This is a genomic window from Microbispora sitophila (assembly GCF_014892245.1).
In the GTDB taxonomy this organism is placed as follows: domain Bacteria; phylum Actinomycetota; class Actinomycetes; order Streptosporangiales; family Streptosporangiaceae; genus Microbispora; species Microbispora siamensis.
Genome location: NZ_JADBGC010000012.1, coordinates 230,686 through 288,356 on the forward strand (window position 1 = coordinate 230,686; position 57,671 = coordinate 288,356).

At 70.8% G+C, this 57,671-nt stretch carries 40 protein-coding genes (1 of these 40 running past the window's edge); 15 read left to right on the forward strand and 25 right to left on the reverse strand.

Annotation, left to right across the window (positions count from 1 at the left end; all coding sequences use genetic code 11):
• From IL992_RS23250 to IL992_RS23265, 4 genes are all read right to left on the reverse strand, one after another.
• On the reverse strand, positions 1-1,224 hold the start of the coding sequence (locus tag IL992_RS23250; protein WP_193205476.1) for a WD40 repeat domain-containing serine/threonine-protein kinase. 2,334 nt of this gene lie to the left of the window's left edge; the window shows 1,224 of its 3,558 coding nt (coding positions 1-1,224); it begins with the start codon at positions 1,222-1,224; the stop codon falls past the left edge of the window.
• 194 nt (positions 1,225-1,418) lie between these two features.
• A complete protein-coding gene (locus IL992_RS23255) occupies positions 1,419-2,405 on the reverse strand; it encodes an aldo/keto reductase (RefSeq protein WP_193205477.1) in 987 nt (328 codons plus the stop codon).
• A 94-nt stretch (positions 2,406-2,499) separates the two neighbouring features.
• Positions 2,500-2,874 (reverse strand): DUF2255 family protein, encoded by a 375-nt coding sequence (locus IL992_RS23260; RefSeq protein WP_193205478.1) that lies wholly within the window; start codon positions 2,872-2,874, stop codon positions 2,500-2,502.
• 318 nt (positions 2,875-3,192) lie between these two features.
• A complete protein-coding gene (locus IL992_RS23265; RefSeq protein ID WP_193205479.1) occupies positions 3,193-3,537 on the reverse strand; it encodes a carboxymuconolactone decarboxylase family protein in 345 nt (114 codons plus the stop codon).
• 633 nt (positions 3,538-4,170) lie between these two features.
• Between IL992_RS23265 and IL992_RS23275 the strand changes: the two genes are divergently transcribed.
• On the forward strand, positions 4,171-4,578 hold the full coding sequence (locus IL992_RS23275) for a YciI family protein (protein ID WP_193205480.1): 408 nt from the start codon (positions 4,171-4,173) through the stop codon (positions 4,576-4,578).
• Positions 4,575-5,720, forward strand: a complete 1,146-nt coding sequence (locus tag IL992_RS23280; protein ID WP_193205481.1) for an RNA polymerase sigma factor — start codon at positions 4,575-4,577, stop codon at positions 5,718-5,720. Before IL992_RS23275 ends, IL992_RS23280 begins: the two co-directional genes overlap by 4 nt.
• Positions 5,721-6,308: 588 nt before the next feature.
• Here the strand turns inward: IL992_RS23280 and IL992_RS23290 are convergent.
• From IL992_RS23290 to IL992_RS23300, 3 genes are read right to left on the reverse strand one after another with little or no spacing between them, the layout of a single operon-like run.
• Entirely contained in the window at positions 6,309-7,286 is a 978-nt protein-coding gene (locus IL992_RS23290; RefSeq protein ID WP_193205482.1) for an ABC transporter substrate-binding protein, read from the reverse strand.
• Between the two features lie 40 nt (positions 7,287-7,326).
• Positions 7,327-8,091 carry an amino acid ABC transporter ATP-binding protein gene (locus IL992_RS23295; RefSeq protein WP_319018759.1) on the reverse strand — a complete coding sequence of 255 codons (765 nt, stop codon included), beginning with the start codon at positions 8,089-8,091 and terminating at the stop codon, positions 7,327-7,329.
• On the reverse strand, positions 8,088-9,056 hold the full coding sequence (locus tag IL992_RS23300) for an amino acid ABC transporter permease (RefSeq protein ID WP_193205483.1): 969 nt from the start codon (positions 9,054-9,056) through the stop codon (positions 8,088-8,090). The genes IL992_RS23295 and IL992_RS23300 overlap by 4 nt, the downstream gene beginning before the upstream one ends.
• A 313-nt stretch (positions 9,057-9,369) precedes the next feature.
• On the opposite strand from IL992_RS23300, the gene IL992_RS23305 reads away from it, so the two are divergent.
• The 3 genes from IL992_RS23305 to IL992_RS23315 all read left to right on the forward strand — a co-directional run bounded on the left by IL992_RS23305 (position 9,370) and on the right by IL992_RS23315 (position 12,716).
• Complete coding sequence (locus tag IL992_RS23305; RefSeq protein WP_319018760.1) at positions 9,370-10,068, forward strand: GNAT family N-acetyltransferase; 699 nt, start codon at positions 9,370-9,372, stop codon at positions 10,066-10,068.
• A gap of 102 nt (positions 10,069-10,170) precedes the next feature.
• Positions 10,171-11,523, forward strand: a complete 1,353-nt coding sequence (locus IL992_RS23310) for an NtaA/DmoA family FMN-dependent monooxygenase (RefSeq protein WP_319018761.1) — start codon at positions 10,171-10,173, stop codon at positions 11,521-11,523.
• Positions 11,520-12,716, forward strand: a complete 1,197-nt coding sequence (locus IL992_RS23315) for an LLM class flavin-dependent oxidoreductase (RefSeq protein ID WP_193205485.1) — start codon at positions 11,520-11,522, stop codon at positions 12,714-12,716. Before IL992_RS23310 ends, IL992_RS23315 begins: the two co-directional genes overlap by 4 nt.
• 202 nt (positions 12,717-12,918) lie before the next feature.
• Here the strand turns inward: IL992_RS23315 and IL992_RS23320 are convergent, their stop codons facing one another.
• Complete coding sequence (locus IL992_RS23320) at positions 12,919-13,887, reverse strand: helix-turn-helix domain-containing protein (RefSeq protein ID WP_193205486.1); 969 nt, start codon at positions 13,885-13,887, stop codon at positions 12,919-12,921.
• 433 nt (positions 13,888-14,320) lie between these two features.
• Here IL992_RS23320 and IL992_RS23325 point away from each other — a divergent pair, with 433 nt between their 5' ends.
• The 3 genes from IL992_RS23325 to IL992_RS23335 all read left to right on the forward strand — a co-directional run bounded on the left by IL992_RS23325 (position 14,321) and on the right by IL992_RS23335 (position 19,659).
• Positions 14,321-14,779, forward strand: a complete 459-nt coding sequence (locus tag IL992_RS23325; protein ID WP_193205487.1) for a nuclear transport factor 2 family protein — start codon at positions 14,321-14,323, stop codon at positions 14,777-14,779.
• A gap of 78 nt (positions 14,780-14,857) precedes the next feature.
• Positions 14,858-16,093, forward strand: a complete 1,236-nt coding sequence (locus tag IL992_RS23330; RefSeq protein WP_319018762.1) for an epoxide hydrolase family protein — start codon at positions 14,858-14,860, stop codon at positions 16,091-16,093.
• Positions 16,094-16,851: 758 nt separating this feature from the next.
• Positions 16,852-19,659, forward strand: coding sequence for an ATP-binding protein (locus tag IL992_RS23335; protein WP_193205488.1), 2,808 nt, complete (start codon positions 16,852-16,854; stop codon positions 19,657-19,659).
• 103 nt (positions 19,660-19,762) lie between these two features.
• Here IL992_RS23335 and IL992_RS23340 read toward each other — a convergent pair whose 3' ends face one another.
• The 7 genes from IL992_RS23340 to IL992_RS23370 form a co-directional block, all read right to left on the reverse strand.
• Positions 19,763-21,001, reverse strand: a complete 1,239-nt coding sequence (locus IL992_RS23340) for a BTAD domain-containing putative transcriptional regulator (protein WP_193205489.1) — start codon at positions 20,999-21,001, stop codon at positions 19,763-19,765.
• A gap of 744 nt (positions 21,002-21,745) precedes the next feature.
• The gene (locus IL992_RS23345; RefSeq protein ID WP_193205490.1) at positions 21,746-23,452 is read right to left on the reverse strand and encodes a dipeptide ABC transporter ATP-binding protein; all 1,707 of its coding nucleotides are present in this window, start codon (positions 23,450-23,452) and stop codon (positions 21,746-21,748) included.
• Entirely contained in the window at positions 23,449-24,288 is an 840-nt protein-coding gene (locus IL992_RS23350) for an ABC transporter permease (protein ID WP_226873606.1), read from the reverse strand. Before IL992_RS23350 ends, IL992_RS23345 begins: the two co-directional genes overlap by 4 nt.
• On the reverse strand, positions 24,288-25,259 hold the full coding sequence (locus IL992_RS23355) for an ABC transporter permease (RefSeq protein WP_319018763.1): 972 nt from the start codon (positions 25,257-25,259) through the stop codon (positions 24,288-24,290). The genes IL992_RS23350 and IL992_RS23355 overlap by 1 nt, the downstream gene beginning before the upstream one ends.
• Before the next feature lie 161 nt (positions 25,260-25,420).
• Positions 25,421-27,031 (reverse strand): ABC transporter substrate-binding protein, encoded by a 1,611-nt coding sequence (locus tag IL992_RS23360; RefSeq protein WP_193205550.1) that lies wholly within the window; start codon positions 27,029-27,031, stop codon positions 25,421-25,423.
• Positions 27,032-27,048: 17 nt separating this feature from the next.
• Positions 27,049-28,257: an LLM class flavin-dependent oxidoreductase gene (locus IL992_RS23365; RefSeq protein ID WP_193205492.1), complete on the reverse strand. Its 1,209-nt coding sequence runs from the start codon at positions 28,255-28,257 to the stop codon at positions 27,049-27,051.
• Positions 28,254-29,438: an LLM class flavin-dependent oxidoreductase gene (locus IL992_RS23370; RefSeq protein ID WP_193205493.1), complete on the reverse strand. Its 1,185-nt coding sequence runs from the start codon at positions 29,436-29,438 to the stop codon at positions 28,254-28,256. Before IL992_RS23370 ends, IL992_RS23365 begins: the two co-directional genes overlap by 4 nt.
• Before the next feature lie 243 nt (positions 29,439-29,681).
• On the opposite strand from IL992_RS23370, the gene IL992_RS23375 reads away from it, so the two are divergent.
• Positions 29,682-30,629, forward strand: coding sequence for a GlxA family transcriptional regulator (locus IL992_RS23375; protein ID WP_193205494.1), 948 nt, complete (start codon positions 29,682-29,684; stop codon positions 30,627-30,629).
• Positions 30,630-30,783: 154 nt separating this feature from the next.
• Positions 30,784-31,782 (forward strand): type I glyceraldehyde-3-phosphate dehydrogenase, encoded by a 999-nt coding sequence (gene gap / locus IL992_RS23380; RefSeq protein ID WP_193205495.1) that lies wholly within the window; start codon positions 30,784-30,786, stop codon positions 31,780-31,782.
• A gap of 18 nt (positions 31,783-31,800) precedes the next feature.
• Here the strand turns inward: gap and IL992_RS23385 are convergent, their stop codons facing one another.
• On the reverse strand, positions 31,801-33,069 hold the full coding sequence (locus IL992_RS23385) for a PP2C family protein-serine/threonine phosphatase (protein ID WP_319018764.1): 1,269 nt from the start codon (positions 33,067-33,069) through the stop codon (positions 31,801-31,803).
• 150 nt (positions 33,070-33,219) lie between these two features.
• Here IL992_RS23385 and IL992_RS23390 point away from each other — a divergent pair, with 150 nt between their 5' ends.
• Positions 33,220-34,203: a dioxygenase family protein gene (locus IL992_RS23390; RefSeq protein ID WP_319018765.1), complete on the forward strand. Its 984-nt coding sequence runs from the start codon at positions 33,220-33,222 to the stop codon at positions 34,201-34,203.
• 186 nt (positions 34,204-34,389) lie between these two features.
• Entirely contained in the window at positions 34,390-35,004 is a 615-nt protein-coding gene (locus IL992_RS23395; protein WP_319018766.1) for a trimeric intracellular cation channel family protein, read from the forward strand.
• A 211-nt stretch (positions 35,005-35,215) separates the two neighbouring features.
• Here IL992_RS23395 and IL992_RS23400 read toward each other — a convergent pair whose 3' ends face one another.
• Entirely contained in the window at positions 35,216-35,707 is a 492-nt protein-coding gene (locus IL992_RS23400) for a winged helix-turn-helix transcriptional regulator (protein ID WP_139578314.1), read from the reverse strand.
• A gap of 94 nt (positions 35,708-35,801) precedes the next feature.
• Here IL992_RS23400 and IL992_RS23405 point away from each other — a divergent pair, with 94 nt between their 5' ends.
• On the forward strand, positions 35,802-36,299 hold the full coding sequence (locus tag IL992_RS23405) for a tautomerase family protein (protein ID WP_185071978.1): 498 nt from the start codon (positions 35,802-35,804) through the stop codon (positions 36,297-36,299).
• A gap of 62 nt (positions 36,300-36,361) precedes the next feature.
• Here IL992_RS23405 and IL992_RS23410 read toward each other — a convergent pair whose 3' ends face one another.
• Positions 36,362-37,495: an IS630 family transposase gene (locus IL992_RS23410; protein ID WP_319018767.1), complete on the reverse strand. Its 1,134-nt coding sequence runs from the start codon at positions 37,493-37,495 to the stop codon at positions 36,362-36,364.
• 224 nt (positions 37,496-37,719) lie between these two features.
• Between IL992_RS23410 and IL992_RS23415 the strand changes: the two genes are divergently transcribed.
• Positions 37,720-38,181 carry a cupin domain-containing protein gene (locus IL992_RS23415; protein ID WP_193205499.1) on the forward strand — a complete coding sequence of 154 codons (462 nt, stop codon included), beginning with the start codon at positions 37,720-37,722 and terminating at the stop codon, positions 38,179-38,181.
• Between the two features lie 576 nt (positions 38,182-38,757).
• On the opposite strand, the gene IL992_RS23420 is transcribed toward IL992_RS23415, so the two are convergent.
• Genes IL992_RS23420 through IL992_RS23430 form a run of 3 tightly spaced genes read right to left on the reverse strand, consistent with a single transcriptional unit; the run spans position 38,758 to position 41,965 of the window.
• Complete coding sequence (locus tag IL992_RS23420; protein ID WP_193205500.1) at positions 38,758-40,590, reverse strand: AMP-binding protein; 1,833 nt, start codon at positions 40,588-40,590, stop codon at positions 38,758-38,760.
• A 26-nt stretch (positions 40,591-40,616) separates the two neighbouring features.
• Positions 40,617-41,675 (reverse strand): type III polyketide synthase, encoded by a 1,059-nt coding sequence (locus tag IL992_RS23425; protein WP_193205501.1) that lies wholly within the window; start codon positions 41,673-41,675, stop codon positions 40,617-40,619.
• Positions 41,672-41,965, reverse strand: a complete 294-nt coding sequence (locus tag IL992_RS23430; protein WP_193205502.1) for an acyl carrier protein — start codon at positions 41,963-41,965, stop codon at positions 41,672-41,674. The genes IL992_RS23425 and IL992_RS23430 overlap by 4 nt, the downstream gene beginning before the upstream one ends.
• A 1,112-nt stretch (positions 41,966-43,077) precedes the next feature.
• Here IL992_RS23430 and IL992_RS23440 point away from each other — a divergent pair.
• Positions 43,078-46,413: a BTAD domain-containing putative transcriptional regulator gene (locus IL992_RS23440; RefSeq protein WP_193205503.1), complete on the forward strand. Its 3,336-nt coding sequence runs from the start codon at positions 43,078-43,080 to the stop codon at positions 46,411-46,413.
• Between the two features lie 157 nt (positions 46,414-46,570).
• Here IL992_RS23440 and IL992_RS23445 read toward each other — a convergent pair whose 3' ends face one another.
• The 4 genes from IL992_RS23445 to IL992_RS23460 all read right to left on the reverse strand — a co-directional run bounded on the left by IL992_RS23445 (position 46,571) and on the right by IL992_RS23460 (position 57,634).
• Positions 46,571-52,837 carry a PKD domain-containing protein gene (locus IL992_RS23445; protein WP_193205504.1) on the reverse strand — a complete coding sequence of 2,089 codons (6,267 nt, stop codon included), beginning with the start codon at positions 52,835-52,837 and terminating at the stop codon, positions 46,571-46,573.
• An 837-nt stretch (positions 52,838-53,674) separates the two neighbouring features.
• Positions 53,675-55,486 (reverse strand): ATP-binding cassette domain-containing protein, encoded by a 1,812-nt coding sequence (locus IL992_RS23450; RefSeq protein WP_193205505.1) that lies wholly within the window; start codon positions 55,484-55,486, stop codon positions 53,675-53,677.
• On the reverse strand, positions 55,483-57,312 hold the full coding sequence (locus IL992_RS23455) for an ABC transporter ATP-binding protein (RefSeq protein WP_193205506.1): 1,830 nt from the start codon (positions 57,310-57,312) through the stop codon (positions 55,483-55,485). Before IL992_RS23455 ends, IL992_RS23450 begins: the two co-directional genes overlap by 4 nt.
• Positions 57,313-57,484: 172 nt before the next feature.
• Positions 57,485-57,634 carry a hypothetical protein gene (locus IL992_RS23460; RefSeq protein ID WP_193205507.1) on the reverse strand — a complete coding sequence of 50 codons (150 nt, stop codon included), beginning with the start codon at positions 57,632-57,634 and terminating at the stop codon, positions 57,485-57,487.
• Between the last annotated feature and the right edge of the window lie 37 nt (positions 57,635-57,671).

Here is a 57,671-nt window from a genome sequence, read left to right on the forward strand (position 1 = left end):
CCACCCGCGCAGCCGGGGCCAGGCGCGCAGCAGGGCGGCCGCGGCGAGGGCGACCGTCTCGCCCTCCCGGACGACGAGGTCGGCGCGCGCGAAGCCCGACAGCACCCGGCCGGCCGTCTCCCGGTCGACCACGCCGTCGAGGAGCTCGTCCTCGGGCACCGGCCGGGGAAGGTCGTCGCCTCCCTCTCCCGGCGCGACCATGCGCAGCAGGATCCGCGGCACCAGCGCCTGGTCGGCCGGGACGAGCGCGCCGTACGCCTCCTCGGCCACGGCCGCGAGGGAGGGCGGCGCGACGGCCCTGGACGGCCCGAGACCCTCGGCCGTACGGGTGCCCTCCGCGAGCAGCGCCTCGCCTCGCGGCGACGGGTGCCCCAGCAGCGTCGCGAGGAGGGTGTCCGCGTCCGGCCTGGCCTCCGGGTTCTTGTCGAGCGCGCGGGCCACCAGGCCGCGCAGCGGCTCCCCCAGCGCCGTCAGGTCCGGCTCGGCCGCCAGGATGCGGTGCAGCAGGGCCGCCACGCCGGTCAGCGCCTGCCCCGCCGCGTCCGGATCGCCGCCCGGTACGGGCAGACGCGCGGCCCCCTCGGCGAACGGCTCCCGGCCGGTGGCGGCGAACAACGTCACTGCTCCCCAGGCCCAGACGTCGACGGCTGGGCCCGTCCGTGCCCCGAGGACGCTTTCCGGAGCCATGAACGCCGGCGTGCCGGCGACGTGCCCGGTCGTCGTCAGCGACATGTCGGTGGTCCGCGCGATGCCGAAGTCGATGACCCGCGGGCCGTCGGGGCCGATCAGCACGTTGTCCGGTTTGAGGTCGCGGTGGACCACCGACGCCCCGTGGATGGCGGCCAGCGCCGTCGCGATGCCCGTGGCGAGGCGGTGCAGCTCTCCCGGCCCGTACGGTCCGTCCCGCGCGACCGCCGCGCGCAGGCTCGGCCCGGCGACGAACTCGCTCACGATGTACGGCTGGGGACCCTCCAGGTCGGCGGCGATGACCCTGGCCGTGCAGAAGGGCGCAACCCGGCGCGCGGCGGCGACCTCCTTGGCGAACCGCGCCCTCGCGCGCGCGTCGCCCGGCCCGCCCGCCGGGCGGAGGACCTTGACGGCCACCCGGCGACCGGCCTCGTCGTAGGCCTCGTACACGACGCCCTGCCCGCCCTCGCCCAGGCGGCCGGCCAGCCAGTAGCCGCCGAGCCTGCGCGGATCGCCGGGGAGCAGGACGGTCGCCATCCAGACCTCCCGCCATCCGGAGACCGCATGCCCCGATCGTGCTACGGGGATCCGGCGCCGCCAAGACCCCTGCGGCGCGCTCGATCAGGCGCAGGGCCTGCGGAAGACGTGTCTTCTCGACCGGTACGGCCGGGGCGCCCGATGGGAGTGGGAACCTCTCCTGGACACTCCGCCCCCTGGCCCGCGCGGCACGTTCAGCGCCCGACCATCTTCATGTGCGCCGCGCCGTACCGGTCTCCGGCCACCCCCACACGGGTCGCCAGGGCGTCCAGGTCGGCCCGCTCATCCGCGGACAGTCCCACCCCGGTGGCGGCGGCGTTCTCCTGCAGTCGGGACAGGCGGCGGGTGCCGGGGATCGGCACGATCCACGGCTGCTGGGCCAGCAGCCAGGCCAGGGCGATCTGCCCGGGCGTGGCACCCTTGGCCTCGGCCAGCGTACGCACGTGATCCACCAGGGCCTGGTTGGCGGGCAGGTGCTCGGCGTCGAAGCGCGGGATCGTCGCCCGGATGTCCCCCTCGGCGAAGGAAGTGCCCGGGGCGACCGTGCCGGTCAGGAATCCCTTGCCCAGCGGGCTGAACGGCACGAAGCCGATGCCCAGCTCCGCGCAGGCAGGCAGCACCTCGGGTTCCGGGTCACGGGTCCACAACGAGTACTCCGACTGCACCGCCGTGACCGGGTGCACGGCGTGGGCCCTGCGGATGGTGCCGACCGACGCCTCCGACAGACCGAAGTGCTTGACCTTGCCCGCCTGTACCAGTTCACCCACCGCGCCGGCGACATCCTCGATCGGCACGTCCGGGTCCACCCGGTGCTGGTAGAACAGGTCGATCGCCTCAACGCCCAGGCGCCGCAAGGAGGCGTCGGCCACCTTGCGGATCTGCTCGGGCCGGGAGTTCAGGCCGACAGGCTTGCCGCCCTGGATGTCCCAGCCGAACTTGGTGGCGATCTGCACCTGGTCCCGGATCGGGGCTATGGCCTCACCCACGAGTTCCTCGTTGTGATAGATGCCGTAGACCTCCGCGGTGTCAAGGAACGTCACCCCGGCATCCAGCGCAGATCGGATCACGCCGATCATGTCCTCGCGGGCGCCCGGATTCGGGCCGTAGCTCTGCGACATGCCCATGCAGCCCAGCCCCACGGCCGACACCTGCAGGCCTTGCCCCAATGTCCTGATGTGCACCACTAGCTCCTTCCTATCGACGAACTGCTGCCGACGCCCTCCGACCCGGTCGATGCGCGGACGCAGATGGCCTTGCCGGGTTGGCTTACGCGCCTCAGCGCGGCAGGAGTTTGAGGGTGGTGGCGCGGGCGGTGGCGGCGACCATCGGCTCGACGTAAGTGCTGTAGCGGCCGTACTTGCGGCGGTAGGCGGCGTCGATGCGGTCGTTGACGGCCGGGTCGCTCTCCTCGGCGAGAGCGACGTTCTTGGTCACGCCGCCGGCGCTGACGCGTCCGGCGTGGCTGGCGCAGGCGGTGCGATACCACGCTCCGCCGCTGCCGCGCCAGGAGCGGACGAACAGTTCCTCGCCGTCGCGGACGACCCAGATGGTGGTGGGCTTGCGCAGGCTGCCGTCGCTGCGTTGCGGAGCGATGTCGAGTTCGTCGGCGGTGCCGATGCGCTCCAGCTCATCAGCGGTCCAGGTGGTCATGGTGCCCTCTCCTTGTTATCGGTGGTGTGGTCGGTTCAGGAGCTTCTGCACGAGGAGCGAGATCACGAGGCCGCGGCAAGAGCCCTCGGCAGAACCCCGGCGGGTGCGGTGCGTCGCGGAGGAAGAAGCCGGCGATGCCGAGTCCACACAATGGCCAGGGGGCTGGGATCAGAAGGGGGCGCGTCCCTCGCCTCCGGCGGACCGTGCCCTGCGGCCGTCCCATGCTCGTGCTTCGGGGCCGTCAGGGGCCGTCAGGGACACCTCAGCACCTTGACGGCGGGCCGCTCGTCCATCGCGCGATAAGCGGGACCGCTGCCGTCAGGCAGTCCCTGTTTGCTCGACGATGGTCTTCAGCCGGGTGACCGCGCTCATGGCGGTGGGCCAGCCGGCGTAGAAGGCCAGGTGAGTGAGGGCCTCCACCAACTCCTCCTTGCTGAGCCCGTTCTCCAGCGCCTTGCGCAGGTGGAAGTCCAACTGCTCGGTGCGGTACAACGCGGCCAGGGCGGTGACGGTGACCAGGCTGCGGTCGCGTGCCGACAGCTCTGGCCGCCCCCACACATCCCCGAACAGCACCTCGTCGGTCAGCTCGGCCAGCTTCGGTGCGAAGTCGCCGAGCCCGCTCCGGCCGCCTGCGGGCTGCGGGCTCGCCGTGTTCTGCGTCATCTTCTCTGCCTTTCGATCGGTACGTGGTGAGGCTCGGGGAGGCGTCGGGCGGCGAGCACATCCCCGGTTCACCCAGCCAACCGCTGCCGAGACCGGCCGAACAGGTCTTGCTGTTCCGTGTATTGGCAGAACACCCCACGGCATCCAAATCGGGCCTACCCTGGGACGATATGGACAACCGCAGCGAGATCCCGAGTTTTGATCTCGTGGCGCGCCAGGCTCACTCCCCCAGCAGGCGGGGCTGTCCGCGTACGGCGGCAACCGGCGCGTGCCGGGGCTGCGCCGGGAAGAGGTCGCCATGCTCGCCGGCGTCAGCGCCGAGTACTACGCACGGCTGGAACGCGGCAACCTGGGCGGCGTCTCCGAAAGCGTCTTGGAGTCCTCGCCCGCGCAGTGAAGCTGGACGAGGCCGAACGCGCCCACCTGTTCGACCTGGCCCGTGCCGCCAACGCCGGCCCTCAAAGTGGATGGCGGCGGGTGACAGGAGGGGCCGGTACGGTGCCCGCAGGGGCGGTGACGACCAGAAGTAAGTTCTAGAGGTCAGCACGCTTCCGAGTGTCGAGAATGTGGTGCCGGCTCCGTCCCAGGGACACGATCGGCCACGACGGGCCGCGCGAAAGAAGGAGCATCACCATGAAGTACCTGCTGCTGAAGCACTACCGAGGTGGCCCGGCCCCTGCCGTCGACTACGGGTCGATGGACCAGTGGACGCCGGAGGAAGTCGACGCGCACGTGCAGTACATGCGCGACTTCGCGGCCCGCCTGGAGGAGACGGGTGAGTTCGTCGACGGCCAGGCGCTGTCACCCGAGGGCACGTTCGTGCGGTACGACGGCGAGGGACGCCCACCGGTGACCGATGGCCCGTTCGCCGAGACCAAGGACCTCATCGCCGGCTGGATGATCATCGACGTGGAGTCCTGGGATCGCGCGGTCCAGCTGGCCGGGGAGCTGTCGGCCGCTCCCGGGCCCCGCGGCGAGCCGATCCACGAGTGGCTCGAGGTCCGGCCGTTCCTCACCGAGCCGCCCACGGTGACCGAGTGAACGAGTCGCTGCTGCGGGAGCTGGTTCCCGCGGTGATCGGTGTCCTCGTCCGGCGCGGAGCCGACTTCGCGTCGGCCGAGGACGCCGTGCAGGAGGCCCTGATCCGGGCGCTGGAGAACTGGCCGGACGATCCACCGCGCGATCCGAAGGCGTGGCTCGTCGCGGTCGCGTGGCGCAGGTTCCTCGACGCCGCCCGCGCGGAGGCGTCGCGGCGGGGGCGGGAGCTGGCCGTGGAGGTCGAGCCTCCCGCCGGTCCTGCGCCCGCCACCGACGACACCCTGCGGCTCTACTTCCTGTGCGCGCACCCCACCCTGCCGCAGGGCTCGGCCGTCGCCCTGACGCTGCGCGCGGTCGGCGGCCTGACCACGCGGCAGATCGCGTCGGCATACCTCGTCCCCGAGGCGACCATGGCGCAGCGGATCAGCCGGGCCAAGCGGCGGATCGCGGGGCTGCCGCTCGACCAGCCCGGCGATCTCGGGACGGTGCTACGGGTGCTCTACCTCGTCTTCAACGAGGGGTACGGCGGAAACGTCGACCTGGCGGCCGAGGCGATCCGCCTGACCCGCCAGCTCGTCGCCTTGACCGACGAACCCGAGGTCGCCGGGCTGCTCGCGCTCATGCTGCTGCACCATGCGCGCCGCGCGTCTCGCACCGGCCCGGGAGGCCGCCTGGTGCCGCTCTCCGAGCAGGACCGATCGCGCTGGGACACCGGTCTGATCAGTGAGGGGGTGGCGATTCTGCAGGCCGCGCTGTCCCGCGACCGGCTGGGCGAATACCAGGCGCAGGCCGCGATCGCCGCCCTGCACGCGGACGCCCGGAGCGCCTCCGAGACGGACTGGGTGCAGATCGTGGAATGGTACGACGAACTGCTGCTCCTCACCGGCAGCCCGGTGGTGCGGCTCAACCGCGCGGTGGCGGTCGGAGAGGCCGACGGACCGCAGGCCGGCCTGGCGGCCCTGGCCGACGTGAGCCGAGACCTGCCTCGCTACGCGGCGGTGACGGCATACCTGCACGAACGCGCCGGTGACCTCGAGCAGGCCGCCGAGCTGTATGCCGAGGCCTCCCGCGCCGCTACCAGCGTGCAGGAGCGCGACCACCTCACTCGGGAGGCCGCACGGGTCCGGCAACTGCTGCGGCCGTGAGCGCGGCGGGCAGGACCCGATCAGGCCCAGCAGGCGGCAGTCACACCGCCGCGTCGCCTCGAACGCGTAGGTCAGGGCGGCCTGCGCCTCTTCGGGACCCGTCCCCACCAGTCGTAGGGCTCGGCCCCGGCCACCGACCCTGAAAGCCCGATCTGACGGACTTGGACCGAAAGTCCCACGATCACGGGACTTCGAGACGACCGGCGCGTGCCGTGCGGCTCCTGCGGCACGGCCGGTGATCGCGGTTTCCTTGAGATGTCGAAAGAGAAAAGACGTTGAAAGGGGCCGGCAATGGCCATCACCGAAGGGCGCAACCAGAGGCACCGCCTCCACGCCGCCGCTCCCACCGCGGTCACCGTCCCCGCCCCCCGCGTGCACGGCGAGACGATCCCCACCCGCCTGCCTGGTCATGCTCGGCCGGACAGGACGCGGTCGACCAGAAGACGCCTGCCGTGAACGGTCAGCCGGGCATTACGGTGGGACACGAAGACCTCCGTGCGTGGTGTGGAGCCTAGACACCTCCACCACACCGGAGGTCTTCCTCTTGATCAAGCGAAACTGTCAACAACGCTCGTGGTCAATACAGGCCTACTGCTCGCGGGGCAGGCCGGGCGGGTTGACCAGGGATTCGGGGACGGCTTCGTTGGACAGGCCCCAGCGGGCGAGGACCTTGGCGTAGGTGCCGTCCTTGATGAGGGCGTTGAGAGCGTCGGCGATCGGCTTGGCCAGGCCGTTGCCCTTCTGCGTCATCGCGGCGATGAGCCCCTGGAGCGTGGGCCCGGCGCCGGAGTAGGTGCCGACGATCTTCGTGTCGCCGCTCACCGCGGCGTGGTAGGCCGAGGTGGGGTTGGGCGCGAAGTACGCCTGGATCCGGCCGGACTTGAGCGCCAGGTAGGTGTCGGCCGCCTGCTTGTAGTACTGGATCTGAGCGGGCTTCAGCCCGGCGGCGCGGTTCTGCTTGTCCCAGCCCAGCAGGATCTTCTCCTGGTTGGTGCCGGAGCCCACCGCCACGCTGAGGCCGGCGACGTCGGCCGGCTTGGCGATCGACGTGATCCTGCTGTCCTTCGGCACCTCCCAGGCCAGCTGGTCCAGCCGGTAGGTGGCGAAGTCGTAGATGTCCTTGCGCTCCTCGGTGACGGTGATGTTGGAGAAGCCGGCCGCGTACTTGCCGGACCGCACCGCGAGGAACAGGTTCTCCCACGACGTGGCCTCGATCCGTAACTTCAGGCCGAGCACGTCGGCGACGAGGGAGGCGATGTCCTCCTCCACCCCGATCGGGGTGACGTTGTCGTCGGCGACGAACGACAGCGGCGGCTCGAACGTGGAGGTGCCGATCAGGAACTCCCCCTTGGCCCGGATCGCGGCGGGTACCTCGGCGGCGATCGCCTCTACCTTCTCGGCCCGGATCCGGTTCTGCTCCGGACTCGTGTTGATCTTCAGTACGCCGGGCGGGACTGCGGCAGCGGCGGCGCCGCCGGCCACGCCGTCGTCGTCGGGAACCGTGCCGCAGGCGGCGAGCAGCAGCAGAGCGGACACGCCGAGCACGGATAACCGGGATGGTGACATGGATCGTCCTTCAGGAGTCGGAGCATCTTGCTGAGGGGGTTCAGAGAACCTTGCTGAGGAAGGCGCGCGTACGGTCGTGCCTCGGCCGGTCGAGCACCTGCCGGGGCGGGCCCTGCTCGATGATCTGACCGGCGTCCATGAAGACCACGGTGTCGGCGACCTCGCGGGCGAAGCCGATCTCGTGGGTCACGACGATCATGGTGGTGCCGCTGCGGGCGAGCGCCTTCATCACTTCCAGCACCTCGCCCACCAGCTCGGGGTCGAGTGCCGAGGTGGGCTCGTCGAACAGCACGACCTTGGGCCGCAGGGCCAGGGCCCGGGCGATAGCGACGCGTTGCTGCTGCCCTCCGGACAGCTGCCGCGGGTAGGCGCCGGCCTTGTCGGACAGGCCCACCTGCTCAAGCAGTTCGGTCGCCAGCGCCTCGACCTGGTCGCGGGGGCGGCCCTGGGCCGAGATCGGGGCCTCGGTCACGTTCTCCCGGACGGTGAGATGGGGGAACAGGTGGAAGTTCTGGAAGACGAAGCCGATCTGGGTGCGCCTGCGCAGGATGTCGCGTTCCCGCAGCTCGTACAGCCGGTCTCCGGACCGCCGGTAGCCGACGAACTCGCCGTCGATGGCGACGTACCCGCGGTCGATCTTCTCCAGGTGGTTGATGCTGCGCAGCAGCGTCGACTTGCCCGACCCGGACGGACCGATGATCACCGTCACCTCGCCGGGCTGGACCTGCAGGTCCACCCCGCGCAGGACCTCCAGCGGGCCGTAGCTCTTGTGCACGCCGCGGACGTCGACCATGGGTGCGCTCATCGCCGCCCGTCTCCGTTCCCGGCCGGGCGCTGCCGCCGGGCGGCCCGCCGTACGCTGAGGATCCGGCGCACGCGCTGCACCGGCGTGGGTGGCAGGGCCCGCGCGAGGCCCCGGCCGAACCTGCGTTCCACGTGGTACTGCACGGCCGACAGCACCGTGGTGAGGACGAGATACCAGATCGCGGCCACCAGCAGCATCGCGATCACCCGGCCGTTGCGGTTGTAGATCACCTGCACCTGGTAGAACAGCTCGGGCAGCGCCATGATGTAGACGACCGAGGTGCCCTTGACCAGGCCGATGATCTCGTTGCCCGCTGCCGGGACGATCGACCGCATGGCCTGCGGAAGCTGGATCCGGAAGATCTGCCTGGCCCTCGGGATGCCGAGCGCGGCGGCCGCCTCCAGCTGGCCCGGGTCCACCGACAGGAAGCCCCCGCGCACGATCTCCGCGGCGTACGCCGCCTGGTGCAGCGCCAGGCCGAGCGCGGCGGCCGTCACCGGTCCGATCAGGTCCATCGAGCCGACGGAGAAGAGCGCGGGCCCGAACGGCACCCCGAACGAGATCTGCTTGTACAGGGCGGCGAGGTTGTACCAGAACAGCAGTTGCAGGATGAGCGGCACCGAGCGGAACAGCCACACGTAGCCCCAGGCCGCCGACACGAGCAGCGGGACGCGCGACAGCCGCATCAACGCGAGCACGGTCCCCAACAGGAAGCCGAGCACGATGCCGAGCGCGGTCAGCTCCACGGTGAACAGCACCGCGTGCAGCACCGAGGGATGGAACAGGTACGCGCCGACCACCGGCCAGTCCCAGGCCGGATTGGTGACCAGCGCGTTGACCGCCATCGCCAGCAGCACGGCCACCACGGCGCCGGCGATCCAGCGTCCCGGGTGACGTGCCTTGATCACGGTCAGCGAGCCGGCGGACTCCGCCGCCGCCTCCTCCAGCACGGCGGGCGCGGTCATCGTGCCTCCGTGGCGTCGGGTAAGTGGACGTGGTTGAGCGCGAAGGGCTCGACAGTCATGGATCAACCCTCCCGGCGACCGCGCTGATCGCGGGCGTCCGACATGCCTCTATCTTCAGCACAGGCATAGAATACCGTCAAGACCTACTTGTTTAGTAGGTAATTGCCTAGGATGCGTCCACAGGAGCACGAGTGACAGGAGGTCCGATGCCGAAGGCATGCGCATTCCCCCCTTACGGCGGCACGCGATCAGACGGCCATGGAGGTGGACGCGTGAGCACCGGCCACGGCGACGCGTCCCGGGGAGGGCCACGGTGAGCGACCGGCACCTTCTGGACAATCCCGCATGGGCGTCGCTGACCGGCCCGCACGCGCACTTCGCCGAACGGTACGGCAACGCGGCGCGCTACCCGGATGACGTCTCCCCGTTCTTCGCGTTGCCCAACGAGCCCGGCCCCGCGGACTGGAGCGACCTCGCCGCGCTCGCGGGGCCCGGCGCGACGGTCCCGGTCACCGGCGCCGCCGCCGCGGTGCCGGACGGGTGGGAGGTGGTCTCGAACGGCGCGGGCGTGCAACTGGTCGGCGACGACGTGGTCCCGGCACCCGACGACGAGGCGGTCCGCCTGCAGGCGGCGGACGTGCCGGAGATGCTGGACCTCGTCGCGCGCACACAGCCGGGCCCGTTCCGGCCGCGCACCATCGAGATGGGCACCTACCTGGGCATCCGCCGCGGCGGCGCGCTGGTCGCGATGGCCGGGGAGCGGCTGCACCCGCCCGGCTGGACGGAGATCAGCGCGGTGTGCACCGATCCGGCCTTCCGCCGCCAGGGCCTTGCGTCACGGCTGGTGCTGGCCGTCGCCGCCGGCATCCGCGCCCGCGGCGAGACCCCGTTCCTGCACGCCGCCGCGAGCAACACCACGGCGATCCGGGTGTACGAGGCGCTCGGCTTCCGTCTCCGCCGGCGGACGGCGTTCGTCGTCGCCCGCGTGCCCGCCGACGTGCCGGTCGGATGAGCGCAAGTCCGGCTGATTGACGACAAAACCCTATATACCTACTTTGTTAGTAGGTTTATCCCCCCCGTCGCGCAAACCGGGCCGAGACATCAGGAGTCCCCCGTGACCAAGCAGATCCATCTCGCCGCACACTTCCCCGGCGTGAACAACACCACGGTCTGGTCCGACCCCGCATCGGGCAGTCAGATCGACTTCGACTCGTTCCGCCACCTCGCCCAGACGGCCGAACGCGGGAAGTTCGACTTCTTCTTCCTGGCCGAAGGACTGCGGCTGCGCGAGGCGAAGGGCCGTATCCACGACCTGGACGTCGTGGGACGCCCGGAGTCGCTCACGGTCCTTTCCGCCCTGGCCGCCGTCACCACCCACCTGGGGCTCGCCGCGACGGTCAACTCCACCTTCAACGAACCGTACGAGGTGGCGCGGCGGCTGGCCACGCTCGACCACCTGAGCGGCGGCCGGGCCGCGTGGAACGTGGTGACCAGTTTCGACGCCTTCACAGGGGAGAACTTCCGCCGGGGCGGCTTCCTGGCCGAGGCCGACCGGTATACGCGGGCGAAGGAGTTCCTGCAGACCGCCAGGGAGCTGTGGGACTCGTGGGCATCGGACGCGGTGGCCGCGGACCCGGAGTCGGGGCGGTTCCTGAGGCCCGGCGGCGTCGCCCCCTTCCGCCACCAGGGCAGGCACTTCGACATCTCGGGGCTGTTCAACGTGCCGCGCGGCCCGCAGGGCCACCCGGTGATCATCCAGGCCGGCGACTCCGACGAGGGCCGCGAGTTCGCGGCGTCGTCGGCTGACGTGATCTTCAGCAGGCACAGCAAGCTGGAGGAGGGCCGCGCCTTCTACCGTGACGTCAAGCGCAGGCTCGCCGCCTACGGACGGCGGCCGGAGGAGCTGAAGATCCTTCCCGCCGTGACGTACGTGCTCGGCGACACCGAGGCCGAGGCCGCCGAACGGGCCGCCGAGATCCGCCGCGCGCAGGTCAGCCCGCAGACGGCGATCTACTTCCTGGAGGCCGTGTGGGGCCGCGACCTGTCGGGATACGACCCGGACGGCCCGCTGCCCGACGTCGAGCCGAACCTGGACGAAGGCGTGTCCAAGGGCCACGCGGCGTTCCGCCGCGACCGCGGCGAGCTGGTGGCCAAGTGGCGCGCCCTCGCCGAGGAGAAGAACCTGTCGATCCGCGAGCTCGCCATCGAGGTCTCCGCGCCGCAGACCTTCATCGGCACGCCGCGGTCGGTCGCCGACGAGATCGACCACTTCGTGCAGACCGACGCGGCCGACGGCTTCATCTTCGTACCCCACCTGACTCCCGGCGGGCTGGACGACCTGGTCGACAAGGTCGTCCCCCTGTTGCAGGAGAAGGGCGTTTTCCGGGCCGACTACACCGGGCCCACTCTCCGCGACCACCTCGGCCTCGCTCCCCGCACTCCGAACCGCATCGAGGAGACCTCATGACCCTGCATCTCGCCGTCGCGCTGGACGGGGCGGGCTGGCACCCGGCCGCATGGCGGGCCGAAGGCGCGCGGCCGGACCGGCTGTTCACCCCCGGCTACTGGGCCGAACTCGTCACGGAGGCGGAGCGCGGCCTGCTCGACTTCGTCACCTTCGAAGACGCGCTCGGCCTCCAGTCCTCCCACCTCAACGAGCCCGACGGGCGCCTCGACCAGGTGCGCGGGCGGCTCGACGCGGTGCTGATCGCGTCGCGCGTGGCCCCGCTGACCTCGCGGATCGGCCTCGTGCCGACCGCCGGCACGACCCACACCGAGCCGTTCCACGTCGCGATCGGCATCGCCTCGCTCGACCACATCAGCCACGGCAGGGCCGGCTGGCGGCCCCAGATCTCCGGCCGCCCCGACCACGTCGCGCACTTCGGCCGCCGTTCCCCGTTCCCGCCGCAGGACTACTCCCGCGACCGCGATCCCGTCTTCGGCAAGCACGTGCTGGACCTGTTCGCCGAGGCCGCCGACGCGGTCGAGGTGGTCCGCCGCCTGTGGGACAGCTGGGAGGACGACGCCGAGATCCGCGACGTCGCGACGGGTCGCTTCATCGACCGCGACAAGCTCCACTACATCGACTTCCACGGCGAGTGGTTCAGCGTGAAGGGCCCGTCGATCACGCCGCGCTCCCCGCAGGGCCAGCCGCTGGTCACCTCCCTGGCCCACGACACGCTGCCGTACGAGTTCGCGGCCCGGTCCTCCGACGTCGTGTACGTCACGCCACGCGACCGGGAGGACGCCGCCGCGATCGTCGGGAGCGTCCGGGCGGCGGAGGCGGCCGTCGGACGCACCGAGCCGCCGTTGCGGATCTTCGCGGATCTGGTGGTCTTCCTCGACGCCCACGACGCGGGCGGCCGCAAGGCCCGGCTGGACGACCTCGACGGCGCCGAGCTCGAGTCGGACGCCCACGTCTTCACCGGCACCCCCGAGGAGCTCGCCGGGCTGCTGCTGGAGTGGCGGGAGGCGGGTCTGGAGGGATTCCGCCTCCGGCCGGGCGTGCTGCCCCACGACCTGGCGGCGATCACTCGTGGCCTGGTGCCCGCGCTGCAGAGCGCGGGCGCGTTCCGGACGGCGTACGACACGGTGAACCTGCGCGGGCGGCTCGGGCTGGCCCGCCCCGCGAGCCGCTACGCGGCCTTAGACCTAGCCTAGTGGCCACGTAGACACCCCGAGTCGACTGATCTGCGGCAGATGGCGTGGGCAATCGGCTCATAGGTCCGTGATCATGAAGACGGGACCCGTGGCATCGCGCGCACCTGGCCGGCCTCCAGAACGATCCCCCGGGTTCCCTCGGCGCGCCATGAGCATGCTGGACGTGCGGCGGCCGAGTGCGCCGTTGCCGCCGATACGCCGGTCACGCCGACGAAGTGACTTCGTCCGTCCTGCTCAGGGCGTCGCGTAGCGCTGCCCGCGTCGTGATCCCCAGCTTGGGAAAGATGCGGTACAGATGCGAGCTGACGGTCCGCGGCGACAGGTGCATCCGCCTGCCGATCTCCTTATTCGTCAGCCCGCCTGCGGCCAGGTCGGCGATCCGGCGTTCCTGCCAAGTCAGCGAGGGCAGGCTCAGCGTGGAGACATGCGACGCTGCCCTGGTGACCTGGAACTCGGCCCGTGCGCGCTCAGCCCAGCCGGCAACGTGGGCGAGCAGCTCCAGCAGCGCCAGCGGGTTACCCTGAGCCTGGTCCAGCACCACCTGCCGGGCGTGCTTGCGTAGCGCCGGATGATGGTGATCCAGCAAGCGCGCCGCGTCATCGTCCGAGAGCGCGCCGACCGCCACCTCCGGCAGCGCCCCCATGTCGATGTGGGAGGCGACGTCGGCGCGGACGGCCACGAGCAGCTTCACCGGGCTGCCGGCGATCCGGCGGCTCACGAATCCGCAGACGTCGGCGCTCGGTTCGTCCAGCCACTGGCCGTCGTCGAGGACCAGCAACAGCGGCTGCTCTGCCGCTGCTCGGGTCACCAGGCCGAGCGTGGCGACGCCGAGCGCCATGACTGACGGCGGCGTACCTTCGTGCTGGGCGAAAGCCGCGTTGAAGACCGTCCGGCAGCCGTAGCCCGGAAGCACGGCGCCGGAGAGCAGCGGATGGAGAAGCTGATGCAGCCCGGCGTAGGGCAGCTCGGATTCCGCCTCCACCCCGGTGGCCCGGATGACGAGGTGGCCACTCTGGCGTGCGAGATCCGCCGTGTGGTCGAGCAGAGCGCTCTTGCCGACCCCGGCCTCGCCGCGCACGACGAGGGCCTGCCCCGTGGCGGCCTCCATGAAGGCGGACAGCCGCGCTTGCTCATCCTCCCGGCCGATCAACCTCGTCGTGGCTGAATCCACGCCCCTGCTCCTTTCACGCCATGGTTCCGCAGCCGATGCCGGTCAGCTTCGCCGTGTGAGGCACCTGGCAGGACCCGGGTGCGTCACTGGTTGACTCACTGGCGGTGAACTCGTCCCTGGCTGGGACGCGTGAGGCCCCTTCCTGGCAGGGGAGGAACCGCGGTTCGCGGGGTGGATGGCGGTGCTGGGCGAGTCCGCCCACACGCACGGCGGCGCTTCCAGGCAGTGGCGGGCATGGCGTTTCTGTCACGGGGGACGCACCAGGGACCAGGCCAGTGACTCACCCTGGTCCTCCCCGCGCCGGTTGCAGCGAGGGTTGTCGATGTCGGTCCAAGCGGTCGGCGTCGCAGTTTTGAGTCCAGAAACGCGGAGTATCCGCGGGGCGGGCCCGGCAGGGTGTGCGTCCACCTCATTGGCAAAGGGATGATCGATCATGGATGCTCTCGAGCGTCTGAGCATTGTTGAAGAGCTTCGCCGTCTGATGGGGCGCTACGTTCGGTACGCGGACCATCAACGCTGGCAGGATCTGGCGAACCTGTTCACACCGGACGGCACGTTCACTCCGCACAAGCCCGACGGATCGGTCTGGTTGCACATGGAAGGCCGGGAGGAGATCGCGGCCACGGTAGGCGCCAGCGGGGGCCCCGGCGTCACCCTGATCCACCACCTGTTCTCCGACGAGATCGACGTCGACTCGGCGACCGACGCTCATGGCGTCTGGGCGATGGAGGACATCGTCACCAGGCCCGAGGACGCCCCTGTATCCGAGGCCATCCCCTTCAGAGGCATGCACGGCTTCGGCCACTACCACGCACGCTTCGTCAAGACGGACGGCACCTGGTACATCGCCGAGCTCAAGCAGACCCGGCTGCGCCTGGACTTCACCACCTGACGCCACCTGCGGCCAACTCGTGCCTCCACCGGCGGCGGCACCCATCAGAGAACCTCACTACCTGAAAGAAGACTTGCCGTGAACAGCGTGAACAAGCCCGGTGCGGCGGAACCGTACAAGATCGACGTCCCTCAGGAGGCCCTGGACGACCTCAAGGATCGGCTGAAGAGGACCCGCTTCTTCGACGACCTGGACAACGAGGAGGAGTACTACGGAATCAGCACCGCCTACCTCAAGCCGCTCGTGGAGTACTGGGCGGACGGCTTCGACTGGCGGGCGCAGGAGCAGCGGCTGAACGCCTACGAGCAGTACAAGGTCGAAATCGACGGCACGCCCGTGCACTTCTATTACGTGCGTGGCAAGGGCCCGAACCCGGTCCCGCTGGCGGTGCACTCGGGCTGGCCGTGGTCCAGCGGGTTCAGCCTCCCGCTCATCGGCCCGCTGACGGATCCCGTCGCCCACGGCGGCGACCCGGCGGACTCCTTCGACGTCATCATCCCCGACCTGCCGGGCTTCGGCTGGTCCACCCCGGTCGGCAGGGGCGATCTGAACTACTGGAAGATCGCCGACATCATGCACAAGCTCATGACCGAGGTGCTCGGCTACGACAAGTACGCCGCGGCGGGCACCGACTACGGCGCGCTCGTCACCAGCGCGCTCGGCCACAAGTACGCCGACAGCATCATCGGCCTGCACTACGGCCAGGACCTGCCGCCCGGCATGTTCGCGAACGAGCGCTTCTGGGACCTGACCGACGGCGCCAAGATCCCCGAGGACGCCACACCGGAGCTGCGGGCGGGCCTGGAGAACTTCGTCAACACCTACGCCTCCCACGTCGCGGTGCACATGCTCGACGCCTCGACTCTCACCCACGGCCTGAACGACTCGCCGATCGGCATGCTCGCCTGGCTCCTGCGGCGGTGGAAGAAGTGGAGCGACAAGCGGGGCGACTTCGAGACGAACTTCCCCCGCGACTTCATCCTCACCGAGGCCACCACCTTCTGGGTGAACCAGGCCATCGGCTCCTCCATTCGCATGTACCGCAACGCGGTGCGCTACCCGTGGGTGCCCTCCCACGACCGCCGGCCTGTCGTCGAGGCGCCGGCCGGCTTCACCTTCCTCCTCGGCGACGCCTATCCGCCCGGCGTCAACACGGTCGAAGAGCGCATCGCCGCCTTCGAGAACGGCCCCACCCGTGATGCCTTCAACGTGATCAACGTCAACGCCCATATGAAGGGCGGCCACTTCGTCCACTACGAGAACCCCGAAGCCTTCACCGGCGACCTCCGGGAGACCTTCCGAAAGTTGCGCTGACCAGCAGGCCGGTGGGCCTCCAGTCCTGTGCGGAGTGCGATCCCGGGAGTCGGTCTCAAGGCGTCGGTCCCGGGAGGCGGTCTCGAAACGTGCATCGCAAAGGCCTCGGTCTCAAGGCGCGTCGCAAGGCGTCGACGGGACGCCGCCCCGGGGACACCGACCCCGGGGCGGCGCTTCCGGACCAGGAAACCCACCGCGACCCCGGGGTCCGTCCCGGCCCTCAGCCGCGCATCCACCATCAGAACCTCGGCGGGGGACCGTCGCCTTCAGGCGACGGGGGAATGCCGTCCCTGACTGGTTTTCTCTCCGGGGTCATCGAGGATGCCTTTCAGCGGTGAGGAGATGGATGGTGCTGTTGTAATGATCGTGTGACTCGTCAGGTGCGCGTCTCCCACGGCGCGGCGTATGACCTCGGGGAGCACGTGGTGGGGTGCCGGAAGTGCCGCCGTCCCGTTCTGGGTGGCCGGTGGAAGCCCGCGCTGAGGAGTTTTCAGGGAGCGGAGGAGTCACCTGAGCGAGCAGGAGCTTACCCCCTGCTTCGCCCACGACATCGTCTTCGAGAACCACGGCAGCCTCGAGATCAAGTGCCTGACCGGCCACCCGCTCGCCCCGATAAAAACAGGGCGATCTACCGCCTGCGGGACGGCCGCGTCGTAGAGTGGCGCCGCTACACCGACTTCGAGTACGCCCGCACCCTGATGTGAGGCCCCCGGGGCCAGCCGGCAAGCCGGGAAAAAGGCACCCGATACCCTGGCCGGGTGCGTGAAGACTCCCTGCCTGACCTGCGCGGCAGGCAACGCGAATGGGAAACTCTGGACCGGCTGCTGCGGAGCGTACGCATCGGCCAGAGCCAGGTCCTGGTGCTCCGGGGGGAAGCCGGAATCGGCAAGACCGCGTTGCTGGACCAGCTGTGCGACCGCGCGTCCGGATGCCAGGTGGCGCGGGCGGCGGGGGTCGAGTCGGAGATGGAGCTGGCGTTCGCGGGCCTGCACCTCCTCTGCGTGCCGTTCCTGGACCGCCTGCCCACGCTGCCGGACCCGCAGGCGGAGGCGCTGCGGACCGCCTTCGGGCTGCGGGACGGGGTTGCTCCGGATCGCTTCCTGATCGGCCTGGCGGTGCTGACTCTGCTGGCCAAGGTGGCGGAGGAGCGTCCGCTCATCTGCGTGATCGACGACGCGCAGTGGCTGGATCGCGCCTCGGCGCAGGCGCTGGCCTTCGTGGCGCGGCGGCTGGTCGCCGAGTCGGTCGCGATGGTCTTCGCCGTGCGGGAGCCCGCCGATGACAAGATTCTCGCCGTGCGGGAGCCCGCCGACGACAAGATTCTCGCCGCGTTGCCGGAGCTGACGGTCCACGGTCTGGCACCTGACGACGCGCGGGCGTTGCTGGAGCAGGCCCGGCCTGGCCCGCTGGACGAGCAGGTACGCGACCGGCTCGTGGCCGAAACGCGCGGAAACCCGCTCGCCCTGCTGGAAATGCCCCGCGGCCTGCCGGTCGAGGAGCTGGCAGGAGGCTTCGGACCGTCCAGCTGGCCGGAGGTCTCGGCCGGAATCTCACCCGGCATCGAGGAGAGCTTCCGCCGCCGGATAGGGGCGCTGCCCGCGCAGACCCGGGCACTCCTGCTGGTGGCGGCGGCGGAGCCGCTCGGTGATCCGCTGCTGCTGTGGCGCGCGGCGGATCGGATGGGCATCGGGCCTGCGGCGGCGGATCCGGCGAAGGCCGACGGGCTGATGACGATCGGCGAGCGCGTCGTCTTCCGTCATCCTCTCGTGCGTACGGTCGTGTACCGGTCGGCTCAGGCGGCGGACCGGCGGGCGGCGCACCTGGCGCTGGCGGAGGCGACGGGCCGCGACAACGATCCCGCCCGCCGTGCGTGGCATCTCGCCGCCGCCGCGGAGGGCCCGGACGAGGAGGTCGCGGCCGAGCTGGAACGCTCCGCCGGTCAGGCGCAGGCCCGTGGCGGCCTGGCGGCGGCGGCTTCGTTCCTGCGGCGCGCGGTGGCGCTGACGCCCGATCCGGTACGGCGAGCGGAGCGCGCGCTCACCGCCGCGGGCGCGAGCGTTCAGGCGGGTCTCTTCAATACCGCTCTGGGACTGCTGGCCACGGCGGAGGCTGGCCCGCTGGACGACCTGCAGCGCGCCCGCGCGAACCTGCTGCGCGCCCAGGCCAGGTATTGGCAGACCCGCGGCAGCGAAGGCCCTCTCCTGCTGCTCGGCGCGGCGCAGGCCCTCGAGCCGCTCGACCCGGGGCTGGCGCGCAAGACCTACCTCGACGCCTGGAGCGCGGCGTTGTTCGCGGGTGCGATGACGCGCGGCACCAGCATGGCGGAGATCTCGAGCAAGGCTTTGGCCTGCCCGCGTCCCGAAGGTCCTCCGGAGGCCGCCGACGTCCTCCTGGACGGCCTCGCGCTCGCCGTGACCAGTGGGCGGGACGCGGCGGCACCCCTCCTCCGGCAGGCGGTGGACCGCTTCGGCGGCGACGGGGCGGCCACGATCCAGGAGGTCGTCCGCTCCACCGCGGCGGCCGTGATGGTGTGGGACTACGAGGCCTGGGCCACCCCTCTGGCCCGTCAGATCCGGGTCGCTCGCGAATCGGGCGCGCTCAGCGTGCTGCCGGTCGCTCTCGACGTCCTGGCCCAGGCCCTGTGCGTGGGCGGGGACCTCAGGGGCGCGGCCCTGCTGACCGCCGAAGTCGAGGCGGTCACCCAGGCCACGGGCTCACGGATCGCCTCGTACGCCAGGCTCATGCTCGCGGGCGCGCGCGGACGCGAGGCCGAGGCCCGCACGCTGATCAACGTGACGATCGCGGAGGCCACGGCCGCCGGGCAGGGCTGCGCGGTGCAGTACGCCCGATCGGCCACCGCGATGCTCTGCAACGGCCTCGGCCGGTACGACGAGGCGCTGGCAGCCGCCGAGCGGGCCGCCGACGACACCCCCGAGCTGTTCGTCGCCGACTGGGCCAGGATCGAGCTGGTCGAGGCGGCCGCCAGAGCCGGACGCCCGGAGACGGCACGCGCCGCTCTCGACCGGCTTCGCCAGGGCACCGCCGCTGCCGGCACCGACTGGGGGGTCGGCGTCGCGACGCGCCTGAGCGCGCTGCTCAGCGACGGCTCGGACGCCGACCGCCTGTATCGCGAGGCGATAGAACGGCTGGCGCCGACGCCGGTGCGTCCGGAACTGGCCCGCGCGCACCTGCTCTACGGCGAGTGGCTGCGGCGCGCCGGCCACCGCGTGGCCGCCCGTGATCATCTGCGGCAGGCGCTCGAGCTGTTCGGCGAGATGCGCATGGACGCGTTCGCCGAGCGGGCGCGCCGAGAGCTGGCAACCGCGGGGGAACGGGTGCGGCGGCGCAGGGTCGACGCCTTCGACGAGCTGACCGCCCAGGAGGCGGAGATTGCGCAGCTCGCCGTTGCCGGGCGGAGCAACCCCGAGATCGGCGCCCAGCTGTTCCTCAGCCCGCGAACCGTCGAATGGCATCTGCGCAAGGTGTTCATGAAGCTCGGCGTGAGCTCACGCCGCGAGTTGGCCGGCGCGCTGAACGCGAGCGGCCGCACAGCCGAGTCGGCCTGAACGACGATGAGGCCGCCGAACACCACCAAGGGCGAAATGCGTCGTCCACGGCGATCGTCCGGCTACAGGACGGTTAGGTGGCCGTACCTGGATAGGGCTGTGGTCAGGTCGCCGGATTTGCCGCGGAGTGCGGCGTCGAGGAAGGCGACGGTGGCCGCTGCGGTGATACGTGGCACGGCGGTCCAGCCGAGGGGGCCGACGAGCGTGGATAGCGGCGGCAGGAAGAGCGGAGCGTCGGTAAAGGTGAGGTGTGCCGAATCGGGAACGGTGAAGCCGTCCATGTCGATGACGGCTGCGAATCGGGGGTCCTGGCGGGCGGCCTGCGCGCGGGCGGCCAGGACCCGTCCGGCGTCGTGTTCACCGTGCTCGCCGCCCTGTCGGGCATGGAACGCGAGTACATCCGCGACCGCACCCTGGAAGGCGTGCGCCACTCCGCGCTGACGCACGAAGCCGAGGACGGCACCAACCCCCAACCCTGTTGGCCCGCTCCCAGCACGCCTCCGTACGCTGCCTGGAGCGCTACCCCCGGCCCAGCGTCGACGCCGTGGCCGCCCATGTCGCCGACCGCGATCCCCTGCGCCGCCGGAAGCGAGGCACCCTCGGCCGCGACGCGCTCGGCTCCCACGATCCGGCCCAGCAGTTCGAGCAGCATCAGCGGGGTCAAGGACGTCGCGAGGTCGGTACGGTGGACGCCGGCCAGCCCGCCGAGCCGATTGCGTGAGGTGATCAATACCGCGACACCGGAACCGCCCGGCAGCAATGGACGAACCTGTTGCTCGGCGGCGGCGTCGTCCAGCAGCACCAGCACCCGGCGTCCGGCTATCAGGCTGCGGTACAGCTCGGCCCGTTCCTCGGTGCCGGGCGGGAGGCCGACCGGCTCCACCCCGAGAGCCTTGAGGAACCGCCCCAGCACCTCACCTGCGTCGGCGGGGGCATCGCTCATCCCGCGCAACTCGACATACAACTGCCCGTCGGGAAATGCCCACGTGACCTGGTGGGCCACGTGGACCGCCAGAGCGGATTTGCCACTGCCAGCGCGACCTCCTATGACCTGGATGGCCCGAGAGGGCTCCGACGTCAGCGCCGTGACCAGTGCGCAGCTCTGCAGCGCGCGGTCGGTGAAGTCCGAGGGCGCCAGCGGCAGCTCCGCCGGTACGGCGACCCGGACCGTCTCATCCGACGGTGGCGCCGCCAGGGCCGCGTCACCGCGCAGGATTGCGTGATGCAGGGCGGTCAACTCCGGTCCCGAATCCACGCCGAGGCTCTCGACCAGTACCTGGCGGCCTTCCCGGAAGGTGGCCAGAGCGTCGGACTGGCGGCCGAGCCGGTACAGGGCGGTCATGTACTGCCCACGCAGTCAGGCGTGGCGTCGCCGCGGCGGGTATCACGCGCCAGGTGCAGTTCGGTCGCTACGATCTCCCGCTGGCCAAGGAACGTGCCGCCGAAGGCGATCTGGTCTCGCAAAGTCTGATCGTGCAGACTCAGCCACATCGCTGGGTCAACACCGACGGCCGGTTCTACAGCACTGGGCGCCCTCACTGTTTGAAGGTCGGCCGAGCGTCCTCTCTGATGACTTCCACCATGTCGTCGAATTCGGGAAGGCCGCCGGCGGGAGAGCGGACGACAGCGGCTTGAGACGGTCTGGGTGCCGTTATTGTCGCGGCCGCACCCCAGGACTCGATATCGGTTCTGACTCCACTTTCTACGACGGCACCATCACGTTCGCCGAGCTTCTACCGGCTCTCACCCACGTTCCGGGAGGCGGCGGGGAAAGGACCCGACCCCGCTTCGCGAATCTAGTCCTGAGGTGGAGCATTGCCTTCGACAGGCGGTGTCTTCCCTTCATGGTACCCGCCGTTGACACGCTGCTCCCTACGAGCGAACGACGTGAACACCTCACCCGCGAAGTCCTCAAGACGGCCACGCACCTCAGCCAACTCAGCCGGAGTCACCCCGAGATCATCTCAGACAAGATCTCCAACTAACAAAGTTCTACTAGAGCTGCGTGAGGGGCGAGCCGGCGCGGACCGCTCGCCCCTCACGCGGGACCGCACGGGCGGCCTCCGTCAACCCCACGCTCTGGGGATCACGCCGAGGGCTCGGGGTGAGGGAGCCGGGGCACGGCCGCGAGCAGCTCCCGGGTGTACGGATGCCGGGGGTGATCGAAGACCTCGCCGGCGTCCCCCTCCTCCACCACGCGGCCGTCCTTCATCACCAGGACCCGGTCGCTCAAGTGGCGGACGACGCCCAGGTCGTGGGAGATGAACAGCAGCGCCGTACCGTCCTCGGCCTGGATCTCGGCCAGCAGGTCGAGCACCTGGGCCTGGATCGACACGTCGAGCGCGGAGACGGGCTCGTCGCAGATCAGCACCTCGGGCCGGGACGCGAGCGCGCGGGCGATGGCCACGCGCTGCCGCTGGCCGCCGGACAGCTCGCGCGGACGCCTGCCGAGCAGTTCGGGCGGCAGCCCGACCCGGCCCAACAGTTCGACGGCGCGCTCCCGGCGCCGCCGCCTCGGCAGCGCCGAGAGCGGGTCGGCGACCAGGCGGTCCACCGTGTGACGTGGGTCGAAGGAGTCCAGCGGGTTCTGCGCGATCACCTGGACGGCGGGGCGGAGGGGTCGCCGCTGCCGCTCGGGCAGGCCGCTCCACGGGCCTCCCCGCAGGGTCACCTCCCCCGCGTCCGGCGCGAGCAGGCCGAGGGCCAGCCGCGCGAGGGTCGTCTTGCCCGACCCCGACTCGCCGACCACGCCGAGCGTCTCCCCCGCGTGCAGGCGGAAGGAGACGTCGTCCACGGCCCTGCGCGAGCCGTACGCGACCGACAGCCCCGTGGCGGCGAGCACGGGATCGCGTGGGGCGGCCTCCGGGGAGCGATGCGGCCGGCGCGGCACGGCGGAGGCGGAGGGCACGGCGGCCAGCAGGGCACGGGTGTAGTCGTGCCGTGGAGATGTCAGCACCTCCCGCGCCGGCCCCGCCTCGACCACCAGGCCGTCCTTCATGACCAGGACGCGGTCGGCGACCGCGGCCACCACGGCGAGGTCGTGACTGATCATCAGCAGCGCCGTCCCTGCCGCCTTCCGGTCCGCGAGCAGCCGCAGGATCTGGGCCTGCACGGTCACGTCGAGGGCGGTGGTGGGCTCGTCGGCGATGATCAGCTCCGGCTCCGCGGCGATGGCGGAGGCGATCAGGGCCCGCTGCCGCAGCCCGCCGGACAGCTGGTGCGGGTGCTGCCGCACGCGCACCTCGGGGTCCGGGACGCCCACGGCCTCCAGCAGCGCCCGGACGCGCTCCGGGCGGGCCTGGCGGGGCACCACGTCGTGCTCGGCGAGCACCTCGGTGATCTCGGCCCCCACGGTGCGCAGCGGGTCGAGCGAGACCAGGGCGTCCTGCAGGACCAGCCCGGCGAACCGGCCGCGCACGCGGCGCCACTCGCGCGGGCCGAAGGTCAGAGCGTCCCCGCCGCCGACGCGGAAGGCCGACGCCCGCACCTTCGCGCCCGGGCCCGCCAGGCCGATGAGGGCGCGGGCCGTGACGCTCTTGCCCGACCCCGACTCGCCGACCAGGGCGACGCACTCCCCCGGCGCGATCGACAGCGACAGCCCGCGTACGGCCTCGACGCCGGAGGCGGGGAAGGACACCCGCAGATCCTCCACCGCGACGAGCGGCGGAGCGGCGGAGGGGCCGGGGGCGGGGGCGGGGCCGGGGGCGGGGGCGGGGCCGGGGGCGGGGGCGGGGGCGGGGCCGGGGTCGGGGGCGGGGCCGGGGTCGGCACGGGTGATCGCGAGCTCTGTCATGGTGTCCTTCCCTCGAAACGCCGCTGGAGGTGCCGCCCGGCGACCGTCAGGCACACGACCGACAGGGTGAGGGCCACGCCCGGAGAGAAGGCCACCCACGAGGCGACGCGCAGGTAGTCCCGCGACTCGGCCAGCATGGTGCCCCACTCGGGGGCGGGCGGCTGGGGGCCCATGCCGAGGAAGCTGAGGCCCGACGTGGCGATGACGGCCTGACCGAGCCCCATCGTGGCCAGCACGGGGACGGGCCCGACGACGTTGGGCAGCACGTGCCGGGCGACGACGCGCACCCGCGAGTGGCCGAAGGTCACCGCCTGCTCGACGTAGCCGGAGCGGCGCACGACGAACGTCTGCGCCCTGACCACCCGCGCGTACGTGGGGATCTGGGCGATCCCGATCGCGGCGACGACGCTCCACGTGCCGGGGCCCGTGATGGCGATCACCAGGAGCGCGAGCAACAGCTCGGGGAAGGTCGACAGCACGTCGAACAGGCGGGCGAGCGCCTCACCGGCCAGGCGGGTCGCCAGCCCGGCGGCCAGGCCGAGCAGCGAGCCCGCGCCCACCGCGAGCGCGGTGGCGAGGATCCCGATGCCGAGCGAGTGACGGGCGCCGTACACGACGCGGGCGAACACGTCGCGGCCGAGGTGGTCGGTGCCGAGCGGATGGCCCGCGCCGGGCGGGGCCAGCGCCCGCAGCGGGTCGGCCGCCAGCGGGTCGACCCGGGTGACCAGGCCGGGGGCCGCAACGGCGACGACCAGGACGGCCAGGACGAGCAGGGCGAGGACGAGGCCGGGGCGCGGGCGGGCGCCCGGCCTGAGAGCGGGTGCGGCGACGGCCATCATGCGCTCCTGAGCCGGGGGTCGATGAGCCGGTAGGCGAGGTCGAGCAGGGCGCTGATCGTCACGTACACCGCCGCGGACAGGATGACGACGGCCATCACGACCGGCATGTCCTTGGCACTGACGGCCTGCATCGTCACCCGGCCGAGCCCCGGTCGGCCGAAAAGGGCCTCGGTGATGACCGCCCCGCCGAGCAGGACGCCGGTGAACCAGCCGGTGAGGGTGACGGCCGGAAGGAGCGCGTGCCGCAGCGCGTGCCGGGCCACCACGGCCCGCTCGCTGAGACCGCGCGAGCGCGCCGTCACCGCGAACGGCTGCTCCAGTGCGCGTTCCAGGCCCTCCCTGAGCACCTGCCCGAGAACGCCGGCGACGGGCAGGCCGAGCGCCAGCGCGGGGAGGACGAGCGCCTGCGGGTCGGCCGCGCCCGAGACGGGGAACCAGCCGAGCGAGAACGAGAACACGAACAGCAGCACGATGCCGATCACGAACTGCGGCACCGACACCGCCACCAGCTCGGCGGCGGAGACGATCCGGCGCGGCCAGACCGACCTGCCCGCCGTCGCCACCGCCAGGACGAGCGCCAGCACCACGCCGACCGCGGCGGCCGCCAGGGTCAGCCGCGCCGTCGGGCCCACCTGCCCGGCCAGGACCTCGCCGACGCCGCGCTGCAGCTGGTAGGAACGGCCGAGGTCGCCGTGCAGCAGACGGCCGAGGTAGCTCAGGTAGCGCACGGCCTCGGGCCGGTCCAGCCCCCACTCGGCGACGATCTGCGCGCGGATTTCCGGTGTGTCGGCGCCGTCCCCCACGAGGATGTCGACGGTGTCGCCCGGGGCCAGCAGCAGGGCCGCGTACGCGGTCGTGGCGGCCGCCCACAGCACGGCCACGGCCGAGACGAGCCTCCGCGCCGGCGCGCCCAGCCAGCCGGGCGCGCGCACGGCCGAGAGCCGCCGCCACGCGGGCGGCCGGGTCACGGGCGGCCGTCTCGCGGAGGTCGGTGTCGCGGACGTGGATGTCGTGGACGTGGATGTCGTGTCCGTCGGTGTCGTGGACACGGGTGTCGTGGACACGGGTGTCGTGGACGTCGGCGTCTTCGGTGTCGGTGTCGGGGGCTGCCGGGCCGGTAGCGCCGCCGTCATGCGGCGATCCGCACGTCGTAGACGCCGCGCGGCGTGCCGGACACCGGGTCGAAGCCCAGGCCCTGCACGTTCCTGCTCGCCGCGATCTGGTCGGAGGGGACGTAGATGGGGAAGACGATCGCCTCGTCGGCCACCACCTTGCGCTGGACCTTGGCGTACAGGGCCTTCCGCTCGGCGGGGTCGGAGCTCGCCGACGCGTCGGCGAGCCATCCGTCGAGGGCGGCGTCCTCGTAGTGGGTGCGGTTGATGGCCCCGCCCTTCGGCAGGATGAGGTTGAGCGCGGCCCCGACGTCGGAGTCGCCGCGCGAGTTCTCGAAGATCTCGTACGCGTCGTCGTCGAGCGCCTTCTGGGCCGTGCCCTGGTCCACGATCTTCACCTGGAAGTCGATCCCCGCCGTCTGCTTGACCTGCGCCTGGATGGCCTGGGCCAGGATGTCCCTGCGGTCGCGGACGAACGGCGCCGACGCCACCGAGCGGACCGTCAGCCGCTTGCCGTCCTTGACCCGGTAGCCCTCGGCGTCGCGTCCGGTCCAGCCCGCCGCGTCGAGCAGCGCGTTCGCCTTGGCGGCGTCCCCGCCATACGTCCTCTCCAGAGACGGGTCGTAGAAGGGGCTGGTGTCGCCGACGACGCTCCAGGCCCGCTTGGCGGTGCCCTGGTAGACGGATGCCAGCACGGCGTCGACGTCGACGGCCTCCCGGAACGCCTGCCGCACCCGCTTGTCGTCGAAGGGCGGGTGCGAGGTGTTGAAGTAGTAGGAGAACGACGTGCCGGAGTTGAGCGCCGACTGGAAGGACAGCCCCGGGTCCCGCTTGATCGACTGGATGTCGGTGGCCGGGACGCCCTCGACGACCTGGACCTGCCCGGAGGTGAGCGCGCCGACGCGTACGGCCGCCTGCGGCAGGAAGCGATAGGTGATCTCCGACAGGTACGCCGGTCCCTGGTGGGCGCTGCCCTGCGGCGCCCAGTTGTAGCGGGGGTTGCGCCGGTAGTGAACCTCCTGGCCCCGCACGTACCGGTCGAGGACGAACGGGCCGGTCCCGACCACGTCCGGGCCGCCGGCCTTGAGGTCCTTGGCCTCCCGGAGGGACTTCGGGGACACCTGCCCGGCGTATGGCGAGGCCAGGAAGTCGAGGAACAGCCCGTCCGGCTCCTTCAGCGTGATCTTCAGGGTGGTGGGCGAGAGCACCTCGGCCTTGTCGAGGGCGTGCAACTGGATGGCGGCGACCGTCGGGTTGTAGCCGGGCTCGCGTAGCTTGTCCAGGTTCGCCTTCACCGCGGCCGCATCGAACTTCGTGCCGTCCTGGAAGGTGACGTCGTCGCGCAACTCCAGGGTGTAGGTGCGCCCGTCGTCCGAGACCTTCCACGACCGGGCGAGCCACGGGACGAACGACCCGTCCTCGCCGTGCGCGAGCAGCGCGTCGAACTGGTTGAACACCAGCAGCCTGGCCTTGTTCTGCGCCCACAGATGCGGGTTGAACGTGATGGGCTCGGTCTCGACGGCCCATGTGAGAGAGGTGCCGCCCCCCTGCGCCGCCGGCGCCTGGGAACCGCACGCGGCCAGGGCCGCGACGAGGATGAGGGGCAGCGCGCCCCTGATGACCTTCACAGTGGTCCTCCTGCTGCTCACGATCTCGCCCCTGACGTGCGTCTTCCGTGCCACGCCTCCGCGAGCAGCTCGTAGGAGCGGACCCGGTCGGCGTGCCCGTGCGTGATGGTGGTGACGAGCAGCTCGTCGGCGCCCGTGACCCGCTGGAGCACGCGCAGCCGCTCCGCGACCGTCTCCGGAGAGCCCGCGAACTGGGTGTCCACGCGGTCGGCCACCAGTTCCCTGTCGGCCTCGCTCCAGACGTGCGCGTCCGCCTCCTCGGGTGTCGGGTAGGGGATCGCCCCCTGGCCCGTGCGGATGGCGCGCACCCAGAGGCCGTACGGTTTGGCCAGCTCCCTGGCCGTCGCGTCGTCCTCGGCCACGACCGCGTCCGCCGAGACGACGACGTACGGCTCGGACAGCGCCTTGGAGGGAGTGAACGCCTCCCGGTAGGCCTCCACGGCCTCCAGCACCGACGCCGGGCTGACGTGGTAGTTGGCGGCGAACGGCAGGCCGCGCTCCCCCGCCACCTGCGCGCTCTGCCCGCCGCTGCTGCCGAGGATCCACAGCTCCACCTCGGCGCCCTCGCCCGGCACGGCATGCGCCGCGATCCCGTCCGCCGACCGGTAGGTGCCCTCCAGGAAGGCGACGACCTCGTCGACCTGCTCGGCGAAGTCGGGGGTCCGCGCGCCCGGCTGTTGCAGCAGCGCGGCCTGAAGGGCGAGCTGCGGAGAGCGGGCCAGCTCGGCGAAGGAGAACGCGGGCGGGATCAGCAGCCCGTCCACCACGCGGGACTCACGGGGTCCGGAGGTACGAGCGGTCTCGGGAGCCCGGCCGGCCTCCGCCACGGCCTCCGCCCTGCGCTGCCCGGACCGGCCGAGCCCGAGGTCGATCCGGCCGGGATGGAGCGCGTCGATCAGGCCGAACTGCTCGACCACCGCGATGGGCGTCTGGTGGCCGAGCTGCACCGCGCCGGAGCCCACCCTGATGTGGTTCGTCGCGGCCGCGATGAGGCCGATGAGCACCGCCGGGGCCGAGCTCGCGACGCCGGCCGCGAAGTGGTGCTCGGCCACCCAGTAGCGGAGGTAGCCGAGACGCTCGGCGTGCCGGGCGAGGTCGATGCTGTTGCGCAACGCGTCTCCCGCGCCGCTGCCGGACGGGATCGGGGACAGGTCGAGGATCGACAGGGGAACCGGCCGGCTGACCGGCTGCGCTGTGGACTGTGCTGTCGGCGGGGGGACGCTCATGCCGGCACTCCGGTGCTCGTGACGGTGCTCTGCGGGGTTGTCGCGGTGCGCTGCGGGGTCGCGACGGCGTCCTGCGGGGTCGCGCTGTCCGCCTGCCGGGTCCCTGGTGCGGTGGGGGACGGTGTGGTGGGGAACGGCGCGGCGGGGAACGGCCTGCTCGGGATCTCCTTGCGCAGCACGGGAGCGATGTCGCTCTGGAACAGCTCCAGTGCCGCCCGGTGCTGCGCCCGGGTGAGGCCGTCGGCGTCCGCGCTGAGGTGCATGACCTCGTGCCCGAGCCGCTCGTGGTAGCGGAGGACCTTGTCGACGATCTGCTGCGGACTACCGACGAGGATCGAGCCGCGCTCGATGGCGTCCTCCAGCGAGTGGAAGACCGGCTCCACGCCCGACTTGCGGAACAGCGCGACGCGGGCGTCGTAGATCGGCTGGTAGGTCGCGATCGCCTCCTGCGAGGTGCGCGCCGCGTAGAAGCCGGCGCTGCCCGCGCCCACCAGCGCGTCGGCGGGGTCGTGCCCGTAGTGCGCCCACCGTTCGCGGTAGTGGTCGACCAGCTCGGCGTACGGCTCGATGGGGTTGGTGACGTTCGCCGAGAACAGCGGGTCGCCGTAACGGGCGGCCAGGTCAACCGACTCCTTGCTGGTGGCGCTGCCGTGCCAGACCCGGATCGGCCGCTGCAACGGGCGCGGCCAGGTCTCCGCGTCCGTGAGGGAGGGCCGGAACCGGCCCTTCCAGGTGACTCTGTCCTCCCGCCAGAGCCTGCGGAACAGCTCGTACGCCTCCCGGTTGCGGTCCCACTGGTCCTCTGGGGTGACGTGGAAGAGCCGCGCCTGGGCCGACCCGTTCCCCTTGCCGATGATCAGCTCCAGGCGGCCGCCCGACAGGTGGTCGAGCGTCGCGTAGTCCTCGTACGCCCGCACGGGGTCGAGCAGGCTGAGCGTGGTGACGGCGGTGAACAGCCGGATGCGGGACGTCCGGGCGGCGATGTGACTGAGCACGACCGGCGGCGAGGAGGAGATGAAGGGCCGCTCGTGCCGTTCTCCCACCCCGTAGCCGTCGAAGCCCAGCTCTTCGGCGAGTACGGCATTGTCCACGACTTCGCGAAACCGCTCGGTGGTGGACCTGGTCTCGCCGGTCAGCGGGTCAGGCCCGTGCGCGATGAGGGTGATGGCGAGGAATTTCACGTGGTCGCATACCTCTCGAAGGAGCGCTTTACCTACTAACTATGTAGGAAAACCATGCTTTGTCAACGGCCGCGAGGAAGTCCGGCCCGCTGCCCGGTGTCCTGGCGCTGCCCGGTGTCCTGGCGCTGCCCGACGTCCTGGCGCTGTCCTGGCGGTCCGATGGCAGGATGCTTGCGATAGACGCCATGACGGTCACGGCGCGAGGGAACGCCCGCCGGGCCGCGAAAGACCCGAAGGAGGGCGATGAGCCGGAAGAACCACCGCGTGGCCGTGCTCGTGCTGGAGGGCGCGAAGCCGCTCGACGTCGGCATCCCCGCGCAGGTGTTCTCCAGCCGGCCGAGCATGCCGTACGAGGTGCGGGTGTGCGGCGCCGCGCCCGGACTGGTGACCGGCGGCGACGGCCTCTCCTACCACGTGGCCGAGGGCCTCGACGCCTTCGAGCAGGCCGACACCATATTCATCCCCGGCTATCGGGAGCCGGCGACCACGGAACCGCCGGCCGCGGTCGTCGGCGCGCTCATGGCCGCCCACGAGCGCGGAACCCGGCTCGCGGCCATCTCGACGGGGGCGTTCGCGCTGGCGGCGACGGGCCTGCTCGACGGCAAGCGGGCGACGACCCACTGGCACTACACGAAGGCCCTCGCCGACAAGCATCCGCTCGTACGGGTGGACGAGAACGTGCTGTTCGTGGACGAGGGCGACGTGCTGACGTCGGCGGGCGCGGCGTCCGGCATCGACCTGTGCCTGCACCTGGTGCGGCGCGACCACGGCGTCGGGCTCTCCAACCACGTGGCGAGACGGCTGGTGGCGGCGCCCTATCGCAGCGGCGGGCAGGCGCAGTACGTTCCCCGCAGCGTGCCCGAGCCGCTCGGCGACCTGTTCGCGAACACGCGCGAGTGGGCCCTGGCGCACCTGTCCGAACGGCTGACCCTCGAGACCCTCGCCCGCCACGCGCGGGTGTCGGCGCGCACCTTCTCCCGGCGGTTCGTGGAGGACACCGGCTACACGCCGATGCAGTGGGTGCTCCGGGCACGCGTGGACCTGGCACGCGAACTGCTCGAACGCACCGACCTGGGCGTGGAGCAGATCGCCGACCGAGTGGGGCTCGGCACCGGCGCCAACCTGCGCCTGCACTTCCAGCGCATCCTCGGCACCTCACCGACGGAGTACCGCCACACCTTCTCGGCCTGAGCTTCCCGGCCCGCCTGGGCCCGGAGCGATGTGGCGAGATCCTTGCGAACGGTGGCGAAACTTCTGGCTGGATCCTTGCGTGTGCTGTTGTTCCAGCCACTGTCGGTCAGGCATTCGGATGCCGATCATGGAGCGCGGAACGAAAGGAACGCCCATGACCCGCATCGCCGTCAACGGATTCGGCCGCATCGGACGCAACACCCTCCGCGCCCTGCTCGAACGTGACAGCGACCTCGAAGTGGTCGCCGTCAACGACCTCACCGCCCCCGAGACCCTCGCGCACCTGCTCAAGTACGACAGCGCGCTCGGCCGCCTCGGCCGCTCCGTCGAGGTCGACGGCACCGACCTCGTGGTCGACGGCCGCCGCATCACGGTGCTCGCCGAACGCGAGCCCGCCAAGCTGCCCTGGGCCGAGCTCGGCGTCGGCATCGTGCTCGAGTCCACCGGCCGCTTCACGGCGGCGCACGCCGCCCGCGCGCACATCGACGCGGGCGCCAGGCGCGTGCTGGTGAGCGCCCCCTCCGACGGCGCCGACGTCACGCTCGCCTACGGCGTGAACACCGAGGCCTACGACCCCGCCCGGCACGTGATCGTCTCGAACGCCTCGTGCACCACGAACGCGCTGGCTCCGCTGGCGTCCGTGCTCGACGACCTGGCCGGCGTCGAGCACGGCTTCATGACCACGGTGCACGCCTACACCCAGGAGCAGAACCTGCAGGACGGCCCGCACCGTGACCTGCGCCGCGCCCGCGCGGCCGGCGTGAACATCGTGCCCACCACCACCGGGGCCGCCAAGGCCATCGGCCTGGTGCTGCCCAACCTCGACGGCAAGCTGTCGGGCGACTCGATCCGTGTGCCGGTCCCGGTGGGGTCGATCGTGGAGCTGAACACCACCGTCTCACGCGAGGTCACCCGCGACGAGGTGCTCGCGGCCTACCGTGCCGCCGCCGACGGCAGGCTCAAGGGCATTCTCGATTACGCCGACGAACCGCTGGTCTCCAGCGACATCACCGGCCAGCCGGCGTCGTCGATCTTCGACGCGGCCCTCACCCGCGTCCACGGCAAGCACGTCAAGGTGGTGGCCTGGTACGACAACGAGTGGGGCTTCTCGAACCGGGTCGTCGACACGCTGGAGCTGCTCGCACGCGGCTGAGCCCGCCGCACGCGCGGCTCACATCGTGAGCTGGCGATACCGCTCGGTGCGCCACTCGACCAGCAGCACCGTGGCGTCGTCCTGCAGTTGGCCGCGCTGGTAGGACAGGATCGAGTGGACCAGGCGGCGCAGGGTCTCCGGGGCGGAGACGCCGTCGATCTCCCGCCGGATGACGAAGTCGGCGAAGCGGTCCAGGCCGAACCTGTCCCCGTCCGGGGTCTGTGCCTCGACGATGCCGTCGGTGTAGAACAGCAGCCGGTCGCCGGGTTCGAGCTGGCGGCGCGCGAGCACGGCGGCCGGGCCCAGGCGAAGACCCATCGGGGTGTCCGGCGGGGAGTCCAGCACGGAGGCCACCCGCCCCTGCCGCAGGACGAGCGGCGGGGGATGCCCCCGGTTCACCCAGGTCAGCCATCCGGTGCGGAGATCCAGGTCGGCCAGGACCCCGGTGGCGAAGCGTGAGGTGCCGAACTCTCCGGCGATCGCCTCGTCGATAGCGTCGCTGACCTCGAGCAGCCCGACCCGACGCCGGCGGCGGTTGTTGCGGTAGGCGCTCAGGGCGATGGCCGCGGTCAATCCGGCGGAGGTGTCGTGCCCCATCGCGTCGAAGATCCCGAGGTGGAGGGTGGCGCCGTCGAGGGCGTAGTCGAAGGCGTCGCCGCCGACGCGGTAGGCCGGCTCCAGCGCGGCGCTGACCGTCATCGTGTCGGTCGCGAAGTTCCTGATGGGCAGCAGGGTCCACAGCATCTCGGCCGACAGGTGCATCTCCTCGGTGCGCACCAGCCGGACGAAGGCGTCGCTGTAGGCGCGCTTGCTCACCACCAGCAGCGCGACCAGGCTGCCCAGCTCCGTCGCGATCCGCTCGGTGGTCTCGTCGACCACGGGCACGGTCACGCCGAGCACCCCGACCCGTTCCGTGCCGTTCAGCATCGGCACCCACAGGCGCCGCGCCCCCTCGCTGCCGAGCGGTTCTGCGGCTTCGGCGGCGAACGGGTCGGTGGCGGGACGAGCCTGGACGATCTCCAGGTTGCGGTAGGCGCGCCCGGCCAAGGTCGTGTCGATGGAGACGCGGTTCAGCGGCTCGCCGTACGCGTCGCGCTGCCCCGGCAGCGGCACGAGATACAGCGGCCGCAGGCTGGCCACGTAGATCATGACCTCGGTGAAGCCGAGCGGCCTGACGTGCTCGATCACGGAGGACGCCAGGTCGTCCAGCGGCGTCAGATGATGGTCGCGCACCAGACCGCCCCAGATGCGCCCGACATCAGGACACCCGTTGACCTGCCGCGGCACATTCCCGACGCTACCCGCCCTCGATTCACACAGAGCCAAGGTGCGGGGCATGCGCAGGCCAGCACCGGCGGGCGCGGCACGCTCTTAAGACAACCCTCATGCAAATGGTCTAGCGTCCCGCAGACGTCACCTCAGGAGAGGAAGGCAATCGTGGGACACGATCACCAGGGCACTGCGGGACACGATCACGAGGGCGTCCCGGGACACGATCACGAGGGCCGGCGGGTCAGCCGCCGGACCGCCGTGGCCGGGATCGGCGCGATCGGGCTCGGCGCTCTGCTGTCGGCCTGCGGCACGAAGGCCGGTGGCTCGGCCCCGGTCACGACCACGTCGGGAGCCACGGTCTCGATCACGCCGACGACGAGCACGTCGGCCGGCTTGACCGGCCTTTTCGCCGGCTCCAACACCTGCGTCCTGACGCCCGCGACCACCCAGGGGCCGTACTACTTCGACGCGGACAAGATCCGCTCCGACATCCGCGAGGACCGGCAGGGCAGGCGGCTGAAGGTCGCGATCAAGGTGCAGGACAGCGAGAAGTGCGAGCCGATGGCGAACGCCGTCGTCGAGATCTGGCACTGCGACGCGGCGGGCCTCTACTCGGGAGCCGAGGCGCAGTCGAGCGGGCAGGGCGGTGGAGGCGGCGCGCCCGGGCCCGGCGGCGGCCCGGGCGGTCCGCCGCCCTCGGGCATGCCGGCCGGAGTGCCGAGCGGGCCGCCCCCCTCCGGCATGCCGCCGGGAGGACCCGGCGGCGGTCCCTCCGCGAACGACGGGATTGCCGACCTCACCCCCACCGACGACAAGCGCTACCTTCGTGGCGCGCAGGTCACGGACAAGAACGGCATCGTCGAGTTCACCACCATCTGGCCCGGCTGGTATCGAGGCCGGACCGTGCACATCCACGCGATGGTGCATGTCGGCGACCAGCGCACGCTGACGACACAGGTCATGTTCGACGAGGACCTGAACGCGAAGGTGTTCAAGGAGGAGCCCTACTCCGGGCACACGGGCAGGGACACCTTCAATGACCACGACACCATCTACAAGCCCAGCATGCTCATGAAGGTGAGCGAGGACGGCGACGGCTACCTGGGCGTGATCACCTTCGCCGTCGATCCCGACAAGAACGGTAAATAAGGCATTGCTCTCGGCAGTCCACCGGGCTTCGACGGACACCGGAGGCGCGAGCGGCACCCCGCCGTAGCACCCCGCCGTAGGTCCCGGCGCCCGCGCGCTCCCCCACTCTCGCCGCGGCGGCCACCGGGTCCCATGCCACTGATCTTGACGCGGCGGTTCGCCCGATATGTGGGAGACTGTGCGCCTGTGACCCCCGTGCTCGACCTCGCCGGAATTTTCGTATTCGCCCTGTCAGGCGCGCTGGTGGGCGTACGCAAACGGCTCGATGCGATCGGCATCGCGGTGCTCGCGTTCTTCACGGCCGTCGGCGGCGGCATCGTGCGCGACCTGTTCATCGGTGTGCAACCCGCCGCGCTGCGGGACACGTGGTATCTCCTCGTGCCGATCGCGGCCGCCGTCATCGCGTTCTTCTGGCATCCCCAGGTCGAGCGGGCGATGCCCGGGGTGCTGGTCTTCGACGCGGCGGGCCTCGGTTTGTTCTGCGCGGTCGGGACCTCCAAGGCCCTGTACTACGGCCTCGCGCCGATGCACGCCGTCTTCCTCGGGGTCTGTACGGCGGTCGGCGGCGGCGTCATCAGAGACGTCCTGTCCGGCGAGAAGCCGACCCTGCTCTACGACCGGGAGCTCTACGCCGTGCCGGCGATGCTCGGCTCGACGACGATGGCCCTGCTGTACGCGCTGGGGGTGCGGGGGTTCGTCGCTACCCTGTCCTCGGCGGTGCTCGCCTTCGCGTTCCGCATGCTCGCCATGCGATACCGCTGGCGCGCGCCCCTGGCCAGGGGCGTCAGCGGGAGGGAGTGAGCGGCGGGGGGCGGCACCGGCCACGACGCGGCGCAGGCACCGGTGAGAACGACCGACGGCTGCTCACGAGCGAGAGCAAATGGGGACCCGGCGGAACCTTACGAGGAACTAGTGCCGCAGCATCCAACGTTTGCCCCATGGCCCAGGCGTCGGCCCCACTGCTTGGATCATGCTTCTCGCGATATGAGCTGCTCAGTACGATCCTGGGATCTCAGGAGCTTTCCACGAAGCGCGCGCCCGGCCCGGGCGTGCGGCAGACGTCTTCCGGGGCGAGGTGGCTGTGCCCCGCAGCGCACTCGAGGACGACCTTGACCGGCTCGTCGCAGGAGCTCGCATCGTCGACGGGCCGGTGCCGGACGATGACCGACGGGCCCTGCGGGTCGGCGAGGTACGTGTCGCCCCATTCCAGGAGCGCCACGAGCGTCGGCCGCAACGCCCGGCCCTGCTCGGTGAGCTCGTAGGCGAAGCGCTGCCGATCCCCGGGCTCCTGATAGGGCACGCGGCGCATCACTCCCGCGGTCACCAAGGTCTCGAGCCGAGTCGCCAGGAGATTTCTGGCGATCCCGAGGCGGGAGTGGAACTCTCCGAACCGGCGCGCGCCGTCCAGCGCTTCACGAACGATCAGCAGCGACCAGCGCTCCCCCACCACCGAGAGGGCGCGCGCCACCGAGCAGTTCACTGGGTCGATTCGCCGCGTCTCCATGGGACGAGTGTACCCATCTGGGTTTACAAGCTGTACTTAGCCCTCGTAGACTCCGGCCTGAGTTGAAGAACTAAACTCATAAAGGAGATCGACCATGCCCATGCTCGACGTGTACATTCCCGACGGCGCGCTCCAGCCGGACGCCGAGGCGGCCCTGCTGAACCGCATCACCGAGATCCTCGTCCGCAACGAGGGATTCGACCCCGCCGACCCGGTGAGCCGTTCCGTCTCCTGGCTCTGGCTGCACCGACCGGCCGGCATCTACGTCGGCGGAGAACCCGCGGACGCACCTCGCTACAAGGTCGTCCCGTCCGTCCCCGAGGGCCAGCTCGACGAGCAGAAGCGTGCGAGCGTCATCGCCGAGGTCACCGAGGCAATCCTCGACGCGGAGAACGGCGCCTGGCCGCGTGACGCCAGCCGGATCTGGGTATTCCCCACCGAGATCCCCGAGGGTCACTGGGGCGGCTGGGGCCAGATCAGGCCGCTCGCAACGATCCTCGCCCGACTCACCGGCGACGACACCAAGCGGGCCCGTACGCTCGCGCGTGAGCGGATCGCTGCCACCCGAGCCGAACACGCCCGCCTGCCCTGATGAGCGGCGAACGAAGTGGGGATCGATGCGGCCGGTGACACAGTCGTTAGGATCAGCCCGGTTCAGGCGACGTTGACCTTGGCCACGACCTCGCGGAGGCGTTCGTCGGCGGCGTGCTGGTTCCGCCAGATGATGTAACGGCGGATCATGCTGCCCTGCTCTTTGTGGGTGGCGTGGTCGGTGCCGTCCAGGGTGAAGTAGCGCAGGGCGGTGAACTGGGCCTCGATGCGGTTGAGCCAGGAGCTGTTGGTCGGCGTGTAGGCGAGTTCGACGTTGTTCGCCGCGGCCCAGTCGCCGACGCGGCTGTCCTTCTTCGTGGTCAGGTGCGGGGAGAAGTTGTCGAGCACGAACGCGATGCGGATCTCGGGCGGGTAGGGACCGCGCAGATAGCGGCAGAATTCTAGGAACTTGGTCCGGTGCTTCCTCGGCTTGATGTGGCCGTAGAGCTTGTCTTTGCCCAGGTCGTAGGCGGCGAACAGGTGTCTGACCCCGTGCGGGCGGGTGTAGGTCGCCCGTCGGCGGGGCCTCGGTTCCCGGCCGGGGTCCTTGTGCCGCCCACCGCGTTCGGCCCACTGCCGCCCAGGGTGGGGCTGGAGGTTAAGCGGGCCGAACTCGTCCAGGCAGAAGACGACTTCAGGCTCACCCTCCTCTGGCATGACCTCGCCGTCGGCGATCGCGTAGAGGTGCTCGACGCGGGCCTTCTTCGTGGCGTAGTCCGGGTCGCGGGAGGTCTTCCAGGTCTTTATGCGTTGAAACGACACGCCCTCCTCTCGGAGCAGGACCCGCAGGCCCTCGTGGCTGATGTCGTCGACCACCCCCTCGGCGACCAGGAAGTCGGCCAGCTTGGCCAGGCTCCAGGTCGAGAACGGCAGGCCGTGCTCGGCCGGCTTGGACTTGGCGATCTTCTTGATCTCGCGCCGCTCGGGCAGCGTGAACGTCCTGGGCCGCCCGCCCATGTACTTCGGGTAGAGCGCCTCGAAGCCATCGGCGTTGAAGTTGTGGAGCACGTCCCGGACCCGGTCCGCGCTGGTGAACGTCACCTCGGCGATCTTCCCAACCGGCATGCCCTGCGCGGACAGCAGCACCATCTGGGCCCGCCGCCAGGTCACCACCGACCCGGTGCCTCTGCGGACAATCCGCAGCAGGCGCCGGCCCTCGTCGTCATCGATCTCGCGGACGCGTACCCGTTCTGCCACCCGGGCAGCCTGGCGACACCGCGCCGCACGGACCAGCATCCGAACGGCGCGTCACGTCACTACGGGGCAAAGGTTTTCTGATGCGGCACTAGCATGACGACCGGGGTCACAGCCCCGGCCCACCGCTTGGCACCCGCCGTCCGCCCGCACCGGCAGGCGACCGGCGCCGGGCCCTGTCCGCGCGTGCGTGCGGGGGCGCACCTGCCGACACCGGAGGAGAAACGGTGAGCATCGTCCTTCCCGAGGATCCGTTCCACCGGAGGCTGCACCATGTGGCGCCGGCCGGCCTGACCTCCGACACGGCGCAGACGAGCGGTATGCGCCGCCAGGCCGCCATCAGCGGCGCCACCGTCGGTGCGAGACGACTGTGGATGGGCCAGACCCGCGTGGCTCCGGCGACCGTCTCCGCGAACCACCACCACGGCGAATCCGAGACCGCGATCTACGTGGTCAGCGGCACACCGTCGTTCGTGTTCCTCGACGTCGACGCCGACGAGCCGCACGAGGTGCGCATCGACACGAAGCCGGGCGACTACATCTTCGTGCCTCCGTTCGTGCCGCATCGAGAGGAGAACCCCGATCCCGGCCTGGAGGCCGTCGTCGTCATAGCCCGGAGCACCCAGGAGGCGATCGTGGTCAACCTGCCGGAGCTCAAGTGGACCGGCCCGGTCCGGACGACGGCCTGACCACCGCGGCGTCATCCCCCCGGCGGCGTCGAGCCCTGCCTTGAACCCTTCGCCGCGGCCGGTCTGCGGGCGTGCGGCCAACCAGAGCAGGGGCCGCCAAAATCCGCCGTTCACTGGCACACGTGATCAGCCCCGCCGCACGCGCTCTTGAATCTGCATTGGCCTGGTCAACCCACCGACGCGACCACCAGACCACGCCCGCCACAGCCACTACTGGCGACGCTTGCTCAGACATAACGAAATCAGGTTGATCGTTTCCGGCCATAGCAGACGCTCGACCGCATATCCGGCCGTCCACGATCTGGGCATGGACGCGCCGGCCGGTCTCCTCGACGGACCCAGGGCGCGGCGGGCCTTCCTGCTGGGCGACGCTGACCCCGGCCCGGTCGGTGCGGATCCAGGACGAGGCGCCGCTGTGCCTGGTCGCGATGGGTGCGCGACCAGGCGTGGATCACCACGGACGGCTCGGCTGTGATGCTCATCGGCACCTACCAGATGCGCGGCGCAGGTCCCCCAGCGGCTGCCGGCGGCGCTGCCCACGCCGCTGGTGCTGCCCGGCGACCCCAGATCACTGGATCAAATGTGGGCTTCCTCCGGCTGTGTGGCTGCGGACCGGGTCCGTGACAGTGCGGCAGCGATCTCTTTACGGCGGACCTTTCCGCTGGTCGTCTTGGGAAGCGTCCGCGGCGGCCAGGGCACGACACGGTTGGGACGGACGCCGCAGTCGAGGAAGACCTGCTCCCGCACAAGCCGACGCATCCGGAGCAGCGTCGCCTCGTCGGTTTCGGTCGTTTCGAAGACGATGACGATGTCCTCGGTACCCGCCTCCGGGTCGGGGACACCGACCGCCGCCACGCACCCCTGTCGCACGCCGGTCACCTTCGCGGCGGCATTCTCCATCAGGTATGGGTGGTAGTTCTCCCCCGCCTTGATGATGAGGTCACTGTCCCGGCCACAGATGAAGAGCTGTCCGTCGGCGAGGTATCCGAGATCCCCCGTCCATATCCAGCCGTCTCGCAGCACCCTGGAGGTGGCCTCGGGATCGGCGAAGTAGCCCTGGAACATGGACGGGCCCCGGACCACTACCTGTCCTTCCCGGCGCTCTCCCACATCGCAGCCCGACTCGTCCACGATGCGTACCTCATGTCCTGCCAGTACAGCGCCCACACCCACCACCGGCACAGCCTCCGCGCTGTCCTCCGGAACAACGACCGCCTCCCGCCGAACGGCCAGGCGGGTACGGGAAACGAACTCCACGACGAGTGGCTCATCAGGGTCGCGAATGCTGACGCCCACCGTCATCTCCGCCATCCCGTACGCGGGAAGGAAAGCAAGCGGGTCGAAGCCGTACGGTTCGAAGCGTTCGCCGAACAGGCGCAGCGTCTCGGCGTGAATGAACTCGGCCGCGTTGAACGCGCACCGCCACGAGCTGAGGTCCAGGCCCGCCAGCTCGACGTCCTTGATGCGCCTGGCGGAGAACTGGTAGGCGAAGTTGGGTGCGAACGACGCTGTGCCGCGAAAGTGGTGAATCGCCCACAACCACCTGACCGGCTGGAGCAGGAAGGCCATAGGTGGCATCAGCACCGTGGGCATGCCATGGACGAATGCGGCCAGCGTGGTCGCCACCAATCCCATGTCATGGAACAGCGGGAGCCAGCCCACCATGAGATCGTCGGCGGTCCACCTCACCCGCTCCCCCATCGCGCCGATGTTCGCCATCAGAGCCTGTTGGGAGACCCGCACCCCTTTGGGCGAACCGGTGGTGCCAGAGGTGAACTGGACGAAGGCCGTGTCGTCCGCGCAGGACCACACCTCGTCCTCAGGCAACTGCCCGGCGTCCAGCAGTTCCTCCACGCCGAGCACCTGTACCGCGTCGTCCCGATGCCCGGACCGAGTGCCGGCCAGCGCCTCGCGTGCCTGCGCCGCGAACGAGACATCGATGACGAGGGCAGATGCGTTCAGCAACCGCAGCTTGGCGCGCAGCCCTCGGCCCCAGGCCTCGGGCGGCACCTTGGACGAGGGCAGGTCCACCAGGCATGGCGTCGCCCCCAGCAGAGCGCAGGCGAAGAACGTCTCCAGGAACTCCGGCGAGGTGCCGAACGAGAGGATCACCGGGTCTCGTGGCCGCACGCCGTGCTCGCGCAGCCCCGCCGCCAGCCGCCGCGCGTTGAGCAGCAGGTCCGCCGCCGTGAGCGTGGTCAGCCGATCGGTCAAATCGATGAAATGGAGGAGCGGCCGGGCCGGCTCCGTACGCGCCCAGTGCAGCAGGGTCTCGGACAGCGTGCGCGCCGGGGGCAGCGTCAGCGGCGGCGAGACACTGAGCATGTCCCGGCGACCGGGATGCCGGCTCCGGTCGGAAACGGGCGGAAGGACGGAGGTGGAGCGTCGCAGCGGCGCAAGCACGGACACGGGATGACCCTCCTCGGGAGAGCTGTCTAGAACCGGAGGAGCATGCCCTCGATCGTCAGACCGGGACCGAAGGCGAGCATCACGCCGAACTCACCCGGCTGGGGGCGGTCTTTCCGCATCATGTCTTCCAGGACGAGCAGTACGGTTCCGGACGCGCAGTTGCCGTATTCCTCGAGTACGTGCCAGCTCGCCCGCAGTTGCTCTCGCGTCAGATGGAGCTGAGCGGCGAGGAGCTCGAGGATCTTCGGGCCGCCGGGATGGATGACCCAATGCGGGATGTCCTCATGGGTGAGCCCCTCGGGCGCGAGCAGCTTGTTCAGATACGACTCGATGTGTTCGGCCAACACGAAGGGCACGTACGGCGACAAGGTCATGAAGAACCCGTCGTTCTTGACATTCCACGTCATCATCTCGTGCCCGTCGTACAGCTGCTCCGTGTGGGAGCTGAGGAACTGCAGACCGTGACCGTCCGGGGCGCTGCCGAGCACGGCGGAGACGCTGGCGTCGCCGAACAGGCCGTGGATGACGGCCTGCTCCAAAGTTGCCTCCGGCCGGAAGTGCAGGGAGTTGAACTCGGTGCAGTTGACGAGCACGCGCTCTTCCGGACGGGCGGCGATGGCGTCCAGAGCCACTTTCAGCACGTTGAACGCCGCGAAGCAGCCCATGTGTCCCACGAAGGTGCGCCGCAGGTCGGAGCGGAGGCCGAATCGCCGTGCCAGATGCAGATCCGGGGTGGGCCCGGTGTAACCCGTGCAGCTGGCCATGGCGAAACTGCCGATGTCCCTGACGTCCTGCCCTTCGAGTGCGGCGCCGACGGACGCCCCTCCCACCTCGGCGGCCGCCTTCGAGAAGAGCTCGATGCGATCCCCGGTGCCCGGCGAGCCGTCGGCGAGGGCCTCCCGCGGGTCCCACGCCATGCGCCGCCTGCGCACCCGCGTCTGAAAGACCGTCTTCTCGGCGCTGGCGATCCCCTCGTACCAGCCTTTCAAGAGGCCCTCGTACATCTCCTCCTGCGTCAGCAGGTGAGGGGGAAACGCCGAGGCGATGGACAGCAGCGTGGGCCGTGTGGCCGGGGCGGCGCTCATGACACGTCCCCCGTGACCTGCGCCGGCGTCCGCACTGCGCGCTCGGCGATGTAGTCCGTCAACCCGCCGACCGTGTCCTGGCCGTTCCACCCGGAATCGATGTACCACGGGCTGAATTCGATGTCGGCGATCTCCTCCCTGATCGCCGCGATGAGCGACCCGATTTGCAGCGAGTCCATCCCGAGGTCATAGGTCAGCGAAGCGTCTTCTGAAACCTCATCGATCTCGAGGGACGCGCACTGAGCACGGATCAGGTGGCGGACCTGTTCTGCGATCTGATGGCGGTTCACGAGCGAACCCCTCCTGAGGCGATGCGCGGAACAAGGCCGTTCCGCGGCGGTCGGAGCACATCCCGGGTCTTTGCGGCCGGTGGCGGCTCGTTCGATTCCGGCTCACCCACGGTGGCCTGTCGTCTTGCGATCCGTTTGAGGCGACATGTGGGCCGGCAGCACCGGCTCACGATTCCCACCAGGGTCTGCCGACGCTGCCCAGGCCGCAGGTAAGTTCGTCACTTGCGGCCAGCATGTGAGTGCTTGAGAGGGCTTGCGAGTGTTTGAGAGTGTCGCTGCCGGGCGGAGGGCGTCGTCCCGTCTGCGTTTACCAGCCGACCGTAAGTCGACCGTCCAACTTCGCCGCGGACGGGTTTCGTGGGGAAGGCGGCCGCCTCCCGTCCTGGCGCGTAGTCCTTTCAGGTGGCGCCCAACTCCCGGGAGAGGAAGTGACTCGTGAATGCCCGGCGCCTGCCGAGAGCGACAGAGGCCATGTCGGCGGCGAAGCCGTCGCGGTGACCTCCGCGTACGTCTACGAACCCGGCGCGCCCGAACTGGCCGCACTCAAGCTTGCGGACGTGCGCGTTCCAGCCGGGAGGGGAAGAACGATCCCGACCGCAGCTTGGGGATCTTCAGCGCCAGGTCGCCGGCGGCGGTGGCGCGCTGGTCAGGCCTCGAAGCGGGCAAGACGACCGTCGTCCGTGTCACCCTGCCGACCGCTCGGGGGCTTGCATCTTCGATCAACCCACCGCCGAGCAGGTAGCAATGGTCGCCGGGGATCAACCTCCGTCTTCGACCCCTCGCGAGCAGGTGGAACCGGTCCGAACCTCCGGTGTCGGCGTCGACATTCCGGCGTGGTTTCGACTGGAATCGCCTCACATCTGCCACTGTGTTCCCATGGCTTCGCGATCAGCGGCACGTACGGGATGCCCGCCAGGGCCGAGGTCCCGGACCCTCCGCGGCCGGCCCGTTGAGCCGGCATTTCGCCGCTGTCGGACGTCCCGTGTACGAGGTCTTCGTGTCGGGGCGCACCGGGGAAGACGTGGCGGAAGAGTTCCAGGTCGCCGGCACCCTCTGCGCGGGGCGGGCCTGCGGCGGGATCAGTGATTCCGCCGATCAAGAAGGAGAGTCTGGTGGAGTTCCGTGTTCTCGGTTCGGTGGAGGTCCGCGACGCCGGTGGGGCACCCGTCGACGTGGGCGGGCCGCGCCAGCGGACCGTGCTGGCCCGGCTCCTGGTGGCGCATGGAGCCGTGGTCTCCATCAGGACCCTGATCGAGGATGTGTACGGGGACGCGCCTCCGGTGAGCGCGCCGGCGACGGTGCAGTCGTACGTGTCGCATCTGCGGCGGGCGATCGAGCCGGACCGGCCCGCACGCGGCCGGCCGCGGGTGCTGGTGGGGCGACCGCCGGGGTACGCGCTGGTGGCGGGGAACGTGGACGCGGCCCGTTTCACCGATCTGGTCGAGCGTGCGGAGTTCCTGCCGCCGGCCGAGGCGCTGGCGGCGGTGGAGGAGGCGCTGGGGCTGTGGCGGGGCTCGCCGTATGAGGAGTTCTCCGACGCGCCGTGGGCGCTGACGGAGGTCAGCCGGCTGCGTGAGCTGCGGCTGGTGGCGGTGGAGCGGCGGGCGCAGGCGCTGCTGGATCTGGGCCGGCCGCAGGCGGTGATCGCGGATCTGGAGGCCGAGACGGCGGCCGACCCGTTACGGGAGCGGTTGTGGTATCTGCTCGCGCTGGCCCTGTACCGCACCGGCCGCCAGGCCGACGCGCTCGCCGTCCTGCGCAGCGCAAGGAACACTCTCACCGCGCACCTGGGCGTCGAGCCCGGCCCGACGCTGCGGGCACTGGAAGACGACATCCTGCGGCAGGTCGAGTCGCTGGGGCCGGTGCCCCCTCACGTGGTGCTCGAACCCGTGGAGGCCTCCACGCCCCAGCGTGCGATGCCGGAACCCGCGGAGCGCGCGGTGCTGGGGCGGGACGGACCGCTGGGCGAGCTGGTCGCGCTGACGGGGTCAGCGGCGCGGCGGGGGGTGGCGATCGCGGCGGTCAGCGGGGAGCCGGGGATCGGCAAGACCTCTCTGCTGGAGGCGGCCTCGGCGCGGTGCATCGAGGCGGGATATCTGGTGGTGTGGGGGCGCTGCCATGACACGCAGGGCACGCCCGCGTTGTGGCCGTGGGTGCAGGTGCTGGGCGTGCTGGAGCAGCACTGCCCGCCGCCGGACCGCTCGGCGCTGGCCGGGCTGCTGGACGATGAGGTGCCCGCGGGATCGGAGGGCGCGGCGTTGCTGCGGCGCAACCAGGCGATCGCCCAGTGGCTCGTGACCGCGGCACGGCCGCGGCCGCTGGTGATCGTACTGGACGACGTCCAGTGGGCGGATCCGGCGTCGCTGGAGTTGCTGCGGGATGTGACGGTGCTGGTCGGCGGGATGACCGAGAGGGTGCCGCTGTCCGTGGTGACCGCCTTCCGCGACCCCGTGCCGACGGCGGAGGCCGGTGGCGTCGCGGTGGACGAGCTGCTCGGCCGGCTGGCCGGTTACGACCTGCTACGGATCCGCCTTCAGGGGCTGGGAGCGGAGGCGGTCGGGCAGATCGCCCAGGAGATGGGCGTACAGGTGGACGACCAGGCCGTCGTCCGCCTGACCAGCCGTACCGGCGGCAACCCGTTCTTCGTCCGGGAGAGCGTCCGGCTGCTGGCCCAGGGCCGGCCGCTGGACACCGTTCCCGCCGCGGTGGCCGAACTGGTCCGCCAGCGCCTCGCGATCCTCGGCCCCCAGGCCGGGGAGGCGTTACAGATCGCCGCCGTCGTCGGCCGGGACTTCGACCCCGTGCTCGTCGCGGAGGTCGTGGGGAGCCGGTCAGCCGGTGTCGACGTGTACGACCTACTTGACCGCGGGGCCCAGATCGGATTGCTGGTCTCCCGCGACGGGCGGATGGCCTTCGCCCATGACCTGGTCCGGGAGGCGCTTATCGACAGCCTGCCCCCACTGGGCAAGGCCCTGATTCATCGGCACGTGATGGTCGCCCTGTCCGCCCGGCCCAGGGCCGATGTGGCGGTCGTCGCCTACCATGCGGTGGAGGCCGGTCCCGCGGCCTATGAGGAGGCGGTCCGCTGGGCCGGCGCGGCAGCCGAGCAGGCCACCCTGCGCCTGGCCTACGAGGAGGCCGCCACCTGGTGGGACCGGGCCGTCAAGGCCCACGACGCCGCCGCCGGCGACCCCGGCACCCACGTCGAACTCCTGCTGAAACACGTCCGCGCTCTGCTCGACGCGGGCGACCCGATCACCGCCCGGCAGGTCCGCGCGGACGCCATCCGCACCGCCGACCGCGTCCCCGAACGCCCCGACCTGGCCGTCCAAGCGCTGACCGCACTGGACGCCCCCACCCTGTGGACCACCCGCGATCCTTATGAGGCGGTCGAACTCCGGCTGGTCCACCGATTGCAGACGGCACTGGACAACCTGCCTGACGACGACAGCCCCGAGCGTGCCCGGTTGCTGGGGGGCCTGGCCCAGGAACTGTACGACGGCAGCGGCAACCCCCGCTGCGACACCCTCTCCCGTCAGGCAGTGGACATGGCACGCCGACTGCACGACCCCTACCTGCTCATGCGGATGCTGAACGCGCGCCACCTGGCGCTGCCCCAGCCGCTGCACCTGGCAGAGTTGACCCGCATCGCCGACGAGCTGCACGAGCTGGCCGTCACCGTGCAGGCACCGGCATTCGAACTGCTCGCCCAGATGCTGCACACTCACAACCATCTCGAAGCGTTCGACCTCGCCGCCGCCGACCAGGCCGCCACCCGTTGCCAGGCGCTCCTGCAACGCCTTCCCCAGCCCTGGCCACGTTTCCAGCACACCCTCTGGCAGGCCAACCGCCTCGCCCTTGAGGGCCGATTCCACGACGCCGAGAAACTCCGCGACGAGGCCGAGCGCCAGGCGGAGCGGGTCGGGGTGTGGCACGCGCGGCCGGCCGTGGCCATGAGCCGCCTGGCGATGCGGTGTCAGCAGGGCGCCATGGCGGATGCCGGACCGCTCGTCGACGCGATCAGCGGCGTCCACCCCACGATGGATCACGACGCCCGGGTGCTGCACCTGCTCGCCCAGGGACGCGAGGGCGAGGCCCGCGCGCTGGCCCGGGCCGGCTGGCCGTCGCCGCCCCTCGACTGGTCGTGGCTGTCCACGACCTGCCTGCAGGCCGCAGCCCAGGCCGCCGTCGGCGACCGCACCGCCTGCGACAGGAGCTATGCCACTCTGCTGCCGTACAGCGGGCGGATATCGACGATCTCCGCGGTCATGTGCATGGGGCCGGTCGACTGGTACCTCACCCTGCTCGCCACCGCCATGGGCGACCACGACTCCGCCGCCCGCCATCTCGCCGTCATCGCGCGACTGGCGGAGCGCAACGGGCTCACCTGGTGGCGGGACCGGGCGATGGGGACCGCGGCGGCCCTGCGCCGGCGTACGTCCGGCTGAAGACGAACACCCCTGTGGAGAGGGACGGCGGATCCCGCCCGGTCTGGCCGGACGGGATCACGCGCTCTGTCTCTGCTCGTGCCGGGGCCGGCCGTGGTCCGGACGTCCCGCGCGTCCCGGCGTGGCGGCCGAGAGCCGCGAGACGGTCCGCACGGCGTCATCCGCTGACGCGGATCGTCCCGGTCACCGGGGACGGAGAGGCACTGTTGTCATAAATCGGCTCACCCTTGGCGTTCCAGACCCTGACGACCAGCCGGTCGGTGCGGTCGGCCGGTTTGCCGCCGTCGATCGCGGTGATCTCGTAGGTGACGTGGACCGTCTTGTTCACCTTTCCGGTCCCGCGCAGGACGGCCGTGCCGTCGGCCGCGGCCAGTACAGCGAAGGCGGTGTCGCGCAGGTCGAACCCGGGGGCGTCGTAGTGCAGCCCGCCCGTGGGGACGGCCTCGCCGTGGCGGTAGCGGGCAGTGACGTTGAAGGTCGTCTTGCCCCCATTGCCGCACTCGGCGTTCACCGTGCAGGCCCCGGCGGGTGAGACCGTCTGCCCGGCCCCCACCAGCGACCCGGCCGGGTCGTAGACCAGCACGTAGGCCTGCTGCCCCTCTGTGGTGGCGGCGCCGTCGTCGTCGGTCACCGTGACCGAGATCGGGTAGCGCCCGGCCTTGGTGAAGACGTACGACCCGCCGACGGTGCCCTTGCCGCCGTTCTCGGCGATCGCCGCGGTCACCTGCCGCCCGCCGATCGTCCAGACGGCGGTGTGGGTGTCGGCGGTGCCCGGATCGGTGAACGCCGCCTCCAGCGACATCGGCTCGCCCACCGCCACAACCTTGCCCGCCTGCGGCGCCCGCAACGTCACCTGCGGCGGTGCGTTGGTCACGTGCAGGGTCAGCGTGGCCGTACCGGTCGCCCCCTTGTCATCGGTGACCGTCACAGTGATCGCGCGGTCGCCGTTGTCTGCGGGGATGTGCTCCAAGGTCAGCTGCGTGCCGTGCAGGGCGGTTTTCCTGGGCCCGGCCCCGTCGCCGTAGTCAACCGTCGCGGTCCAGGAGGCGGAGTCGGGGTCGGTGAACGACCCCGCCGCCCGCCACGCGGCGCCTTCGGCGACGGTGTCCGGCCCGGTCAGCGTCACCTTGGGGGCCTCATTCGGCGTCTCGGCCGTCTTGACCGTGACCGTGAACGTCCCGGTCGCCTCCAGTCCACCGTCGTCTTTGACCGTGACGGTGACGGTGTAGGTCCCCGCGCTCGCCCACTGATGCTCCAAAGCGATCCGCTTGTCCGCGCCGGGGGTGACCGGCCGCACGCCGGACCCGTCGCCGTAGTCGACGGCGGCGGTCCAGGAGCTGGAGTCCGCGTCGGTGAAGGACACGCTGCGCTGCAGCTTCTCCCCCACCGTCACCTCGGCGTCCGGTCCGGCCGTCACGACGGGCGCGGTGTCGGGGGCCGCGTCCTCGATGACGTACGGGATGCCCTGCGAGGTGGTCTCCTTGCCGTCGGACACGAACACCGCCGCCATGCCGGTGCGCGCGGAGGTGAAGGTCGTGGTCGCCGTCACCGTGCCACCGCCGGCCCGCTGCTTCACGGTCGCCGCCTCCGGAGCGGCACCCCCGAACGTCACCTCCGCGGTGTGCTTATCAGCGGCGTCGGCGTCGGTGAAGTCCACGCTCAGCGTGAACGGCTGACCCACTGTGCCGTGCAGCGGAGCGGACGGCACCACGATCAGCGGCTTGGCGTTCGCCGCGGCCCCAGTGCCCGTCAACGTCACCGTGTAGGCCGGCTCGGCACCATCGGCGGTGGTGAAGGTCAGCTTCCCGCTCGCCGCGCCCTCGGATGTGGGAGTGAACGTCACCGTGACCGTGCACGTGGCGCCCACCGCCAGCTCCACCGGGCAGGAGTTGGACTGCGCGAACGGCCCCTGCACCGCGATCACCTTCAACGGGATCGGATCGTTCAGCCGGTTGGTCAGCGTCACCTCGACCGGGTCGCTGTTCGACCCCACCCTCACCGGCGTCGGCCAGTTCACCGCGGTCTTGTCCAGCAACGGCCGCACCGTCGCCGACACCGACGCCGCGTTGTTGTCCGGCTTGGGATCGCCCACCGCCAGGCTGTACCCATAGGCCTCAGCCTTCAACTCCGTCCCGTCGACCATATCCGCCGGTAGTTTGACCGACACCTCGATCTTGGCCTGCCAGCCCGGCTTCAGCGTCGCCGTGTTGCGGAACCCGCCCTTGATCGCCGTGCACGTGCCACGCCAGGTCTCGCACTCCGCCGCATCGGCGAGAGTCGCGGGGATGAGGATGTCCAGCCGGACATCGTTCGCCGTTTCAGGCCCCTTGTTGGCCACCGTGGCCGTCCACGTCACCGTCGACGTCGGTCCCGGCTCGGCCGCCGACACCTTGGTCGTCACCTCCAGATCCGCCCGAGCAGTGGTCGGCGTCAGCAGGAACGACCGATCCGCCTGAGCGAACCCAGCCGAGGTGGTCGACCTGTCCCGCATGAACCCCTGCGCCACGATCTGACCCGAGGAGTTCATGTCATAGATGGATCGCACGCCTATGCACGGCACCGTCGTGTCCTCCAGCTTCTCGGGGCACAACGGCCGGGGCAGCAGATCCGCCAGCTTGTACTGCTTGTTGTCCAGCCACAACGCCGGCACCCACTCGGCGAACTGCGTCGGTCCCTCGGTGAAGCCCGCCACGAGGCCGCCGTCGTTGACCGCGCTCGCCCGGCCCTCACCGAGATCCGTCGGCTGGCCGTCCCGCCACACATAAGCGTGGCCAGGGTCGTCGATGCCACAATCCAGCTGGCCGGCCACCGTGCCGCTGAGGTTGATGTCATAGGCGAGCCCCTCGGGCCATTGGCAGGTCTTCGGAATCGGGAGTGCCGTGGTCTTCCCGCCCTCGTACACGGCCGGAGTCCAGCGCGTGGGCGTGTCGCCGACACCTCGCCTTGTGACATACCCACCCGCCACGGCGCCGTAGGTGTTCATCCGAGGCGCCAAGGGGCTGCAACAGTACGGATGGCTGTAGCCGTAGTCCGCGTGGAAATCCGAGGTGGCGGGCGCGATCCCTACTCCCTGATCCCACAACGTCCACCTGCCGCCCTTCTGGCCGAACACCTGACCGCTGTCGTTCAGGTCCAACGCCCAGCCCTCGGAGTCGGGTTGCAGATCCGTGACCGAGCCATCGCTGCGATACACCACAGCGTGCTCCTCGCGGCCCTGCTCGGTCGACGCGGTCGCCCAGCCCGAGACGTCTCCGGCCTCGTTGATCCCGGTGGCGCCGGCGTTACACCGGTCAGTGCCGACCCCGTCCGTACACGTCAGGCCGCCCAGGTCGGTGAACTCATCCGCCTCCCAGCGCGCCGCGTGGCTCTTCCGCAGCCCGGCCGGTGGTGCGATCGTCACCGCGACCTGACCACGATCGTTCACCGCCACCGCCCGTGTGTACGCCGGATCCTCACCCGCGGCGCCACCCAGCTCGGTCACCGTGTACGAACCGAACCGCGCCACCACCTTGTGGGGACCGTCCATGACCAGGGTCAGCGGACCGCCCGGCCGCTCCTCGCCGTCGACGATCCAGCCCAGCGGAATTAGGCCCGCGTCGGCCTTCGCCATGATCGTGACCTTGGTTCCGGCCTGGTAGCCGTCCTGGGTCGGCGAGGCCGACACGCTACCCCCCGGCTGCGCCGACAGCGTCAGCGCGAACTCCCGGAGGTCAGGCTTCTTCACCTCCACAGCATCGGACGCGGTCCGCGTGCCCTTGGCGGTGTCGGCCTTCACCATCACCGCGTACACACCGTCAGCCAGTGGTTCTGACGTGGCGCCGTACACGCCGTCATCGGCCGCGCCGTCGCCGCTGGCGCCGTCGTCCTTCAACGTCAGCTCATGACGGCTGTTGTCATCGGCGATCAGCACCGCCGTCACCGGCACCCCGGTCATCGGCTGACCGCCGTCGGTGACGGTGCCCGTCACCCCGACCCGTCCGTCCTTCGACGGCTCCTCCAGTCTGGCCGCCACCGTCACCGGGTTACCGGCGACCCAGGCGACCAGATCGGCCTCGACCGGAGCGGAACCCGTGTTCGTGATCTCCAGCTGCCATCGGCCCGCCTGCGGATCGGCGACATTCAACCCCTGGATGAGCCGCTTGGCGGCGGCGCTGTCCGGGGCGTAGGAGGTAGCCGGCCGCCCCGTCGGGTCACGCAGCAGCAGACCCGCCGTCACCGGCAGCTTGGTGGTCACACCGAACGCCGCACCCTGCGGGACCTCCAGCGGCACGCTCGCCGTCTTGCCGGGCTCCACCGTCACCGACGGACTGGCGAACACCGAGGGCTCCTCACCGTCCTGGTCCTGGTTCACCGGTTCCCGCTGCGCGGTGAGACCCGCGCCGGAGGGGTTGCCGAAGTCTCTGGACGCGATCCGCGGCAGGACGTAGCCGTCGAAGACGCTCTGCAGGAGGGTCATGTCCCCGTGCTCGAGATTCGGGACATGGGGCTGGTCTGGGTACAGGTACCGCGCGCTGTCCACCGCGACGACCCCGTCACCGTCGTCCCAGGAGATGTCGTCGGGAGTGCTGCAGGGAACGGTGATGCCTGTGCCGACGAGGACGGAGATCGGAACGCCCCTGGAGTTCCCGTACTTCTGGTTGAAGATGTCCTGCACGTACTTCGTGGAGAGCTCCTTCAAAGCGGGCATGGCTGGTGCCCGCTCGGGCTTGTTGAGCCACAACAGCATGTCCGCGCAGCGCGCTCCGAGGTTCGGGGTGCCCATCTGGAGCAGCCGGTTCACGGGCTGCTTGCCGTCCGGATTGATCGGCATCCGGGTCGCGATGTACTGACGGGAGATCAGCCCGCCGAAGGAATGAGCGAGGAGATCGATTTGCCACGCGCCCGTCCTCCAGCGGACTTCTTCGATATATTTCGCGAGCTCCGCGACGTTCTGGTCGAGAGTGTTGGTGGGCGCCGAGGGGTTCTTCTCGTCGCCCGTGTTGAGCGTGCCCAACGCCTTTCCGTCCCCGACGGCGAATACCTCGGCCAGCGGATGCCTGGTCTTGGCGATGGCGGCATAACTACTCCACGCCTGTGCCGCGTTGCTCATCCACCCGTGCACCAGCACCAGGGGCTTCGGCCGGATCGCGAACTTCTCCTCCTGCTTTCTCTTCAGGATCCCCCCGACGAACAGGAAGGCTTTGATGAAGCGCTCGGTCGCAGGCGCGATGTTCACCGATGCGCCTCGCGTCCACGCCATGCCCGCGGTGTCCACGATCAATTGGTGCTTGACCGTCTCGTATGGGGCGAGAACCGTGTCGAAGCTACCCCCGGGCAACGGTCTCATCTCCGTCGAATCATAGCCGTCCATGGCGCCTTGCCGCAGTATGAGATGCGTAGGGGCGGGCTCGGCATCGGGGTTCCTGATGGAGACGGTAACCCGGACCTTGTTACCGTCCGTCACCCCGTCGGTCGGCACCGAAACCCATGCCGTCGAGGGGTATCTCTGGGTTTCGAAGGTTACTGATTCGATGACCGGGGGCTGGTATTTCAGGTCGAGCAGGAAGGCATGGACCGTGTGCTTGTCCTCTCCCGGTTCCGGTACCATCACGCCGGCGACGAGGCCCTGATCGTTGATGGCGGCGGCCTTCGACAAGATCATGCCGTTCCTGTCGGCGATGCTCACCACGTTGTTCAGGTCCACTACTTGGCCATTGGCATAGAGAGCGGCGTGGTTGCCGTCGCCCCCGGCGTACGTCACGCCCACACCGATGCCCGCGTTATTGATCGCCACGATGACTCCGGGCCTGTCGAACTCGTAGGCGAAGCCGTCCTTGTCCCAGATGACGGGGACGTCTTCGTCCGACGTCCTGTCGCGCCCGTAACCGGCCACCTGTCCCGCATTGTTGATGTCGTAGGCGAGGGCGCTCCCGGAGAAATTCAGCCGATCTCGTTGAACGTCGATGGGCTGGCCGGGCTCGGTCCGGAAAGCGGCGTAGTCCGTGATTTTCGGATCGGGGTTCATGTCGGCGCCGCCGACAACGGCACCAAGATCATTGATGGCCAGGGTGTCTATGCGCTGTTTGGGGAACGCTTCCAGCCGCAACATGGAGCCGTCACGATTCCGCACCCATCCGCTCGTCCCGGCGGCACCGTTGGTGATGCCACCGGTGACCTGTCCGACGTTGTTGATGCTGTGGGCACCGATGAACTGCTTGCCGGGCGACAATGAGCTGCTCGATCCGCCCTTATAGAGGAAGGCTCCCGAGTAAAGCTGGTCCCCACTGCCGGTGTCGAGGTAGTAGGAGTATTTGCCGACCACCGTGCCGTCGTCGGCGACGTCAAAAGCCTGGCTGGATCTCGCGTTGCCGGGAAGGGTCGCGTGCAGATCAACGACGGATCCCCCCGTGAACAGAATGGCCTTGGTACCATTCGTCGCAGCCACGTCGCCTTTGTTGTTGATGCCACCCACGTAGCCCGGATATGCCCCGATATCGCCGAGATCGGTGAATTTGTAGGTAGGCGCAGCAGCAGGCGAAATCTTGCCCAAGGACGCCGACGGCACAGGGGCGGCGCTCGCGGGCGTAGGCGCGATGAGCGTGGTGACCATCACCGCGAGTACGGGTAGCGCTGTCCATCGCGCGTAGATACGCCGGATCAATCGATTCAAAGGGTAGCCTCCTGAATAAAGGCCGGGGGCTTGGTACGGCCCGGTACATGTCGAGTGGCCATGAACTGGGCCGACGCTCAACCGGATCCGCCGGCACGGATATCCGACAGCTTCGGCGATCACCGAAATTAGCCGCCCGCACTTGCGGATGATCTAGGAAAGGTCCCTTACCGGAGACGCCCGGTGTCTGTGCCGTTTCACCTCGCGTGTACGTCGCACGGCACTGGTTGAGAGTGCGCCAGCGTAGGACGATTCCCGGGGGCGCGGGGAAGGACCCGTCTGCGACTCACCGCGGCGTTCCGGCCCACTGATCACCCGCAGGTCGTCTCAAGCGTCTCGCAAGGCAAAACCGACGACATGATCCTCGCCCCTGTCGCCAGGCTGGTGCGCTGGACGATCAGCCACCGCTGACGGCACGGTTGAGGGCGGATCCAACGGTTCCCGATCACCTGCTCTCCAGCGACCACTGCGTGAGGCGCGGTCGCCGATGGGGCTCACGTGTCCCCCACGACCGACCCGATCGGCGAGCAGGGCCGAGCGGCTGACCGCTTCGGTGAGGCCAGGCGTCCCGCTCCGCAGGCCGTGCCCCGAGTACCCCTGCCGGTGGCACCGTCAGCGGCCGTCACCGCCGCCGGTCGTGTCGTCGCCGTTCCAGTGCCCGACCAGGTCGGCGTACAGGGGGGATCGCGTTACCAGGTCGCGGTGCGTACCGATGACGACCGTGGCGCCGTCCATGAGGAGGACCCGCCGAGCCCGGCGCGCGGAGCTGATCCTGTGTGCGATCACGATGAGGGTCCCCTGCCTGGCCGCGAAGGCGTTCTCGGCCCGCGCCTCGGCGGCCGGGTCGAGGTGGCTGGTGGCCTCGTCCAGGATGACCAGGCGAGCCGGGCCGGCGTGGGCGCGGGCCAGGGTGATGAGCTGCCGCTCCCCCGCCGACAGCGCCGACGGCTCCCCGATCACCGCGTCGAGCCCGCCGAGCCGCTCGACGAGCGCGTCCGCGCCCACCGCGCGGGCCGAGGCGAGCAGATCGGCGTCCGGGGTCTCCTCCGGGCAGAGATAGGCCAGGTTCTCCCGGACGGTGCCGCTGAAGACGTACGCCTCCTGCGGCACCAGCGCCATCATCGCGCGCAGCTCAGGTTCCGCGATCTCCCCGAGCGGGACCCCGCCGAGGCGGATCTCCCCTCGTTCCGGCCGCAGCAGTCCCGTGACCAGCATGGACAGCGTCGACTTGCCGATCCCGCTGGGCCCCACCACGGCGAGGTGCTCGCCCTCCGGCACGGTCAGGTCGAGGTCGCGTACGACGGGTTCCGCCTGCGGGGCGTAGGCGAAGGTCAGCCGTTCCATCCGCAGCTCGTGGCCGTCCGGCGACGCGGCACCCTCGCATGGGGCGGGGACGGCCGGCAGGGTGACGGTCTCGGCGATGCGGCGCAGCGTGACGGCGAGCGTGACGCCCCACCCCCCGATCGTGGCGGTGAGCGAGCGCAGCGCCGGATCGAGGCCGGTGGACAGATAGGTCACCGCCCCGACGATTTCCCCGGGGCTGAGCGTTCCATGCCGGGTCAGCGGCTCGGCGGCGAACAGCAGGGCGAGCAGCGGGACGTGCGCGCCGAGCGTGACGACCAGCCGCCGCCCGAGGCCGGCGCGGGCGAGCGCACGGGCGGCTTCGGCCTGGGCGCTCACCACCGCCCGCACGGTCTCGTACGCCTGGGGTCGCGCTCCGCACGCGGCCACGTCACGCAGCCCGGCGAGGATCGGGGTGACCTCGGCGGTGAGCCGCTCGCCGGTGAACATGAGCTCACGCTGGCGATCGACCAGCACGGGCAGCAGCCTGGCGAAGACCACCAGCGCCAGGAGCACGGCGCCGGCGGCGCCGGCCGCGGCCGGCGGGGAGAGCACCAGCAGTCCGCCCAGCGCCGCGATCAGGGAGACGCCCAGCGAGCGGGTCGTGCGCAGCAGGGCGGAGACGAGCTCCCGCAGTGTCTCCACCTGCTGGGTGAGTCTGTTCGCCGCGGCCTCGTCGGGCGGTTCCCCGCCGCGGGCGGCGCGGATGACGGTGGCAGTGACGACTGCCTCGACGAGGTCGTCGCGCATCGGCTCCACGAGCGCGGCCAGGTGAGGGAACATCATCCGGGCTGCCACCGCCTTGACCAGCATCGCGGCTCCCAGGGCGGCCAGCCAGGCCATGCCGGTTCCGGGCCGTCCGGCCAGGAAGCCCCGGTCGAGCGCGGCGGCGACGAGCAGCCCCGACAGCCATGCCGGGCCCGCTTCGACCAGCGACCAGGCCGCGGCGGCGGCGAGGGGACGCCTGCGGGGGCGCAGCAGCGCCAGCAGCAGCTGGGTACCGCTGGTGACAGGCCGGTCGCCGGCGAGTGTCGCGGCGGCGGCAGCCGGCAGGCCGGAGGTTCCGGGCCGCGGACGGGTCATGGACCCGCCGTGCATCGGTCTTCCCCTCCCGCCGCCTCGCGGCCGGGCGGCATCGGCGTGACGCGCCCGCCCTCGGTGCGTACGGCGCTCGCATCGGCGGGTGGTTCCGGCTCGGACGCGAACAGGGCGCGGTAGACCGGGTCCCGCCACAGCTCTCGATGAGTCCCCCTGGCTCTGACCCGGCCGCCGTCCAGCCAGACGACGAGGTCGGCGCGGGCGGCTGTCGCGGCGCGGTGGGCGACGACCAAACGGGTCCGCCCGCGCATGCCCTCCATGAGGGTGCGGGTCACCTGGGCCTCCGTCACGGTGTCGAGACTGGAGGTGGCGTCGTCGAGGACGGTCAGCCGTGCCTCCCGGACCAGTGCGCGCGCCAGGCCCAAGCGCTGGAGCTCACCGCCCGACAGCGGGGCCGCCTTCGCCGGGGTCGCGTAGCCGTCCGGGAGGCGGCAGACCACGTCGTCCACGTGGGCGGCGCGCGCGGCGACCCGTACGCCTGCGCCGTCGACTCCCGGGGTGCCGTAGGCGATGGCCGAGGCGAGGTCGCCGCCGAGGAGCACGGGACGCTCGAACGCGTAGGCGACCGCGTCGCGCAGCGCGTCCGGGTGGACGTCCGCGACGGGATGCCCGTCGAGCAGCACCTGTCCCCGGTCGGGGTCCGCCAGGCGCCCGGCCAGCGACGCGAGTGTCGTCTTGCCCGCGCCGGAGGGGCCGACGAGCGCGGTCATCGCCCCAGGAGGGACTTCCACATCGACGTCGTCGAGGATCGTGACGTCGTCGCGGGCCACCGTGACGCCGCGGAACGACAGCGCCCCGGGCCCCGGCGGCAGCGGCCGGGTCCCCGGAGACGGCGCCGGCAGGGCCAGCACCTCCCAGACCCGGCCCCCGGCGGAACGCGCGTGGGCCAGAGCCGCCAGCCCGTCGACGTGGTCGGCGAAGGCCAGCGCGAGCGCGGTGTATCCGGCCACCGCGAGCAACTGCCCCGCCGCCAGGCGCCCCTGCGTGACGCCGAGCCCCGCCACGGCGAGGACCAGCACTTCCACCAGCGGCAGCAGCAGGCCGATCCGCAACACTCCGCGCGCCTGTGCGCGCCACAGCGTGTGTCCCGCCCTCGCCAGATCCGGAAGGGGTGCGAGCACCCGGCGGATCTCACGGTCCGCGGTGCCCGCAGCGCGTACCGTGCGGATGCCCGCCAGGGTGTCGGTGAGACGCGCGGCCAGGCGGCCCTGCGCCTCCTGGTAGGGCTCGTAGAGCCCGGACAGCCGGGCGACGAACACCCGAAGGACGATGACCGCGACCGGTACGGCGGCCAGGAAGGCGACGCCCGTCCACCAGTCGGTCAGCAGCAGCGCCGCGATTCCTCCGATCAAGGTGAGGAGTCCCGTCGCCGCGGACAGCGACGCCAGCGGTACGGAACCGGCGGTACCGGTGTTGCTCACCAGGCGGTTCGCCAGGTCCCCGGCCGGGTGCCGCCGCAGCTCCGCGGCGCCGAGCGTGAGGACGTGGGCGACGAACCGCAGACGCAGGACCGAGACGGCGGTCGCCGTCGACGCCACTCCGGCCAGCGCCCCCACGACCTCGGCGCACACGGTGACGGCCAGGACGAGCGCGAGGGGCCGGGCGGCCCGGGCGCCCTCCCCCGCGAGCACCCCGTCCACGGCGGCGGCGAGCGCGGCGGGTGCGGCCAGCGCGGCGGCGGAGCCCACGACGGCGGACAGCGCCGTCACTGTGAGCGGGGCCCACGCTGCCCGCGCGGAGTGCGCCAGCAGCCGGTCGGCGTGCCTGAAGGTCGCCGGCCGCCCCGGCGTCCCCGGAACCTGACGTGCCATCGTCTCCTTCTCGGAAGCCTTGTTTTGGTGGTCCTGTCCGCGGGACGGACAGGACCGTGATCCTTGCTGACTTCGGCCACCCCTGGGATGAGGTCTGGGACGCCAGTCGCCCCAGACCTCACCTCAGTTACCTAGGCGACGTCCATCCGGAGCGCCGCGGCGCCCGGATGGATTACCACCAGCCGCCGGTGGTGGTGACGGTGACCGTGTTCTCACCGCCGCCGGTGCGGTCGCAGGTGACCATGCAGGAGGGGTTGCAGTTCTGGAGGCCGGCCTCGTCGTCGGCCGGCAGCATGTCCAGAGCGGAGATGTTGAGCTCCATGACATAACCTTTCTTGATGTGTTGCGGGTCACCGCCC

Bases quoted from the DNA above. Each gene is read 5' to 3' on its own strand.
- IL992_RS23405 (WP_185071978.1), top strand. From the start codon at position 35,802: ATGCCCATGCTCGACGTGTACATTCCCGACGGCGCGCTCCAGCCGGAC.
- IL992_RS23400 (WP_139578314.1), bottom strand. From the start codon at position 35,707: ATGGAGACGCGGCGAATCGACCCAGTGAACTGCTCGGTGGCGCGCGCC.
- IL992_RS23315 (WP_193205485.1), top strand. From the start codon at position 11,520: ATGACCCTGCATCTCGCCGTCGCGCTGGACGGGGCGGGCTGGCACCCG.
- gap (WP_193205495.1), top strand. From the start codon at position 30,784: ATGACCCGCATCGCCGTCAACGGATTCGGCCGCATCGGACGCAACACC.
- IL992_RS23275 (WP_193205480.1), top strand. From the start codon at position 4,171: ATGAAGTACCTGCTGCTGAAGCACTACCGAGGTGGCCCGGCCCCTGCC.
- IL992_RS23300 (WP_193205483.1), bottom strand. From the start codon at position 9,056: ATGACCGCGCCCGCCGTGCTGGAGGAGGCGGCGGCGGAGTCCGCCGGC.
- IL992_RS23350 (WP_226873606.1), bottom strand. From the start codon at position 24,288: ATGGCCGTCGCCGCACCCGCTCTCAGGCCGGGCGCCCGCCCGCGCCCC.
- IL992_RS23425 (WP_193205501.1), bottom strand. From the start codon at position 41,675: ATGAGCGCCGCCCCGGCCACACGGCCCACGCTGCTGTCCATCGCCTCG.
- IL992_RS23455 (WP_193205506.1), bottom strand. From the start codon at position 57,312: ATGGCACGTCAGGTTCCGGGGACGCCGGGGCGGCCGGCGACCTTCAGG.
- IL992_RS23460 (WP_193205507.1), bottom strand. From the start codon at position 57,634: ATGGAGCTCAACATCTCCGCTCTGGACATGCTGCCGGCCGACGACGAG.
- IL992_RS23295 (WP_319018759.1), bottom strand. From the start codon at position 8,091: ATGAGCGCACCCATGGTCGACGTCCGCGGCGTGCACAAGAGCTACGGC.
- IL992_RS23340 (WP_193205489.1), bottom strand. From the start codon at position 21,001: ATGACCGCCCTGTACCGGCTCGGCCGCCAGTCCGACGCTCTGGCCACC.
- IL992_RS23450 (WP_193205505.1), bottom strand. From the start codon at position 55,486: ATGACCCGTCCGCGGCCCGGAACCTCCGGCCTGCCGGCTGCCGCCGCC.
- IL992_RS23260 (WP_193205478.1), bottom strand. From the start codon at position 2,874: ATGACCACCTGGACCGCTGATGAGCTGGAGCGCATCGGCACCGCCGAC.
- IL992_RS23345 (WP_193205490.1), bottom strand. From the start codon at position 23,452: ATGACAGAGCTCGCGATCACCCGTGCCGACCCCGGCCCCGCCCCCGAC.
- IL992_RS23325 (WP_193205487.1), top strand. From the start codon at position 14,321: ATGGATGCTCTCGAGCGTCTGAGCATTGTTGAAGAGCTTCGCCGTCTG.
- IL992_RS23375 (WP_193205494.1), top strand. From the start codon at position 29,682: ATGAGCCGGAAGAACCACCGCGTGGCCGTGCTCGTGCTGGAGGGCGCG.
- IL992_RS23290 (WP_193205482.1), bottom strand. From the start codon at position 7,286: ATGTCACCATCCCGGTTATCCGTGCTCGGCGTGTCCGCTCTGCTGCTG.
- IL992_RS23265 (WP_193205479.1), bottom strand. From the start codon at position 3,537: ATGACGCAGAACACGGCGAGCCCGCAGCCCGCAGGCGGCCGGAGCGGG.
- IL992_RS23365 (WP_193205492.1), bottom strand. From the start codon at position 28,257: ATGAGCGTCCCCCCGCCGACAGCACAGTCCACAGCGCAGCCGGTCAGC.